Origin of the sequence: Pseudomonas sp. 57B-090624, from assembly GCF_003234055.1 — a bacterium.
In the GTDB taxonomy this organism is placed as follows: domain Bacteria; phylum Pseudomonadota; class Gammaproteobacteria; order Pseudomonadales; family Pseudomonadaceae; genus Metapseudomonas; species Metapseudomonas tohonis.
This window is the reverse complement of the sequence record NZ_QKRU01000032.1, coordinates 1-54,480: the sequence shown is the minus strand read 5'-3', so window position 1 is coordinate 54,480 and position 54,480 is coordinate 1. Positions and strand designations below refer to the sequence as shown.

Sequence of the window (54,480 nt, the reverse complement as noted above, 5' to 3'; positions counted from 1 at the left end):
TGGGCTGGCCTGGGGATAGGGTTGTGGCGTGGCCGTACCGGGCGAACCCGGTGCCGGCGTGCCGGGGGAACGCAGCAACGGCGGCTGTTGCGCCTGGATGCCACAACTGACCGCGACCAGCGCCGCGAATGCGAGCACAATGGCGCCCTTCATATGGACCTCCCGCCTTTCGGCGTCGACGTCCTCAGTCTAGTTGCCGGCCCCCTGCCGGCCGCCCATCCCGACGGAACACCCCATGACCAACAACGATGTACTGCGCAGCCTGCGCTACCTGCTGGATATCAGCGACGCCCGGGTGGTGGAGATCATCGGCCTGGCCGACCAGGAAGTGAGCCGCCAGGAGGTTGCCTCCTGGCTGGTCCGTGACGACGAAGAGGGCTACCACTCCTGCAGCGACAAGCGCCTGGCCGGCTTCCTCGACGGCCTGGTGTACGCCATGCGCGGCAAGGACGAAAGCCGCCCGCCCCTGCCCCTGGAACTGCCGATGAGCAACAACCAGGTGCTGAAGAAGCTGCGGGTGGCCTTCGAGCTGCGCGAGGACGACATCCTCGACATCCTCCACGAGGCCGACCTGCCCATGACCCGGTCCGAGATCGGCGCCCTGTTCCGCAAGAAGGACCACAAGAACTACCGCCCCTGTGGCGACCAGATCCTGCGCAACTTCCTTCGCGGCCTCACTGCGCGCAGGCGCCCGCAGCAGGACTGAGAACAGGTTCCCAGGCGCGTCTAGAATTCATCGGCCAGCCCCCGGAACCTTGCCGGAGGAGCGCCAGTCACACCCTCGATAATCTCAAGGAGTTGCCGATGAAAATCCTCATGGTGCTGACCTCGCACGACCGTCTGGGCGATACCGGCAAGCCGACCGGCTTCTGGCTCGAAGAATTCGCCGCCCCCTACTTCGCCTTCCGCGACGCCGGAGCCGAAGTGGTCCTCGCCTCGCCCCGGGGCGGCCAGCCGCCGCTGGACCCGAAGAGCGACGAGCCCGACGCGCAGACCGAAGCCACCCACCGCTTCCGTGCCGACGAACAGGCCCGCCAGGCCCTGGCCAACACCCTGCCGCTGTCCGGCCTGGTCTCGGCCGACTACGACGCGCTGTTCTACCCCGGCGGCCACGGCCCGCTCTGGGACCTGGTGGACGATCCCTTCTCCATCCGCCTGATCGAGGACCTGCACAACGCCGGCAAACCGGTGGCCGCCGTCTGTCACGCCCCCGGCGTGCTGCGCAACGCCCGCACCGCCGACGGCAGCCCGCTGGTGCAAGGCTGCGCGGTGACCGGCTTCTCCAACAGCGAGGAAGAGGCCGTGGGCCTCACCCATGTGGTGCCCTTCCTGGTGGAGGACGTGCTGCGCGAGCAGGGCGGCCAGTATTCCAAGGTCGCCGACTGGCAGCCCCACGTGGTCACCGACGGCAAGCTGATCACCGGCCAGAACCCCGCCTCCTCCGAACCCACCGCCGCCGCGCTGCTGCAAATGCTGGGCGGCTGAGCCGAAGCGTGCATTCGCGGGTTCACCCGCCCTATGGTGCCAATGCGGCTGTAGGTTGGGTGCAACCCGGCATTGCGCCTCAGCTCACAGCTCCTGTGCGAGGACCCGAGCTTCGCGAGCAGAGCTCGCTCCTACGGGGCGTGCTGTGCAGTGATGGTGGGCGCGCAGATCGGGTGCAACCCGAAGCGCCGAAGGGAGCGGGCATCCCCACGAACATGGGGATGCCCTGGAAGGCGCCTCAGAAGAATTGCGAGACGCTGAACTTGATGTTGCGGCCCACGCCGGAGACGGCCTCGCCGAGGTAGGGGTAGTACTCGCGGTTGAACAGGTTGTCCACCGCCAGCCGCGCCTCGAATCCCTTGATGTACTTCGGCTGCCAGGTGGCGAACAGGCCGTGCAGGGCGTAGCCCTGGGTTTCCGGCAGGCTCCAGCCCGAAGCGAGCGGATCGTCATCCACCGGCGAGCGGTCCTGCTTGCGCACGAAGTTGCCGGTCCAGCCCATGGCCATGTCGATCTCCGGCACCTTCACGCCCAGGGTGGCCACCGCCTTGCGCGGAGGGATGTCCGAAAGCCAGGTTTCCGGGCCCCAGGGGTTGCGCGGCGAGGCGTCGCGCTTGCCGCGGATGTAGGACACCGACAGGCTGCCGAAGATGCGCGAGCTGTCGTAGAAGGATTCGACCTCGACCCCCTCGATGGTGTAGCCGGGCAGGTTGCGGTTGTTGGCCAACGGCCCCTGGCAGGCACTGTTGCCGCCGGTCACGCTGGCAAGGCAGTAGACGCCGGTGCGCTTGAAGATCTCGTCCTTGCCACGGTTGCGGAACAGCGTGGTGCGGATCTGCAGGTTGTCACCGTCCACCAGCAACCTGTCGAGATTGAAGATGCTGCCCAGGCGTACCCCGGTGATGCGCTCCGGGTCCAGGTTGCGACTGGTGGCGGGCACACTGCTCGCCGCGCTCTGCACCTCGTACAGTTCGTCGATCAGAGGGGCGCGCCAGGTCTTGCTGTAGTCGGCGAAGAACGCCAGGTTGTCGGTGGCGGTCCAGAACAGCCCCAGGCGCGGCGACCAGCCACTGTAGGTGACGCTGCTGTAGTCGTGCCCCACGGCGGGGTCCGGGCTGTTGTAGCGCGGCGCCAGGCTGGGCTCGCCACGGCTGTAGACATGGTCGTAACGCAGTGCCGGGGTGATGGTCACGGAACCGAGGGTGATGGCGTCCTGCAGATAGCCACTGCGGGTTTCCTGCTCGCCGGACGGCATGTAGTAAGGCTGGTAGAGGCCGTAGTTGTAGGTCCTGTCGGTCAGCTTGCTGAGGTCCTTCATCAGCGTGTCGCGATCATGCCCGTGCCATTGCACCCCTACGGTGGCGACGTGGGACAGCAGCCCCGTATCGAAGCGGCTTTCGTTCTTCAGCTCCGCCAGCCGGTCGGTGTAGTTGACCCAGCTCTCGTTGCCCAGCGAAGACGCGAACCCCGCAGACGCGTTGGCCGGCCGCTTGTCATGCTGGTCGGTCCTGGAATAGGCATAGCTGGCGGTGACATTCACCAACGGGTTGTCCAGCGGCGTGTAGTTCCACTTCAGCGAGTAGTTCTCGTCGTCCTGGTCACGGTTCACCAGCTTGCGTTTCCAGGCGCCGTCCAGGCCATAGCGGGCGATCTCCGCTGCGGTGGGGGCAGCCATCTCATCACGCTTGGCGGCGAAGGGCTCCCAGGCCTCGCTGCCGGACTGCATGGCCGACAGGGTGAAGACATGCTCGTCGTTGGGACGGAAGTTGCTCTTGAACAGGAAGGCGTCGAGGCTGTTTTCGGAGTAGACGAAGCGCGTGCCGTCAGGGCGCTTGATGTTGTCGCCCTCACGCCCGGTGAGGAACAGCAGGCCATCGAACATCCTGTCGGTGGTCTGCCCGTACACCGCGCCGCTGTAGATCTCCTGGCGGTCGTTGGTGTGGTAGCCGTACTTGAGGAAGGCACCGGCGTTCTCGCCCTCCTTCAGCAGGTCGGCGGGGTCCTTGGTGTCCACCTTGATCACGCCGCCGAAACCGCCGTTGCCGTACAGGGTGCTGTGGGGGCCCTTGTCCACCTCGACGTTCTTGATCAGTTCCGGCTCGATGAACACCGAACCCTGGCGGTACTTCTCGAAGCCCTTGGGCGCGCCGTCGAGGATGACCTTGACGTCTTCCACATCGCCCATGCCCCAGATGTTCAGGGTCTGGCCGCCAGGGCGGGGCGAGCCGCTGGAGCTGACGCCCGGCAGGGTGTCCAGCAGTTCGGCGATGTTGTCCGCCTGCTTGCGGTCGATGTCTTCCTGGGTCAGGACCGAACGCCCTACCGAGCTGGAATCGATGGCGCTGCCCATGATGTTGGTGCTGCCCAGTTCCAGAACGTTGTCATCGGCGGCGGCCTGGCCGGCACTGGCAACGCGACGGATCACGAACCCGTCCCCCGCCTCCACCAGCTCCAGCCCGGAGCCGGCCAGCAACCGTTGCAGTGCAGCGCGGGCGCTGTAGCGGCCGGCCAGGGCCGGGGCGCGCAGGTCTCGCAGTTGCGACTCGTCGAAGAGAATCTGCAGCTGGCTCTGCTGGGCCAGGGCGGTCAGCGCGCTGGCCATGGACTGGGCCGGCAGGTTGAAGTCGTGGTCCTGGGCCAGGGCGCTGCCGCTGAGCAGGAAGGTGGCCAGGGCGCCGCCGGCAACGAGACGGCGCAGCGCGAAACGGGTGCTACGGGTGTTCATCCAAATCTCCCCAAGTACTGCAAAACCGCCCTTGCATGAGGCGGACATCAGGAAGACGCAGCGCTCGGCAAAACCCGCATATGCAAATGAAAAATATTTTCACTTGCATCGAAGCACCCTGCGCCAGGATTCCGGGGCAATCCCCGGGGTCAGCGCGGGTGGATCAGGGCCGTTCCGTCGGCCAGGTACTCGACGCGCACCGGCAGCAGTTGCGGCAACGCGGCGAGGAAGGCATCCGGCTTGCCGATGTTCAGGCTGCCGGAAACCCGGCGCTCGGCGAGGCTGGCATCGGCCAGGCCCACGGGCGCGTTTCGGTAGTGGGAGAGCTCGTCCACCAACTGGGCCAGCGGGCGATCACGGAAGATCAACTGCCCACGCCGCCAGCTGGCGATTTCCTCGGGGCTGCGGTGGCCGAGCTCCAGGTGGCGCGTGCGGTAATCGAAGTCGGCACTGTCGCCGGCACCCAGTTCGGCACGGTGACTGCCGCCGGCCTCCGGGCTCACCGCGACCTTGCCGCTCTCCACCGCCACATCCAGGCGCTCGCCGCCACGGCGAACGCTGAAGCGGGTGCCGAGCACGCGCACGCTGCCCTCCCCGGCCATCACCACGAACGGGCGTCGTTCATCACGGGCGACGGCGAAGAAGGCCTCGCCCTGGAGCAGCTCCACTTCGCGGTGGTCGTCGTAGAGGCGCACGTGCAGGCGGGTGTCGACGTTGAGGTCGATGCGCGAGCCGTCGGCCAGCTCCACCTGGCGCTGCTCGCCCCGGGCGCTGCTCAATTGCAGGTCGACGCCGGGCGCGCGGGCGAACCAGTTCTGCGAGGTGGCCAGGGCGGCGCAGAGCAGCACGAACGAAGCCGCCATGGCACGCGGCAACGTGCGGCGGCCACGGGGCTCGGGCCGGACCAGCGGCGTGGCGAGCACGGGCCGTGGCACGCGATCGAAGTCGGCCCAGATCAGCTGCATGTCGGCGAAGGCCCTGGCATGCGCCGGGCTGGCGGCGAGCCAGGCCTGCAGCTCGGCTTCCTGCTCCGCGCTGAACTGCCCGCTGCTGCGGCGGGCGTACCAGGTGGCGGCCTGTTCGTCGATCGAGGGTCGGGAATCCATCCGGGGGCTCGTGTTCATTGTCCGTCCGCCTGGACCTCGCCCTGCACGCGTTGCTTGCAGTGCAGCAGGGCACAGGCGATGTGCTTTTCCACCATGCTCAGGGAAATCCCCATGCGCGCGGCCACTTCCGCCTGGGACAGGCCGTCGAACTTGTGCAGGACGAAGGCCTCGCGCCGGCGCGGCGACAGATCATCCAGTGCCGAGGCCAGGAGGCGCAAGCGCTGATGGTGTTCTACCCGTTCCAAGGGGCTCGCTCCCTGTTCATCGACCAGGGTCTCCAGCGCCTGTTCAGCTTCTCCATCGAGCGCACCGCGCACCTGCTGGCGGCGCCAGTGGTCACGCAGCAGGTTGCGGGCGATCTGGAAGAGGAAGGCGCGAGGCTGGTGGACCTGTTCGCGCTCGCGCCAGTCCAGCCATTGGGTGAAGGCGTCCTGGGCCAGGTCGGCGGCGTCGGCGGGGCTGCCCAGGCGCTTGCCGAGGAACTTCAGCAGCTCGGCATGGAAGGCGCGGTAGGCACCGGAGATGGAGCCCCGGAACTGCTCATCCACGGGGCTGCCTCCCGTCCGCTCGACTCGCTCGCTGCACGCATGCCCCCGACGACAGGTGGCCAGGCGACGCCGCCGGATGCGACGTGCCAGGACCACCAAATGAGAATGCATATCATTAGATAGCAAGCACCGCAAAGCGGTCAAGACGCCCGGCAGCGGGATTGCCGGAAACCGGGCGGCGGGAGCTTCAGAGGCCGGACTTCAGCTTGCTGAAGGCGCGGGTCAGCGCACGATTGAAGGCCTTGGTGTTGTCGTTCTTGGTGTAGAGCGTGGCGCGTACCGCCGCCGGCGGGTAGGTGCCCGGGTCGGCGAGGATGGCGGGGTCGACGCTGGACGCCGCCGCCGGCACCGCGTTGGCGTAGTGGATGTTGTTGGTGATGGCACCGATGGTCTCGGGGGTCATCAGGTGGTCCATCAGCGCCAGGGCGGCGTCCGGGTGCGGTGCGTCCCTGGGGATGACCATGGCGTCGAACCAGATCAGGGTGCCCTCCCGCGGGATGCGGTAGCGCAGCTTGAACGGCTTCTGCGCCTGCTCGGCCTGGGCGGCGGCGATGGCCACGTTGCCGTTCCAGGACATCGCCAGGCAGGTGTTGCCGTTGGCCAGGTCGTTGATGTTGCGGTCGTTGTCGAAGTAGCGGATCGACGGACGGATCTTCGCCAGGTGCGCCTCGGCAAGCTTGAGGTCGTCGAGGCTCTGGCGGTTGATGTCCAGCCCCAGGTAGCGGAAGGCGGCGGCGAACACCTCGTTGGGGTCGTTGAGGAAACTCACCCCGCAGTCGGCGAAGCGCGCGACCACCGCCGGGTCCATCAGCATCGCCCAGCTGTCGGTGGGGGCGTCGGCCATGCGCGTGCGAATGGCCTCCTCCTGGTAGCCGAAGCCGGTGGTGCCCCAGACATAGAGCCCGGCGTAGCGGTTGCCCGGGTCGAAGCGCGCCATGTGCGCGGTGAACTCCGGGTCCAGCCCCTGGAAGTGCGGCAGCCTGGCCTTGTCCAGCGGCTGCAGCGCGCCGCTGGCGATGGCCCGCTGCAGGTGCTGGCCGGCGGTCAGCACCAGGTCGTAGCCGCTGCGGCCGGTGAGCAGCTTGGTCTCCACCGTTTCCAGGGAGTCGAAGTGGTCGGCCACCACCTTGATGCCGGTCCTCGCCTCGAAGCGGGAGAGCGTGTCCGGTGCCAGGTACTCGCTCCAGATGTACAGGTTGACCCTGGGCGGCTCGCTCGCCGCCTGGGCCGTGCAGGTGCCGAGGGCCAGGCCCAGGGCGATCGCCAGTGTGCGCAGTTGCATCGAAGGCTCCCTAGCCAGCCCGGCTGGCGGCGTATTGCGGCATGGTGATGCAGGCGACGTTGCCGCCCCCCAGGAGGATCTCCCGCGAGTTCTCGATGCCGATGATCCGGTGCCTGGGGAACAGCTCGGCGAGCACCGCACCGGCCGCCCGGTCGTGGGCGTCGCCGAACAGCGGCAGGACGATGGCGGAGTTGCCCGCGTAGTAGTTGATGTAGGAGGCGCAGATGCGCGTACCCGCCTCGCGCAGGTGGGTGCCGTCCACCTGGTCCAGGCCCGCGGCCTCCTCCGCCGTCCAGGTGAGCACGCGGGGCTGCGGCAGCTTGTGCACCTCCAGCGCGCGGCCACGGGCATCACGGGTGCTGCGCAGGATGTCGTAGGCCTCCTGGTAGATCTCCCACTGCGGGTCGTCGCGGTCGTCGGTCCACTGCATCACCACCACGCCGGGGCGGACGAAGCAGGCCAGGTCGTCGATGTGGCCATCGGTTTCGTCGAACTTGCAGCCGCGCGGCAGCCAGATCACCTGCTCGGCGCCGAGGTAGTCGGACAGCCGCCGGGTCATCTCGTCCTTGCCCAGGTGGGCGTTGCGGTTGCGGTTGAGCAGGCACTGCTCGGTGGTCAGCAGGGTGCGCTGGCCGTCGGTCTGGATGCCGCCCATCTCGGCGATGAAGGGCGCGCGGTAGCGGTCGAGCTTCTCGATCTCGAGGATCTTCTGGGCGATCTGGTCGTCCTTGTCCCAGGGGTAGTAGAGGCCGCCATCGAGGCCGCCGTAGGCGTTGAACTCGAAGTCCACGCCGCGCACCTCGCCGCTCTGGTCATTGACCAGGAAGGCCGGGCCGCTGTCGCGGAACCAGGTGTCGTTGCAGGTCATCTCCACCACCCGCACCTGGGCCGGCAGCATGCGCCGGGCGTTGGCGTACTGGGTGGCGGAGGCGCAGACGGTGACCGGCTCGCTGCTGGCGATGGCACTGACGATCTCGACCCAGACCTTCTGCGCGGGCTTGGCGCCGTTGCGCCAGACATCGGTGCGCTCGGGCCAGCCGAGCCAGCAGCCGGCCTTGGGCTCGAATTCGCCGGGCAGGCGGAAGCCGTCGGCCTTGGGGAGGGAAGTCAGGGAACGCGCCATGGGAAACCTCGGAGTGGGGTTGGATGTGCCCTGACGTTAAGCGCGCCGGTGCCCCGGCGACCAATGATGAATATCGCGGAATCCTTGAATTGGATTCAGCTATCGGCCAGCTGATCGCTGAACCATTCGACGAACTGGGCCACCGCCGGCTTGTCCAGGCGCAGCCGTTCGCAGACCAGCGCGTACTGCCCCAGCGATGCCACGCTGGCAGCGAAGGGGCGCACCAGGCGGCCGCTGGCCAGGTCCTCGGCGCTGGTGAGGTTGTCGCCCATGGCCACGCCCTGCCCTTGCGCGGCGGCTTCCAGGGTCAGCCCGGCGTGGCCGAGGTAGAGGTGCCGCGCCGGCTGCAGGTCGCCGGCATGGACGCTGAGCCAGGCGCTCCAGGTCTTGCCGTCCTGGTCGTCATGCAGCAGGCAGTGGCGGGCCAGGTCACGCGGGTGCTTGAGCGGCAGCTGGTTGAACAGGCCGGGGCTGCACACGGGGAAGAACTGCAGGGCCGGCAGCGGCCGCACGAAGTAGGCGCTGGCATCCCCCGGGCCGGTGCCGTAGGTGATGGCGAGGTCGATCTCCTCACCCGGCAGCGCCGACTCCAGCGGCTGCTCGTAGAGGTGCAGGGTGATGTGCGGGTGGCGCTCGCCGAAGTCCGCCAGCCGGCCCACCAGCCACTTCTGCGCCAGCTCGGCGGTGACGGCGATGCGCAGCTGGGCCTGGGAGCCGGGGTCGCGCAGCTCGTCGCAGGCATCGAGGATCAGCTCGAAGGCCTGTTGCAGGCTGTGCAGCAGGCGCCGCGCCTGGGGCGTCGGGCGCACCTGGCGACCGGCACGGACGAACAGCTCGGTGCCAAGCTGCTCCTCCAGCTGGCGGATCTGGTGGCTCACCGCGCTGTCGGTGACGCACAACTCGGCGGCGGCGCGGCCGAAATGGGCATGGCGGGCGGCTGACTCGAAGGTGCGCAGGGCGGTGAGGGACGGCAGGCGGCGCATGGGCGGGCTTCCGGGCAAAGCCGGCATCGTTGCGCAGGTGGGGCGATGGCGTCCAGCGTGGCGTAGCCCGGGCTTCAGCCCGGGGCCCGCGCCGGAAGTCAGGCCCCCTTGGGCAGCTTCAGCAGCGGCGTGTCGAGCACATCGGACTGGCCGCCGAGGACGTTCTCGGCGATCTCCACGAAGTCGCGGGTGCTGACCTTGTCCAGGCGCATCAGGCCGCGGGCGACGTCGTCCAGGGAGCGCTCGCCCTTGCTGGCCTTGCGGATCTCCTCGTCGAGGTCCTGCAGCAGCAGCACCGCGCGTGCGGTGACCGGGCCGGTGGACCGCTCGCCACGCAGGCTCTCGACCTTGCGGCTCCAGCGCTGCAGCTTGGCGCGGACCTTGTGGTAGCGGTCCTCGCTGAGGCCGCCGGCGCGGCGCATCAGTTCGATGGCATAGAACTCGGCGATGCCTTCGCTGATCCAGTCGCTCTGGTCGGTGTCCTTGATGCGGCTGAACACGTGCACCAGTTCGTGCACCAGGGAGCTGGTGCCGTTCTCGCTGACCAGGGGGCGGTCGGCATGCATGAAGAAGGAGTTGGGCGCGGAGAGGCCGCCGCGCCACATCGGGTCGCCGGCACCGACGATCAGCAGCTTGCCGGGGTCGCGCGGGAACACCGCCTGGGCGTGGGGCCAGACGAAGGTCAGCAGGGTGAGGATATCCATGCGGCGCATGCCCTCCCCCATCGGCGCGGCGACCGTGACGTCAGTGTTGCCGAGTTCGGCGCGGCGGCTGCCGAGCTTGCCGGCGATGATCCAGCCGGTGGGGCGGTCGAACAGGCGCTCGGGGTTGTCGATGCGGAAGCGGTTCTTGCCCACGCGGGACCAGCCGGTCTCCACCGTGCTCCAGCCCTTGGGCAGCTCGAACTGGATGCGCGACACCAGCTCGGTGCCGTCCACCAGATCGATGCGCGCAGGCGGCACCAGGTCGTCGCCCCGCAGCAGCGTCCAGTCCGGCGTCATGCGCGCATCGAACTTGCCGTCGCCACGGGGATGGGTGATGCGCACCTTGTAGCTGAGGGTCGCCTTGCCTTCCGCCGGGGTCCAGGTGCCGCGCTCGGCGCTGGCCTGCTGCCATTGGCCGTCGCCCTTGAAATCGCTGTAGTAGCCCTTGTCGCCGAGGTCGAACGCGAGGCTGCGGACCTTCTCGCCGTTTTCCAGCACCAGGCGCACCTCGGCCTGGTCGCTGTCCGGCAGGAAGCGCACCCGGTAGTCGACATCGCTGCGCTTGGCAGCGAGCAGGGGCGCGCAGAACAGCAGGGTGGCGGCGGACAGCAGCAGGGTGGCGCGGTTGGACATGTCGGGCTTCCTCGGAGCGATTTCCCTATGACTCGGCAAGCGGCCGTTCTATCCGTCTAGCCCGCACGAAAGATCATGTAGTCCTCCCAGTCGTCCTCGGCCACCTGGGTCTCGCTGACCATGCGCCCGGACTGGGAGATGCCGGCGTTGTGCACCGCCTCGGTGTCGCCACAGACCAGCGGGTGCCAGGGCGGCAGGTCCTTGCCCTCGGCCACCAGGCGATAGCCACAGGTGGGCGGCAGCCAGCGGAACTCATCGGCCTGGGCCGGGGTGAGCTGGATGCAGTCGGGCACGAAGTCACGGCGCTTGGGGTAGTTGGTGCAGCGGCAGGTCTTCAGGTCGAGCAGCTTGCAGGCGATGCGCGTGTAGTACACGGCGCCATCGTCCTCGTCCTCCAGCTTCTGCAGGCAGCACAGGCCGCAGCCGTCGCAGAGGGATTCCCACTCCTCCTGATCGAGCTGTGCGAGGGTCTTGCGCTTCCAGAAGGGTTCGACTTTGGCGGCCATGGTGCTCTGACTGGGTAACGGGGCGCGGTAGTCTAGTCGCGCCAACCCCGCCGGCCAAGCGCCGCCGACGACGGGACGACCGGCAGCGCCATGTAAGGAAAATCATTCGCAGGACGGCTACCCCAAGGGCTCCTGGGCAACCGGCAGGCGTAGGGGGGGTGACGCTCTTTTCATCCACCAACGATGCTGCCTGGGAGCACGAAAGGTGGACCGGTGAAGCGTGGTCCACCCTACGCAAGCCATCTGTGCCGGGATCGGTTCGGTGCCCCGCAAAAGCGGCCATCTGAAACTGGAGATGCCGCCAGGCGAAGGGGGGATGACGCTCTTTTCATCCACCAACGATGCTGCCTGGGAGCACGAAAGGTGGACCGGTGAAGCGTGGTCCACCCTACGAAAACCATCGGTGCCGGGATACGAGTGCTGAAACCTGAGGTGCCGCCGGGCGTAGGGTGGATGACGCTCCTTTCATCCACCAAGGGTGTTGCCGGGAGCACGAAAGCCGGCACCGTGCAGGGCCCTCTGAGTCGGCCTCAATAGCCGCGCTGGAAATCCACCTCGCCTCGTAGCGGCTGGCCTGCCTGGAAGCGCGTGAGGTTGTCGATGAACAGCTGCACCAGCAGTTCCGGCAGCGTGGGCGCGGAGCTGTGGCCGGTGAGCAGCAGGCGTGGCGCGGTCCAGAACGGGTGCGCGGGCGGCAGCGGCTCCTCGCGGCAGACGTCGATCACCGCACCGGCCAGGTGCCCGGCCTGCAGGCTGGCGACCAGGTCGGCGTCTACCACCGCGACACCGCGCCCGCTGTTGATGAACAGCGCCTCGGGGCGCATGCGGGCGAACAGCGCGGCGTCGTAGACGTCGCGGGTGGCCGGTGTGTCCGGCAGCAGGTTGATCAGGTAGTCGGCCCAGGCCGCCTGCTCCGCCAGGGCGTCCATCCCCAGCACCTCGGCGAAGGGCGCAAGCGCACGGGGTTCGCGGGCGATGCCGCGCAGCTCGACACCGAACGGCGCGAGGAAGCGCGCGACGCTCTGGCCGATATCGCCGGCGCCGACGATCAGCACCCGGCGCCCGGCCAGGCTGCTGGGCATGCGCGCATCCCAACGCCGCTCCACCTGGCTGGCCAGGCGCGAGAGCAACTGGCGCTCGTGGGCGAGGACGTAGGTCAGTACGTATTCGGCCATCACCTGGCCGAAGATGCCGACGGCGCGGGTGAGGCGGTAGCCACGCGCAAGGTCCTGGGCCAGCAACGGGGTGATGCCGGCCCAGCTGGATTGCAGCCACTGCGGCCGCAGGCCCGCTCGCAGCAACGGGACCACGCGATCCGGGCTGCCCAGCCAGACGGGGCAGTCGCCCGCGAGGCTGTGGAGTTCATCCGCATCGTCGCTGCCCGCCGTCTCCAGCGTGGGGGCCAGGGCGTGCAGCAGCTCGGCATGGCGACGGTGTTTCTCGTCGGCGAGGAGGACCTTCATCAGAGGGGGTCGTTCATGCGCAGCAGTTCTTCGGGCAGGTGCTCGATGTATTCCTCTTCAGCCGGCGGCATCTGCAGGTGGTAGCCCTGCTTCTCGAGGTTCTCCAGCACCTTGCCGATGTCCTCGCGGGCCAGCTGGCGCTCGGGGCTGAGCACCAGGTCGAAGGCGTGCTGCGGCGTGCCGAAGGCGGCCAGCAGGGCTTCGGGGACACGGGTCAGGGCGTCGCGCTTCTCGACGTAGAGGTACATCTCGTTCTTGCGCGGGCTCTTGTAAATGGAGCAGATGCGTTTCATGGGGCGTGGTCTCCGGCCAGGGCATCGAGCAACGCCTGGCCCATCAGTTCACGGCGCCAGCCCTTGAAGCCCTCGGGCAGGCTGTAGGGGCCGGTGGGGTAGCCCGTCTTGAGCAGGGCCTCCAGGTGCTTCTTGCGCAGCATGAGCTCGGGCGCCATGCCCAGGCGCTCGGCTTCGGCCTGGCCGATCGCGCGCAGCTTCTTCAGCAGTGCGGAGGCCTCGGACGGCAGCGGCTCGGGCAGCGGCTCGGGCCACTCGGCGGGGGGCAGCTCGGCCGCTTCGCGGATCATCTTCAGCAGGGTGTTGCCGTCCTGGCGCACGGTGCGCGGATGCATGTCCTCGACACGGGCCAGGGCGACGAGGTTGTCCGGCTGGAACTTGGCCAGCGGCCACAGGGCGTGCTCGCGGATGATGCGGTTGCGCGGCTGGTCGCGGCGGCGTGCCTCGATGTCGCGCCAGGCGTAGAGCTCGCGCAGCACGGCGAGCTGCTGGCGGGACAGCTTCCAGCCCAGCTTGGCGTCGCGGTAAAGGTCGTACGGGTCCACTTCACGGCGCAGGTTGGCCACCAGCTCGGCGCCGTCTTCCAGCACCCAGGCACGCTTGGTGGCGTCCAGGCGCTCGTCGATGATGCGGTAGATCTCGGCGAGGTGGATGGCGTCCTCGGCGGCGTAGCGCTCCTGCATCTCGGTGAGCGGGCGCTGCAGCCAGTCGGAACGGGTCTCGTCCTTGGGCAGGTCGATGCCGAGCACCGCCTGGACCAGGCGCGAGTAGCCCATGGAATAGCCGATGCCCAGGTAGCCGGCGGCGAGCTGGGTGTCCAGCAGCGGCAGCGGCAGGCTGCCGGTGAGGCGCAGGAAGACTTCGAGGTCCTCGCTGCAGGCGTGCAGCACCTTGGTCACCGCCGGGTCTTCGAGCAGCCCGGCGAAGGGACGCCAGTCCTTGATCAGCAGGGGGTCGATGAGCCAGGCGCTGTCGCCGTCACCCACCTGCACCAGGCCGGCCTTCGGGTAGAAGGTGTCGACCCGCATGAACTCGGTGTCCAGGGCCACGAAGCTGAGGGTGCGCCAGCGGGCGCAATGGGAGGCCAGTTCGGCGTCGTCGCGAATCCAGTGAAAATCGATGGCCACAAGGCTCTCCTCGGTTCAGAGGCGCGAAGTATATATCGCAACCCCATTTCCGCCCCACCCGGTCGTGCCGTGCGGGGCGGCTGCGGCTCAGGCCAGCTCGCTGCGCAGGCGCTGCAGCAAGGCCGGCGAGCTGGGTTGCATGGGGGCGCGCAGTTCGTCGCGGATCAGCCCGCGCAGGGCCAGCAGGCTCTTCACCGGCGCCGGGTTGGGCTCGGCGAAGGCCAGGTGGATCAGCGGCTGCAGGTCGCCGAAGATCGCCCGGGCGCCCTCCAGGTCGGCCGCCGCGACCCGCTCGGCCATGGCCACGAAGCGCTCGGGATGGATGTGCGCGGAAGCCGCGATGGCACCGCTGCCGCCGTGGCAGAGGGTGGCGAAGATCTGCGCGTCCTCCCCCGCCAGCACATCGAGCTGGCCGTCGGCGATCAGCGCCTGGGTCTTGTCGATCTCGCCGCCGCAATCCTTGATCGCCACGATGCGCGGGTGCCGGGCCAGCTGGCGCAGGGTCTCCAGTTCCAGGCGCACGCCGGTGCGGTAGGGGATGTCGTAGAGGATCACCGGCACCTCGGCACCGTCGGCGATGGCACCGAACCAGGCCAGCAGCCCGGGCTGCGAAGGCCGTATGTAGTAGGGCGCGGGCACCAGCAGACCGGCCACCGGGCGCCTTTGCACCTCGCGCTGCAGGGCCAGGACGTCCGCCAGGTTGTTGCCGGCCAGGCCCATCACCAGGCGTTCGCCGGGGACGGTTTCGAGCAGGGCGTCGAGCACCGCGAGTTGCTCCGCCTTGCTCAGCGCCGCGGCTTCACCGGTGGTGCCGCACACCACCAGGCCGGCGACGCCCGCCTCCAGCAGGTGCGCGGAGAGCCGGCGCAGGGCGGGGAAATCGATGGCGCCATCGGCGAAGGGGGTTACCAGGGCGACCCAGATTCCAGAAAACACAGGCATTGCAAAGCTCCTTCAGGCTGACCGTCAGAGTCGCCGTCGGAGGGGATGCGGGGAGTGTTCGTGCGGATGAGGTTTCGACCTTCGCGCCCACTGTCCTGTCAGCCCATCTGACGGGACAGCGCGCCCCGGTCAAATGAGCGACTGTTTCTTCGATTTACCCGCGACAACGCCAAACGCCAGCGCCGGCAGGGCCGGAACGAAAGCGAGGGAGGCGAAGGTGGCGGGCATGCTGTAGCTCGGTGCGGGAATGCGAGAACGGGATACTGCGAAAATCCCTACAAGGCTGTCAACTGCGACAAGGCCGCATGCCCACCATTCAGCCGGAGGGGGTTTCTGGCATTGCCGGGCCATGGCTGCTAAAAAGCCCTTCCAACAATAACCAGGCCCATGACGGGCCCTCCTCCAGGGAAATCGGACATGAAGAAACTCCTGGGCCTGCTGGTCCTGCTCATCGCCGCTGCGGGCCTCTACCTCGGCATCACCAAGAGCCCCATCGACCCCGTCGCCTGGGACGCCCCCAAGGCACCACCCATGACCGGCGTGATGGAGCCCAACGACACCCTGATGAAGGCCGAGCTGCTGGCCAAGGGGCAGATCCACGGCCCCGAGGACACCGCCGTGGACGCCCAGGGCCGCGTCTACGCCGGCCTGCATGACGGCCGCGTCGTGCGCATCGACGCCGACGGCAAGGTCGAGACCTTCGCCACCACCGGCGGTCGCCCGCTGGGCATGGACTTCGACGCCCAGGGCAACCTGATCGTCGGCGACGCCTACAAGGGCCTGCTGAGCATCGACCCCAAGGGCCAGATCAAGGTGCTCGCCACCGAGGCCGAAGGCGGCCCCTTCCGCTTCACCGACGACCTGGACATCGCCAGCGACGGGCGCATCTACTTCACCGACGCCTCCGCCAAGTTCGAGCAGCCCGACTACCTGCTGGACCTGCTCGAAGCGCGCCCCCACGGCCGGCTGATGCGCTACGACCCGGCCACCGGCAAGGTCGAGGTGCTGCTCAAGGACCTGTACTTCGGCAACGGCGTGGCGCTCTCGGCCAAGGAAGACTTCGTGCTGGTCAACGAGACCTACCGCTACCGCATCACCCGCTACTGGCTGAGCGGCGACAAGGCCGGCACCCATGATGTGTTCATCGACAACCTGCCGGGCCTACCGGACAACCTCCAGGGCGACCGCAAGGGCACCTTCTGGGTCGCCCTGCCCTCCCCGCGCAAGGCCGACGCCGACTTCCTCCACACCCAGCCCTGGCTCAAGGCGCAGATCGCCAAGCTGCCCCGCGCCCTGTGGCCCAAGGCGCAGAAGTACGGCCTGGTGATCGCCCTCGACGAGACCGGCCAGATCATCCGCAGCCTGCACGACACCAGCGGCACCCACCTGCGCATGATCACCTCGGTGAAACCGGTGGGCGACTACCTTTACTTCGGCAGCCTGGACAACGACCGCATCGGCAAGCTGAAGATCCACTGAGACCGAACCCCGCTGCCAGCGAAAAGCCCGCCAATCGGCGGGCTTCTTCATTTCAGGGAGCGGTAACGTCGGCACTCAGGCCGGCACCGTCTCGCGCACGCCCTGAACCACAGGTGCCGGCTGCGGGTGCAGCAGCGCCTGCATCTGCCCGTGGGTCCGTGCCATCAGCTCGTCCAGGCGCTCCACGTCGAACTGTGCAGCATCGATAGGTTCGCCCACGTGCAGCGACACCGGCAGGCCGAGGTTGAAGCGCCAGGTGCGCGCCGGCAGCACCTGGTGGATACCGCGGATGGCCACCGGGACGATGACCGCGTCGGTGTCCAGCGCCAGGTGGAAGCAGCCCTTCTTGAAGCCCTGCAACTGGCCATCCTTAGAGCGCGTGCCTTCCGGCGCCGCCCACAGCACGATGCCGCTCTCCATCATCTGCCGCGCCCGCTGCAGGTCGGCCAGGGCACGGTCGCGGTGGTGCCGGTCGACGAAGGGGAACTCGGCCGCCTTCATCGCAGCACCGAGAAACGGCAGGCGCGACAGTTCCTGCTTCGCCAGCATGCGGATCGAGCCCGGCAGGGCCACGAAGCTGGCGGGGATGTCGTAATGGCTGGAATGGTTGCAGAGGATCAGGTAGCGACGGCCGTCGTTGAAGTCAGGCAGTTGCCCATGCACCGACAGGCGCACCCGCACCAGGCGCAGCAGGCCGCGGGACCAGGCGCGGGTGTAGGCGTCCACGCGCGCGCGGTCGAGACGCCCGCAGGCGGCACGCCCCAGTACCAGCAGGCAATAGAACAGTGTCAGCAGCAACGACCCGAGCACCACGCCGATGCGGCGGGCGAGGTTGGCGCTCTCGGCGAAGGATTGCAGGCTTGGCATGGACGGCTCTCCCATCACTCATCGATCCGCGCGACGTGACGCGCGGCTGTCCCTATGATGCCCACTGTCATCGATTGGACACAGGAGACCGCCATGCCCCTCGCGCAACTGATCAGCCCCCGGCAACTGGAAGCCCGCCTGGGAGAACCGGGCCTGATCGTGCTGGATTGCCGCTTCGCCCTCGACGATCCCGCCTACGGGCAGCGCAGCTATGCCGAAGGGCATATCCCCGGCGCGCGCTTCGCCGACCTGGAGCACGACCTCTCCGGCGTGGTGCAAAAGGGCGTCACCGGACGCCACCCGCTGCCTGCCCCGGAACGCCTGGTGGAGCGCCTGCGCGGCTGGGGCGTCGACAATGACAGCACCCTGGTGCTCCATGACGACGGCCCCGGTGCCTTCGCCGCGCGCGCCTGGTGGCTGCTGGCCTGGCTGGGCAAGCGCGAGGGCGTGTACCTGCTGGACGGCGGGCTCAAGGCCTGGCGCGACGAAGGCCTGCCGCTGGAGGTCGCCGTGCCCCAGGTGCCCCGTGGCCGCTTCAGCGGCGCAGCCGACCCCAGCCTGCTGCGCAGCGCCGACGAACTGCAGGGCCGCCTGGGCGCCGACGACCTGACACTGCTCGATGCCCGCGCCCTGCCCCGCTTCAAGGGCGAGGTGGAGCCCATCGACCCGGTGGCCGGCCATATCCCCGGCGCCCAGTGCGCGGTGTTCACCGACAACCTCGGCGCCGACGGCCGCTTCCTCCCCGCCGAGACCCTGCGCCAGCGCTTCGCCGCCCTCCTCGGCCAGCGGCCGGTGGAGGGCCTGGTCGCCTACTGCGGCTCCGGCGTCACCGCCTGCCACAACCTGTTCGCCCTGAGCCTGGCCGGCTACCCGCTGGCGCCGCTCTACGCCGGTTCCTGGAGCGAATGGATCACCGACCCGGCACGCCCGCTGGCCACGGGAGACTGAGCCCACAAGGCCACGCCGGCCCGTCATCCGCGATGCCGGGCCGGTTGCGATCGATCATTTTTTAATCACCCTGGGATATATGCGCCAGCCAACGTCGGCTCAAACAGTTTAAAAACAGGCCTTTACAACGATTTCATCGCACTACACTTCAAAACGAGCGGCTAACCCCGCTTCCGGCGGGGCCCTTTCCGAGAACGAGAAGCTGCCAGACGCCCCCGGTCCCGCCGGCACCTTTCTCGCGAGGGCACCATGGGAATAGCCGCCAGCGACCTCTGTGAACACGTCATCCGCCCTACCCTGCTCTACCTGCAGCGCCCCTCGCCCATGGCCGAGTCCCTGCTGCTGGGTGCCGCGGCCTGCCAGTCGGCCCTCGGCAGCGCCCTGGGCGACCAGGCGGGCTACGGCCTCTATCACATCAGCGAGGAACACCACCGCTGCCTCTGGGACCAGCACCTGGCGCGCGACCCGGAACTCGCCAGCCTGGTGCGCGGCCTGGCCAGCCAGCACGCCTTCCTCGCCGCGCCGCACCTGGAACTGACGGTGAACCTGCGCTACGCCACCGCCATCGCCTGGCTGCTGATCGAAACCGAAGTGCTGGTGATGCCCGCCGCCGACGACTGGATCAGCATGGCCGCCATCTGGCGCCAGGTGTTCAATCCGCAGGGCACGCCTCACCAGTACCTGGATGCCTGGCAACGCTGGGTGGGCCCTGCGGCAAACGTGGCGTAGGCGCGATCCGCTCACTGACCGACCAGTCAGGAACGAACGTCCAAGGCAATATGCACGATCAACGAAGTTGCAGGCATTTTGATGCCATAAAGCCCGATAAAGCGCTCTATTACGGGAACTCCCCGAAGCTGGCAGGGGTCTGGAAATCCTGATAGTTTCCGCCACCTGTCTGAAAGTCCCCAGGAGTCACCCGTGATCAAAAGAGTCTTCAAGACCAGCCTCGCAATCGCCATCAGCGCTGCATCCAGCTACAGCCTTGCCGGTGGCTTCGCCATCAACGAACAGAGCGTCAGCGGCATGGGCACCGCCTTTGCAGGTCGTTCCTCGTCCGCCGACGACGCCACCACCGTCTTCGGCAACCCGGCCGGCATGTCGCGCCTCAAGCGCGAGCAGGTCAGTGGCGGCCTCGCCCTGCTGGACGCCAGGACCGATATCGACGACCACAGTGGCACCTTCGGCGGCAGCAACGACGGCGACATGGTCCCCTTCATGGGCGTACCCATGGGCTACTACGTCAAGCCGATCGATGACAAATGGACCTTCGGCCTCGGCATGTACGTGCCCTTCGGCCTGATCACCGACTACGAGTCCGGCTTCCAGGGCCGCTACTACGGCGATCGCAGCGAAGTCCGCGTGATCACCCTGCAACCGACCATCAGCTACAAGATCACCGACCAGCTCTCCGTCGGCTTCGGCCCGACCATCAACCGCATCGACGGCGAGCTGACCTCCGCCACCCTCAACGCCGGCACCCCCGGCCGCAACGACGGCAAGGTCAAGGTCAAGGGCGACGACACCGCACTGGGCTACAACGTCGGCGTGCTGTTCGAAGCCACCCCCAGCACCCGCTTCGGCCTGACCTACCACTCGATGGTCGACTACAAGCTCAAAGGCGATACCCAGATTTCCGGCACCGGCTTCGGCCCCTTCTCCGGCAACGAGTACGACGCCTCCCTGAAGCTGAAGACCCCCGAATCCGTCGACTTCTCGGTCACCCATGACCTGAACGCCGACTGGACCCTCTATGCCGGCAGCACCTGGACCCGCTGGAGCCGCCTGAAGGACATCACCGTCAACAACAAGGGGGTTCCGGCGCTCCTCGGGGGCTCGGCAGGCCCCATCGGCACCATCACCGAGGAACAGGACTGGCGTGACGTGTGGTCCTACGCCGTGGGCGCCTCCTACAAGCTGAACCCGCAGTGGACCCTGCGCGCCGGCCTGGCCTACGACCAGACCCCGACCCGCAACGAGCACCGCTCGCCGCGCATCCCCACCGACGACCGCAAGATCCTCAGCCTGGGCGCCGCCTGGAGCCCGAGCGACGACTGGACCGTCGACGTCGCCTACTCCTACCTGAAGGAAGACGATGCCGAAGTGAACCAGACCAGCGCCACCAAGGGCCGCTACACCTCCACCTACAAGAACAGTGCCCATGGCCTGGGCGCGCAGGTGACCTACCGCTTCTGATCCCGGGTCGCGGCAAGTGAAAAGTCCGGACCTGGTCCGGGCTTTTTCGTATCCGCCATCCGTACCCCGCAGTTGTAGCCCGGGCTCCAGCCCGGGAAAGCCGCCAGGCACGCGCCCCCTGAAAGCCACCCAATAAAAGCCCGGACAGGTCCGGGCTTCTTTCATTCACTGGACGTCATTCACTCGACGATCTTGGGCTTGTCGTCCTTGTTCATGTCCATCACCGTCGCCGCCGGCTCGCTCACCACCACGGGCTGCGGCTCCGGGGTCGGCTGGGGCTGGGCCTCGGCGGGTGCTTCCTTCTTCTTGCCGCGGATGCGGTTGATGATCCAGGCACCGATGGCCAGGGGCACGAAGAAGAACTTCTTCAGCAGCACCAGGAGCATGGCGAACAGGCCGGCCTTGGCGGCGACCTTGCCGGCGATCAGGGCGCCCAGGCCATAGGCCGCGACCTTGTCCAGCTCGGGGTCGAAATCGGCGTAGCGGTTGCCCGGGTTGAACTCGGTCATGGCCAGCACCGCCGGCAGGTTCTGCTCGATGGTCGGCAGCTGGTCCATGTTGGCGATGAAGTTCAGCACCAGCACGCCCTTGCGGCCCAGCACGCGGATGTTGTAGTTCAGGGTGTGGGTCTCGGCGTCGCCGAACTTCAGCTCCTTGGCCCAGTGCAGCTTGCGGCCGTCGGCGTCATAGCGCGGCTGGGCGGCCCAGCCGATCAGCTCGACGGCCTCGTAGCCGTTCTCGGCGCGCCACTTGTTATCGGCCTTCGCTTCTTCCTTCATGTCGTCGAGCATTTCGGCGTAGTCGATATCGGCGGCGTCTTCGTCGGAGACATAGCCGTTCTCCTCGTACTCCACCGTCACCGCCCAGGACTCATCGGCCAGCGGCGAGATGCCCTTGGGCAGGATCATGCCCAGCGGCAGGACCTCGTCCGGCGGGTTGCCCCAGGCGTCGGTCAGCACGCGCTCGGCGTCCTCGCCGGCGAGGAAGACGAACTGCTCGGGAATATCGAGGGTGGCGAGGTTGTCGCCGATCACCACCTTGCCCTGCTGGAAGTTCAGGCTGGCGAGGAACTCCTCCTCGGACATCGACTCGCCGTTTTCCTCGATGGTGGCCTCGCCGTCCTCTTCCACCTGGGTGGCGGCGGCGGTGTCTTCGACGGGGGCTTCGGGTTTCGCGGCGAATGCGCAAGGAATGGCAGCGGCGATGAGGCCGGCCAGGATCAGTTCCTTGATCGACATGGGTAACTCCATGGTTGGGCAAAAAGTAAGGCGCGGGAAGGTATCACGAGCCAGGCCGGGAAACCGGAACCAGCCGAAATATTCAGAAATATTTATCCGGCACCACGGAACTTTCGCGTGCCCCGGGTGCCGCGAACAGCCTCACCGGAGCAGGCAGTCCCTCACAGCGGCTTGCTGGCCAGGGCCTGCTCCACCGCTCTCACCAGGTCCTCGTCGTCCGGCTTGGTGAGGCTGGAGAAATGCGCGATCACCTTGCCCTGACGATCCACCACGTACTTGTAGAAGTTCCAGCGCGGGCTCTGCCCGGATTGCGCGATCAGGTCGCGGTACAGCGGCGTCGCTTCGTCCCCGGTGACGTGTTGTGGCTGGGTCATGGCGAAGGTCACGCCGTAGTTCACGTAGCAGACCTTGGCCGTTTCGGCGTTGTCGTCGGCCTCCTGCTTGAAGTCGTCGGAAGGCACGCCGAGCACTTCCAGGCCGTCGTCCTTGTAGCGCTGGTAGAGCGCCTCCAGGCCCTTGAACTGCGGGGTGAAACCGCAGTGGCTGGCGGTATTGACCACCACCAGCGGCTTGCCGGCGAAACGCTGGCAGAGGTCGATGGTTTCCTTCGAGCGCAGCTGCTGCATCGAGTGCTGGAGCAACGGCGGGCACTCGGCGGCCAGCACGGGGGCGGCGACCAGCGCCAGGAACGGCAATAGATAGAAGGATTTCATCGAACGCTCCGCGAGGCAGGGGCAATGACGAAAGGCTACGCCCACCGCTCCCCTGCGGCAATCAGCAGAGGCTCATGTTCAGCTGCAGCAGCGCCAGGCCACCGCGCTGCCAGCCCCACCAGGCGAGCGCCAGCAACAGCGCCGCCCCGGCACCGAAGGCCAACCCCAGGCGCAGGCTCATGCCAGCGCCTGCAGCCGCGCCACAGGCCGCTCGCGCACCGGCCAGTTCAGCGCCGCCGCCACCAGGCTGAGGAGGATGGAAATCTGCCAGACCATGTCGTAGCTGCCCGTGTGGTCATAGAGGTAGCCGCCCAGCCAGCCGCCGAGGAAGGCGCCGAGCTGGTGGAAGAGGAAGACGATACCACCGAGCATCGACAGGTTGCGCACGCCGAACAGGGTGGCCACGGTGCCGTTGGTCAGCGGCACCGTGGAGAGCCACAGCAGCCCCATGGCGATGCCGAAGGCGTAGGCGCTCCAGATGCTCAACGGCGAGTAGACGAAGGCGACGATCACCACCGCCCGCAACAGGTAGAGCGCGGTGAGCAGGCGCGGCTTGGACAGGCGCCCGCCGAGCCAGCCGGCGATGTAGGTGCCGAACACGTTGAACAGCCCCACCAGCGCCAGCACCGTGGTGCCCACCTGGGCCGGCAGGTGCTGGTCCACCAGGTAGGCCGGCAGGTGCACGCCGATGAACACCACCTGGAAGCCGCAGACGAAGAAACCCAGCGCCAGCAGCCAGAAGCCGGAGTGGCCGGACGCCTCGCGCAGCGCCTCGCCCAGGGTCTGCTCATGGGCGGCCACCGGCAGCGGATTGTCCTTGAGCATTCCCGCCAGCGGCACGATCAGCGCCACCAGCAACCCCAGCGCCAGCAGCGCCGAGGACCAGCCCAGCCAGCCGATCAGCCCGAGGGTGCCCGGCAGCATGGCGAACTGACCGAAGGAGCCGGCAGCCGCGGCGATGCCCATGGCCATGCTGCGCTTCTCCGCCGGCACCGCGCGGCCGACCACCCCGAGGATCACCGAGAACGAGGTGCCCGACAGACCGATGCCGATCAGCAGGCCCGCGCTCAGCGACAGCCCCAGCGGCGAGTGGGAGTAGCCCATCAGCACCAGCCCGACGGCGTAGAGCACACCGCCGATGATCACCGTCTTCATCGCCCCGAAGCGGTCGGCGATGGCACCGGTCACCGGTTGGGCCAGGCCCCAGATCAGGTTCTGCAGGGCGATGGCGAAGGCGAACACCTCGCGCCCCCAGCCGAACTCGGCACTCATCGGGGCCAGGAACAGGCCGAAGCCGTGGCGGATGCCCAGGGACAGGGCGAGGATCAGTGACGCCCCCAGGAGAATCCAGCCACTCGTGCGCCATACGGAAGTCATAGAAGGTCCTCTGCGGGTATATACCCGCGTTATCGCGAAAAAATCAGTCCAGGGTTTCCAGTTCGCCCAGGAGCGCCATCAGCGCGTCGCGTCGCTCATCGCCCAGGCGCTCGGTCATCCGCGCCTGCACGCCCTCCCAGGCCTGCAACGCCGCCGCGACGCAGCCCTGGCCTTCGGCAGTCAGGGCCACCAGCCGGTTGCGCTGGTCCTCGCCCTCGCCCATGCGCACCAGGCCCCTGCCCTCCAGCACCCGCAGGTTGCGCCCGAGGGTGCTGCGATCCAGCCCCAGCGCCTCGGCCAGCTCGGTGATGCTCGGCTGGTCGAGGCGCTGCAGGTTGTTCAGCAGCGAATACTGGGCGACGTTGATCCCGACGCTCTCCAGGGCGTCGTCGTAGATGCGGGTCAGGTTGCGGCTGGCGCGACGCAGTCGCGTGCACAGGCATCGGGTCGTGATCATGGATGCGTGTATATACCCGCATCAATCCGGCGTCAATGGCAATAGGGGATCGGCGCGGCATTGTCCGAACTGCCAGAGGCCTCCGTTATCGCTGCCAAGGCCGCGCCGGCAAGGGCGCCGTATAAATCGGCGGGTCTGCCACCTGCGTTCCGAGGTTCACCGATGCCCAGCTACAAGGCGCCCCTGCGCGACACCCGCTTCCTGCTCAACGAGGTCTTCGACTTCCCCGCCCACTACCAGGCTTTGGCCAATGGCGGCGAGGCCACGCCGGACATGGTCGAGGCCATCCTCGGCGAGTGCGCGAAGCTCTGCGAGGAAGTCATCGCCCCGCTCTACCACTCAGGCGACGAGGAAGGCTGCCACCTGGAGAACGGCGAGGTACGCACGCCCAAGGGCTACAAGGAAGCCTACGACGCCTACGTCGCCGGTGGCTGGCAAGGCCTCTCGCACCCGGTGGAATACGGCGGGCAGGGCCTGCCCATGAGCCTCGGCGCCCTCAAGCAGGAAATGCTCGGCACCGCCAACTGGCCCTTCTCCATGTACCCGGGCCTGTCGCTCGGCGCCATGAACACCCTCATGCAGCACGGCACCGAGGAGCAGAAACGCACCTACCTGACACCCCTCACCGAAGGCCGCTGGGCCGGCACCATGTGCCTCACCGAGCCCCAGTGCGGCACCGACCTGGGCCAGGTGAAGACCCGCGCCGAAGCCAACGCCGACGGCAGCTACGCCCTCACCGGCACCAAGATCTTCATCTCCTCGGGCGAGCACGACCTCACCGAGAACATCATCCACATCGTCCTCGCCCGCCTGCCCGACGCCCCCAAGGGCACCCGCGGCATCTCCCTGTTCATCGTGCCCAAGTTCCTTCCCGACGCTGACGGCGGCCTCGGCCCGCGCAACGGCGTCAGCTGCGGCGCACTGGAGAAGAAGATGGGCATCAAGGCCTCGGCCACCTGCGTGATGAACTTCGACGGCGCCACCGGCTACCTCATCGGCCCGCCGAACAAGGGCCTGGAATGCATGTTCACCTTCATGAACAGCGCCCGCATCGGCACCGCCATCCAGGGCGTCGCCACCGCCGAACTGGCCTACCAGGGCGCCCTCGCCTATGCCCGCGAGCGCCGCTCCATGCGCGCCCTCTCCGGCACCAAGGAGCCGGGCGAGGTGGCCGACGTGCTGATGCACCACGGCGACGTGCGCCGCATGCTGCTGACCCAGAAGGCCGTGGCCGAGGGCGGCCGCGCCCTGGTCTACCTGGCTACCCAGTACGCCGACCGCATGATCGAAGGCATCCTGCAGAACGACACCGCCAAGTACGAGCACTGGGACGACAAGCTCGGCTTCCTCACCCCCATCCTGAAGGGGTGCCTCACCGAACTGGGCCTGGAGAGCGCCAACCTCGGCATGCAAGTGTTCGGCGGCCATGGCTACATCCGCGAGCACGGCATGGAGCAGATCGTCCGCGACGCGCGCATCGCCACCCTCTACGAAGGCACCACCGGCATCCAGGCCCTCGACCTGCTCGGCCGCAAGGTGCTGCTGATGACCCAGGGCAAGGCCGTGCGCGACTTCAGCGGCCAGGTGGCGCGCCTGGCCCTCGACCTGCTGAAGACCGAGCCGGCCATGCGCGGCCGCGCACTGACCCTGCTCAAGCTCGCCGGCCAGTGGAACGTCCTGACCCTGCGCATCGCCCTGCGCGCCCGCAAGGACCGCGACCTGGTGGGCACCGCCAGCCACGACTTCCTCATGTACTCCGGCTACGCCGCCCTCGCCTACGCCTGGGCCCTGCAGGAAGCCGCCGCCCGGCGTCGCCTGCGCGAAGGCGGCGCCGAGTCCGAGGACTTCTACCGCGCCAAGCTGGCCACCAGCGCCTTCTACTTTGACCGCCTGCTGCCCCGCGCCAAAGGCCACGCCGCCGCCATGACCAAGCCCACCGGCTCGGTGATGGGCCTGCCGGGGGAGCACTTCGTCTTCGACTGAGCCCCATACCGGGTCTCCCCTGGGAGGCCCGGGATTGGCACGGCCTGGGCTAAAGCAGGCCCGTGGAAATGTCGCCGTCATACACCTGATGTTTCCTACAGCCGAACCCATGGATGAGGGCGCAGCCGCTCTGCCCACCGGTGGTAGCGTCGCGCCGCCCTGAGCCCCCAACACGGACACGCCGATGACCACCACCCGAATCGCCTGGGCGATGCTCGCCCTGCTCGCCACCCCGGCCCTTGCCACACCCGAACCCCGGCCCGATGCCTACAACCTGCTGACCCACAACGCCTTCTTCCTCACGCCGCTGCCATTCACGTTCAGCTGGAACAACCCGGAGCGCGCGCGCCTGATGACCCGGGCCGGCTATATGGAAGGCCGCGACCTGGTGATCTTCAACGAACTGTTCGACAACGCCGCCTCCGACATCCTGCTGAGCGGCCTGAAGGACCGTTATCCGCACCAGACGCCGGTGCTGGGCCGCGCCACCAGCGGCTGGGACGAGAGCACCGGCAACCCCGCCGCCAAGCCCGAGGACGGCGGCGTGGCCATCGTCAGCCGCTGGCCCATCGTGCGCCGGGTGCAGTACCTCTACCGCGACGCCTGTGGCGCCGACGCCCTGGCCAACAAGGGCTTCGTCTACGTCAAGGTGCTGCGCGGCGAGCGCCCCTTCCACGTCATCGCCACCCACACCCAGGCCGCCGACGCCGCCTGCCCCGACGGCGGCCAGGCGGTACGGGAAAGCCAGTTCAGGGAGATGCGCGCCTTCATCGACCGGCAGAACATCCCCGCGAACGAAGTGCTGTTCGTCGGTGGCGACCTCAACGTCGTGCGCGGCAGCGCCGAGTACCCGCGCGTGCTGGCCCAGCTGGAGCTGCGCGAACCGGACAGCTACGCCGGCGCCCCCGCCACCTGGGACACCCGGCGCAACGGCGTGACCGGCTACCAGTACCCCTACAAGGACAACGGCCCCGGCAAGGCGCCGACCAACCCGCCGGAGTACCTCGACTACATCCTGGTCTCCAGCCGCCATGGCCAGGTGTCCTACTGGCACAACCAGGCGCTGGACATCCCCTCTCCGCGCTGGAGCGCCAGCGACGGGGTCAACACCTGGCACTACCAGGACTACTCCGACCACTACCCGGTGGCCGCCTTCACCTACGCCGACCCGCAGCGCACGCCGCAGCAGGCCTACAAGCCCACAGACAACCGCTACGCCCGCGTGGTGCTGCGCAGCCTGGACAACGGCAACGCCCTGCGCACCGGTGCCAAGGCCACCCACTGGGTCACCGTCACCGGCAATGGCCGCGACGACGCCAGCACCTTCAGCCTCAATGCCTGGGACCACTTCGCCAGCTTCTGCGTGCGCAACGGCGACTACGTGACCCTGGAATCCCGCGCCTACCCGGGCCACTTCCTCACCTGGTACGAACACGGCGCCGGCAAGTACGGCTACTACCCGGCAGCCGGGAAGCCCTCGCGGCACCTGCGCGTGCAGATCGACAACGACCAGGGGCAATGCCTGAAGGATGGCGACCAGGTGGCGTTCATCGACTACAGCGGGCAACGCCCGCTGCCCGGGCGCGACTACTACCTGAAGATCTGGCCCGACGGCGCCTGGAAGGACCACCTGTTCCTCTGGGGCGAGGCCCAGGACGCCAGCCGCTTCCGCGTGGAAGTGGCACCGACCGCGGTCCACGAGAACTGGTACGACAGGCTGCGTTTCTGAGCCCTGACAGCGCCGGGGCCTTGCACCCCGGCGTTCACCCCAGCAGCGCCAGCGCCACCAGCACGGCCACCTCGGCCAGCTCCACCAGCGCCCCGGCCGTGTCGCCGGTGGTGCCGCCGAGTCGCCGCAGCAGGCCGCGTCGCCACCAGGCGAACAGCGACAGCGCCGCCACCAGCGCGACCAGCGCCACAAAGCCGAACACCAGCCCCAGCAGCGCATGGGCGCCCAGCACCCAGGGCAGCTCACGGCGTGGCAGGTGCTCCGCCAGGGCCTGCCCCAGCCCACCGGCACGAACGTAAGGCGTGGTCATGAACAGCAGCGGCAGCAGCCCCCGCGCCAGCCAGGGCGCCAGCAGCAACGCGGCGATGGGGCCCTGCTCCAGCAGGGCGACCAGGGCAGAAAACTTCAGCAGCAGAACCAGCACCAATACGACCACGGCGATGGGGCCGCTGCGCGGGTCCTTCATGATGGTCAGGGTGCGCTCGCGGTCGCCGTAGCCGCCCACCCAGGCGTCCGCCGTATCGGCCAGGCCATCCAGGTGCAGGCCACCGCTCAGCGCCACCCAGGCGGCGAGCAGCAGCACAGCCTTGAGCAGCACCGAGGTATCGCCCAGCAGCCACTCCAGCGCCAGCAGCGCCAGGCCCAGCAGCAACCCCACCAGCGGGTAGAACAGCAGTGAGCGACCGATCTGCTGCGGCTCGGGCATGCCCGGCAGGCGCACCGGCAGGCGGGTGAGGAACTGCAGGGCGATCAGCAGCGGGATCACGGCAGGACGATCCGGTGCAAGGTCGCGTGGGGCACCTCCACCTGCATCAGCTGGGCCCGTGGCAGGCCCCGTGCGCGGGCCAGCAGCAGACGGATCACCCCGCCGTGGCTGACCACCAGCAGGCGCTGGCCGGCGAAGCCTGCCTGCAATCGCGCCGCCGCCGCGTGCACACGGGCCTCGAAGTCGAGCAGCGTCTCGCCGTCGGGCGGGGTGAAGCTGTAGGGGTCGTTCCAGAACAGGCCCAGGCCTGCTTCATCGGTGGCCATCAGTTGGGCGGCGGTGCGGCCTTCCCAGGCACCGAAATGCAATTCGCGCAGGTCGGCGTCGAACCCCAGCGGCAGGTCCAGGCGCCCGGCCAGCTCCTCGGCGAAGCGCGCGCAACGCTGCAGTGGCGAGGCGACGATGGCGTCCCAGGGGCCGGCCCCCTCCACCGCGCCGCGCATCTGCGCCCAGCCGGTTTCGGTCAGGGCGTCGTCCAGGCTGCCGCGAAAACCCGCGCCCAGTTCGGTCTCGCCGTGGCGCAGCAGGTCGATGACCAGGCTCATGCCGGGCGATCCGAAACGGCGGCTTCGGCGAAGGTGGCCATGCCGTTGTGCAGGTCACAGGCCAGGCGCAGGAGCGGCAAGGCGATGGCGGCGCCGCTGCCCTCGCCCAGGCGCAGGCCGAGGTCGAGCAGGGTTTGCGCCTGCAGCTCCGCCAGCACGGCCTGGTGGCCCGGCTCGGCGGAGCGGTGGGAGAACAGCAGCCAGTCGCGGCAGGCAGGGTTCATGCGCACGGCGCACAAGGCAGCCACGCTGCAGATGAAGCCATCCACCAGCACCGGGATGCCGCGCTGGGCGCAGCCGAGGTAGGCACCGGCCAGGGCCGCGACCTCGAAGCCGCCGAGGCGGCGCAGGCTTTCCAGCGGGCCATGGCAATGGGGGCTGTGCAGGGCCAGGGCGCGCTCGATCACCTCGGCCTTGTGCTGCACGCCCTTGTCGTCCAGCCCGGTGCCGGGGCCGACCAGTTGCGCCGCCGGGGTGCCCAGCAGCGCGCAGGCCAGGGCGCTGGCGGCGGTGGTGTTGCCGATGCCCATCTCGCCGCCGAGGTAGATGTCCGCGCCCGACTCCACCGCGCGCACGGCGCTGGCGCGGCCGGCCTCCAGGGCGGCCAGGCACTGGGCATCGCTCATCGCCGGCTCGCGGGCGAAGTTGGCGGTGCCGGCGCCCAGGCCCAGGTGCAGCACGCCGGGCAGCGTTTCCAGTGGCACGGCGGTGCCCAGGTCGACCAGCTCCAGGGTGGCGCCGAGGCTGTGGGCGAGCACGCTGATCGCCGCGCCGCCCCGCACGAAGTTGCGCAGCATCTCGCCGGTCACCGCCTGCGGGTAGGCGGAAACACCCTCCGCCACCACGCCGTGGTCGCCGGCGAACACGGCGAACCAGGGCCGCGCCACCTCGGGGCGATCACTGCCCTGCATCGAAGCGAGGGTGATGGCCAGGCCTTCCAGCTGGCCCAGGGCGCCTCGCGGCTTGGTCAACTGGTCCTGGCGGGCCTGGGCCTTGGTGCGGGCGACATGGTCCTGGGGCTGGCACTCGGCCAACCACCACGCGAGGGTGTTCATAGGGGCTCTCCCTTCAACAGCATGGGCAGGCCGGCGACGGTGAAGGTCACGCGGGTGCAGCGTTCGGCCAGGGCCTGGTGCAGCCAACCAGCTTCATCGACGTAGCGGCGGGTCAGTTCGCCCAGGGGCACGACCCCGAGGCCGGTTTCATTGCTCACCAGCAGCACCCGCCCCGGCAGCTCGCCGATGCAGGCCAGCAGGGCGTCACGCTCGGCGACCAGGCGTGCCTCGTCCTCCAGCATCAGCAGGTTGGTCAGCCACAGGGTCAGGCAGTCCACCAGCAGGCAGGTGCCGGGGGCCGCGTGCTCGCGCAGCACCCGGGCCAGTTCCACGGGCTCTTCCACCAGGCCCCAGTGGTCGGGGCGGCGGGCGCGGTGGCTGGCCACGCGGGCGCTCATCTCGCCGTCCAGCGGCTGGCTGGTGGCGATATAGGTGACGGCCAGGCCCGACTCGCCGGCGAGGCGTTCGGCCAGGCGGCTCTTGCCCGAACGGGCGCCGCCGAGGATCAGTTCAGCCATGGGTGGGCTCCAGGCCGCAGAGGCGGCGCAGCAGGTCGGTGTCCAGGTGGCGCTCGACCTGATCGGCCAGGCGCTCGATGTCGCGCTCGCGCAGCGCCGGGTAGTCCACGGCCTGCACCTCGGCGAGGCCGGCCCAGCGCAGCAGCGCGTCACGGGCCTCGGCCCCCTCGAACAGGCCGTGCAGGTAGGTGCCGAGCACCTGGCCGTCTTCGCTCATGGCGCCGTCGCAGCGGCCGTCGTCCAGTTGCACGGCGGGCCGCTCCAGGGCGGCGCCACGGCTGACCCCGGCGTGGATTTCATAGCCGGCCACCGCGGCGCCTTCCAGGCCCAGGCGGCCACGCACGTTGCGCAGCTGCTTCTCCGGCTCCAGCACCGTGTCGAAGGCCAGCAGGCCGAGCCCCGCGCTGCTGCCGGCGGGCCCTTCCAGGCCGTGGGGGTCGTCGATGCGCTCGCCGAGCATCTGCAGGCCGCCGCAGATCCCCAGCAGCTTGCCGCCGTAGCGCAGGTGGCGGGCGATGGCCGCGTCCCAGCCCTGGGTGCGGAGGAAGGCCAGGTCGGCGCGCACGCTCTTGGAGCCGGGCAGGATGACCAGGTCCGCCGGCGGCAACGCCTGCCCCGGGCCGACCAGGGTCAGCTGCACCTGGGGGTGCAGGCGCAGCGGGTCGAAATCGGTGTGGTTGCTGATGCGCGGCAGCACCGGCACCGCCACCTTCAGCGCCTCGCGGGGCTTGGCGTCCTGGCGGCGGTCGATGGCGTCCTCGGCCTCCAGGTGGAAGTCGGTGAGGTAGGGCAGCACCCCGATCACCGGCTTGCCGGTACGCGCCTCCAGCCAGTCGAGGCCCGGCTGCAACAGGGCGATGTCGCCGCGGAAGCGGTTGATCACGAAGCCCTTCACCCGCGCCTGCTCGCTCTCCGAGAGCAACGCCAGGGTGCCCACCAGATGGGCGAACACGCCGCCCCGATCGATGTCGGCGATGAGGATCACCGGGCAGTCCACCGCCTCGGCGAAGCCCATGTTGGCGATGTCGTTGGCGCGCAGGTTGATCTCCGCCGGCGAGCCCGCCCCTTCCACCATCACCACCTGGTAGCCGGCCTCCAGGCGCTGGTGGGAGGCCAGCACCGCCTGCATGGCGACCCTCTTGTAGTCGTGGTAGGCGACGGCGTTCATCGAGGTGACGGCGCGGCCGTGGATGATCACCTGGGCGCCGATGTCGGTATTGGGCTTGAGCAGCACCGGGTTCATGTCGGTGTGCGGCGCCAGCCCGCAGGCCTGGGCCTGCACCGCCTGGGCGCGGCCGATCTCGCCGCCGTCGGCGGTCACCGCGCTGTTGAGCGCCATGTTCTGCGGCTTGAACGGCACCACCGCCACGCCCTGGCGCTTGAGCCAGCGGCACAGCGCGGTCACCAGGGTGCTCTTGCCCGCATCGGAGGTGGTGCCCTGCACCATCAGCGTGGTCATGCGAGCTCCCGGGCGAAGCCGCTCAGCACGGTGTCCAGGCGCTGCCAGCCGGCCTCGTCGGGCGGCAGGCCGAAACGCAGGCTCGACGGGGTGAGGAACAGGCGGGTGAGGATGCCGTGGGCGGCGAGGTAGTCGTGCACCACCCCGGCATGGGGCATGGCCACCCACTGGAACAGCGCGCAGCCGCCGGTGGGTTGCAGGCCATGGCTGCCGAGCAGGCGGGCCAGGCGCTGGCCGTCCAGCAGCAGGCGCTCGCGCTGCCGGGCCTGGCCGTCGATGTCCTGCAGCAGGCCCTTGGCGATGGCCCGCGCGGGGCCGCTGACCGCCCAGGGGCCAAGCAGCTCTTCCATCTCATCGAGCAGCTCGGGGGCCGCGCAGGCAAAGCCCAGGCGCAACCCGGCGAGGCCGAAGAACTTGCCGAAGGACCGCAGCACGATGAGCCCGGGCAGGTGGCTGACCCGCGCCAGGCTCTGGTCGCCGGTGCAGTCCATGAAGGCTTCGTCCACCACCAGCCAGCCGCCCCGCTCGGCCAGGCGCGCATGCCAGTCCAGCAGCAGCTCCGGGGAGTAACGCTGGCCGGTGGGGTTGTTGGGGTTGACCACCACCAGCACATCGAGGCGGTCGATGGCCCGGCGCGCACCGGCCTCGCTGATCTCTTCCAGGCGATGGCCGACCCGGCGCCAGGCGGCGGCATGCTCGGCATAGCAAGGCGAGAGGATGCCCACCTGGGAAGTGCGACGCAGGCGTGGCAACGCCTGGATGGCGGCCTGGGAGCCGGCCACCGGCAGCAATGACGGGGCGCGGTAGTACTGGCGCGCGGCCTCTTCCAGGCCGTCGTCGCGCTCGGGCAGGCGCGCCCAGGCCGCAGCGGGCACATCAGGCAGGGCCCAGCCATAGGGGGCGATACCGGTGGACAAGTCGAGCCAGTCCGCCTCGGGAATGCGATAACGCTGCGCGGCGGCGCGCAGCCTGCCTCCATGCTCAAGCAAAGAGCCATCCTCCGATGATCAGAACGCCCACCCAGAGCATCACGCCCTGGCGCACCAGGTCCATGCCGCGGCCGATGTCCTCGGCGCGCGCGGGCTCGCCCTGCCCCAGGTGCGGGCGTTCGTGCAGCTCGCCGTGGTAAATGGCCGGCCCGCCCAGCTGCACGCCCAGCGCACCGGCGCCGGCGGCCATCACCGGGCCGGCGTTGGGGCTGTCCCAGAGCGGCGCCTGCGTGCGCCAGCAGTGCAACGCCAGCGCCGTCTTGCCGAGCAGCGCGTAGGTCAGCGCGACCAGGCGCGCGGGAATGAAATTGAGGACATCGTCGATGCGTGCGGCAGCCCAGCCGAAGCGCTCGAAGCGCGCGTTGCGGTAGCCCCACATGGCGTCGAGGGTGTTGCTCAGGCGGTACAGCACCACGCCCGGCGCGCCGGCCACGGCGAACCAGAACAGCGCAGCGAACACCGCGTCGCTGCCGTTCTCCAGTACCGATTCGGTGGCGGCGCGGGCCACGGCGCTCTCGTCCAGCTCACGGGTCTCGCGGCTGACCATGTAGCCGACGCGGCGGCGCGCCTCGTCCAGATCGCCGCCCTGCAACGCCACGGCCACGGGCTCGGCGTGTTCGTTGAGGCTGCGCAGGCCGATGGCGGCATAGAGCGCGACCACGCCCACCAGGGTGCCGACCCAGGGCAGCTCGGACAGCCACCAGGCGGCCAGGGTCAGCGGCAGCACGGCGATCACCCAGGCGCTGACGCCATGGCTGCGCCAGCCACGGCCGCCGGGGTTGAAGCGCTGCTCCAGGCGCTTGGCCCAGTCACCGAAGGCCACCAGCGGGTGCCAGCGGCGCGGCTCGCCGAAGACGGCGTCCAGCACCACGGCGGCCAATGTCAGCATCCCCAGGCTCATTCCTTGTTTCCCCACTGGTTCTCGAACAGCAGTTCGGACAACGGACGCGGTTGCGCCCAGCCCTCCAGCGCCAGCATCGGCGCCGGGTAGAAGGCCTCGACCGGGCCCAGGCAAAGCACCGCCAGGGGCTTGCTGCCAGGCGGCATGCCGAGCAGGTCGGCCAGGGCCTGTGGGTCGAACAGCGAGACCCAGCCCAGGCCCAGGCCTTCGGCACGGGCGGCGAGCCAGAGATTCTGAATCGCGCAGGCCAGGGACGCCATATCCATTTCCGGCAGCGTGCGTCGGCCGAAGACATGCGCCTCGCGCCCGTCCATCAGCGCGGCGACCAGCAACTCGGCGCAGTCGCGGATGCCCTCGACCTTCAGCCGCATGAATTCGTCGGAGCGCTCGCCCAGGGCCTCGGCGGTGCGCACCCGCTCGGCCTCCACCAGGCCGTGGATGTCCTCGCGCAGCGCCGGCTGGGTGATGCGGATGAAGCGCCAGGGCTGCATCAGGCCGACGCTGGGCGCCTGGTGCGCCGCCTCCAGCAAGCGCGCGAGCAGCGCGGGGGCCACCTCGCCGCCGCTGAAGTGGCGCATGTCGCGACGCTCGGCGATGGCGCGGTAGACGGCGGCGCGTTCCTCGGAGCTGAAGGCGTTGTCGGTCATGGGCGCAGGAGCTCCGCCGCCGCAGCGGGATTGGACGGCAGGTAGAAGTGGATGTAGGACGCGGTGAGGCGGCCGACGCGGAACACCGCCTCGGCCACCGGCTTGTCGTTCGGGCAGGTGCCGCGCGCCAGGGGCTGCAGCGGCGAGTCGAGGCGCGAATGGTGGTAGGTGTGGCCGCGCAACGCACCGCCGGGCAGCTCGACCTCCTGCAGGGCCAGGGCCACCAGGCGCTTCTGCATCATCGCACTGCCGGGCAGCAGGCCGACCAGTTCGGCGTGCGCGCCCTCGGCGTCGGTCAACGCATCGAGCAGGTAGAGCATGCCGCCGCACTCGGCGAGCGTCGGCTTGCCGGCCTCATGGTGGGCACGGATCGCATCGGCCATGGCACGGTTTTCCGCCAGCGGCGCCAGGTGCAGCTCGGGGTAGCCGCCGGGCAGGTAGAGGCTGTCCACCTCGGGCAGGGTGGTGTCGGTCAGTGGCGAGAAGAACCGCAGTTCGGCACCGAGGGCACGCAGCAGGTCGAGGTTGGCCTGGTAGATGAAGGCGAATGAGGTGTCGCGGGCCACCCCGATGCGCACGCCTTCGAGCAGCGGTTGCAGCGCTTGGGCATGCGGCGCCTCGAATGCCACGGCCGGCGGCAGCTCCACCGAGGCGCTGGCGGCCAGGGCATCGGCGGCGGCGTCCAGGCGCGCGTCCAGGTCGGCCAGCTCCTCGGCCTGCACCAGCCCCAGGTGGCGGCTGGGCAGCTCCACCTCGGCGCTGCGCGGCAGGGAGCCGTACCAGCGGAGCCACGCCGGCAGGCTGTCGCGGATCAGATCGCTGTGACGCTGGCTGCCGACGCGGTTGCCGAGCACGCCGGAGAACGGCAGGCCCGGCTGGTAGGTGGCCAGGCCCACGGCCAGGGCACCGAAGGTCTGGGCCATGGCGGCGCCGTTGATCACCGCCATCACCGGCACGCCGAAGCAGCGGGCGAGGTCGGCGGCCGAGGGCGAGCCGTCGAACAGGCCCATCACCCCTTCGATGAGGATCAGGTCGGCCTCGGCGGCGGCCTCCCAGAGCAGGCGGCGGCTTTCCGCCTCGCCGATCATCCACAGGTCCAGCTGGTAGACCGGCGCGCCGGAGGCACGGGCGAGGATCATCGGGTCGAGGAAGTCCGGCCCGCACTTGAACACCCGCACGCGCTTGCCCTGGCGGGTGTGCAGGCGCGCCAGGGCGGCGGTGACGGTGGTCTTGCCCTGGCCGGACGCCGGCGCGGCGATCAGCAGGGCCGGGCAATGGCGCGTGGAGGTGCTCAGAATTCCACCCCTTTCTGCGCCTTCACCCCGGACTTGAAGGCGTGCTTGACCAGGCTCATCTCGGTGACGGTGTCGGCGGCGTCGATCAGGCCCTGGGGCGCGCCACGGCCGGTGGCGACCACGTGCTGCAGCTCGGGGCGCGATTCGATGTCGCGGAGCACGGTCTCCAGGTCCAGGTAGCCGTGCTTGAGGGCGATGTTCAGCTCGTCCAGCACCACCAGGCCGACCTGCGGGTCGTTGAGCAGCTGCGCCGCGACGGCCCAGGCCTGCTGCGCCTTCTCGATGTCGCGCTGGCGGTCCTGGGTGTCCCAGGTGTAGCCCTCGCCCATCACGTGGTAGGCGACCTCGTCGGGGAAGCGGCGGAAGAAGGCCTCCTCGCCGGTGGACATGCCGCCCTTGATGAACTGCACCACGCCCACCTTCACCCCATGCCCGAGGGCGCGGGCGACCATGCCGAAGGCCGAGCTGCTCTTGCCCTTGCCATTGCCGGTGTGCACCAGCAACAGGCCGTACTCGTCCTGGGCCTGGGCGATCTTCTCGTCGATCAGGGCTTTCTTGCGCTGCATGCGCGCCTTGTGGCGGGCATCGCGTTCGATGGATTCGCTCATGGGGGCTCCTGTCAGAGGGCTTGGTAGCGGACGCTGAAGAACACTGCCTGGCCGGGCTGGTTGTAGTCCAGCGCGGTTTCGTAGTCGGCATCCAGCAGGTTGGTGACCTTGGCCTGCAGGCGCCACTCCTCGTTCAGCCAGTATTCGCCGCGCAGGTCGAGGGTGGCGTAGCCGGCCACCTTGTTGCGGTTGGCCAGGTCGTCGTAGCTGCGGCCTTCGGCGTGCAGCGTGGCGCCCAGGCCGAAGCGGCCGATGCGCCGGTCCAGGTCGAGGTTGAAGCTCTGTTGCGGACGGCGCGGCAGCTCGTTGCCGGCATTGCTGCCGTGGTCGCGGTTCTCGGCGTCGAGGAAGGTGGCGTTGGCGTTCCAGTCCCAACCCAGCCACTGGCTGCCGAGCACCAGTTCGAGGCCGTCGATGCGGGCCTTGCCGATGTTGTTGGGGCCGCCGTACGGGCCGAGGGTGGAGTCGTAGGCGATCAGGTCGTCGACATGGGTGCGGTAGGCGTTGACCGACCAGTGGCCCCAGTCGTGCTGCCCGGTGAGCGCGGCCTCGAAGCTCTCGGAGGTTTCCGCGTCCAGGCCCGGGTTGCCATAGCCGGGGTAGTACAACTCGTTGAAGCTGGGCGCCTTGAAGGCGGTGCCGTAGCTGAGGCTGAAACGCAATTCATCGGTGAACGCGTAGCCCCAGGCGGCGCTGCCGGTGTCGTGGGTGCCGAACTGCTCGTTGTCGTCACGGCGTAGCGACAGCTGCCAGTCCTGCTGGCCGGCTTGACCCAGGTACTGGGCGAACCAGCCCTGGTTGCGGCGCGAGTCCTGCTCGAAGGCCGTGGAGCTGCTGACCTGGTCACGCTGCCAGTCGTAGCCCAGGGTCAGCACGTGGCCTTCGGCGAGGGTCAGGTCGTTGAGCCAGGAGGCGCTGTCGCGCTTGGAGTCGAAGCGGGCATCGAACAGGCCATCGGTGTGGCTGGTGGACTTGTCCTCGCTGCGACCGGCCCGCAGGGTGATGTTCCAGATGTCCTGGGGGCTGAAGCGCGCGCGGCCGCCGATCACTTCCTGGCGGTTGTCGGCGTTGGCGCCATGGCCGCCGAGGGGATGCAGGTAGCCACTGCTGTCGATGTCGTCGTAGTCGTTATGGGCCTTGGCACGCATCAGCGAGCCATCCAGCGTCAGCCCACCGAGTTGCACACCGGCGTTGAGGGTGCCGGACAGGTTGCGGTAGCCGTCGGCGTCGGGCTCGTAGTAATTGCTGCCCTGGCGGCGGGAGTTGATGCCGTCGCCGTCCTGGCTGCTGACGCCCAGGTTGTACCAGGCCTGCTCGTCGCCACCGGCCACCCCGGCGCTGCCTTGATAGGTGTCATGGGTGCCGTAGCCGGCGGAGAACCAGGGCTTGGCCGCGCCGTCGCCATGCCCCTTGCGGGTGAAGATCTGGATCACCCCGCCAATGGCTTCGGAGCCATAGAGGCTGGAGCGCGGGCCACGGACCACTTCGATGCGCTCGATCAGCTCCACCGGCAGGTCCTGGAAGGCCGTGAGCCCGGCGCTGACGGAGCCGACCTTGACGCCGTCGATCAGCACCAGCACGTGGTCGGACTCGCTGCCGCGCATGAACAGCGTGGTGTTCTTGCCGGGGCCGCCGTTGTTGCTGAGGGTCACGCCCGGCACCTTGCGCAGCAGCTCGGGCACGGAGCTCGCCTGGCTGCGCTCGATGGCCTCGCGGTCGAACACGGTGGTGGCGGCCAGGCTGGCGCGCACGGGCTGCTCGCTGCGGGTGGCGGTGACCACCTGCTCGCCAAGTTCGAGGGGGGCTGCGGCCAGCGGGGAAATGCACGAGATGCCGAGAACAGCCAGCAGCGCCGGCCTCGGGGAAGCGTTTCGGTTCAAGATCGATCTCCGTCGCGCCACCCGCGCGACCTTCTGGGGTGATGCATGGGCGATCCCATGCGCAGTCACACCAGGCCGGTCTCCGGGCTTGCGAGTGGAACCGTCGGTTCCCCGACCGCGCCTTCCCATGCCGGGGCACAGTGGCTGGATGCGGTGGATGACTCGCCTACCGTTGCGGGGGCAGCGCCGGATTCTTCGGAAGAATGGACCGGCTTCCCTGTTTCACCCCGGCGGCATGGCCGCGGGGCACCTGGTGCAAGGCGCGCAGCTTAGTGGCCGGGGTGGCCAGGGTCAATCGACGGGCGGCGGGCGGGAAATAGGTCGAACCGATGGCGGCGGAGCCACGTCCACTCAACAGGACCCACGCCATGAGGAGACCTCCATGATCCGCGAACGCTATGCCTGCTGCATCCAGGCCTGCAACGCCTGCGCCATCGCCTGCGAACACTGCGCTGCCGCCTGCCTGCGCGAGGAAGACGCCGGCCACATGGCGCTGTGCATCCGCACCGACCGCGACTGCGCCGACCTGTGCCGCCTCGCCGCCCTGCTGATGGCCCGCGACAGCCCCTTGGCCGACGAGGTCTGCCGCCTCTGCGCCATCGCCTGCCAGGCCTGCGCCGAGGCATGCGCCAAGCATGACCATGACCACTGCCAGGAATGCGCGCAGGCCTGCCAGCGCTGCGTGGTGGAATGCGAGGCGATGGCGAAGGCGGCTTGAGTCAGAGTACGTCCGGGCTGATCAGCTCCAGCCCGGGGAAATAATTGCGGTAACGCCGCACATCGCGCGTCAGCAGGGCGCAGCCTTCCACGGCGGCATGGGCGCCGATGAAGAAGTCAGCCAGCACCCCTTCCCTGACACCTCCCGCCCGGCGGTAGCGGTCGAAGGCCTTGCCGGCGAGGAAGAGCGCCGGGCGGGGCATTTCCAGCAGGTGCAGCTGCAGTTGTTCGACCGCCTCGTCGAGCGCCTCGAAGCGATCGAAGGTCAGCGCCAGCTCGGCATAGACCACCGCGTTGATCGCCAGCGCATGCACCCGGGACTGGGCACGCAATTGGCGGATCGACCAGTCGGCCCAATGCGGGTCATCCGCCAGGACGTCGATCAGCACATTGGTATCGACCAGAACCATCAGTCTTCGCCGCGCAGCAAGGCCATGAGTTCGTCAGTGCGCCAACGTCGCCCGGCCTTGCCGCGGGCGGCCTCGAAGCGGTCCGCTGCCTGGGGCTCAGGGTCGACGCGGTTGAGTACCACCTCGCCCTGCTGATTGACGCTGAATTCCACGGACATTCCCGGGTGCAGGCCCAGTGCGTCGCGGATCGGCTTGGGAATGGTGACTTGGCCCTTGCGGGTGAGTGTGGTCGGCATGGCAGAGCCCTCGGTATTACCGGAGGAATGACGGTAATACCTATGCCCTGCCGGGGCAACCGCGCGCGCTCAATGCCTCGGCTCGAACCCCGCCGGCTTGCCCGCCAGCCAGTCGACGAAGGTGCGCAGGCGCTCGTCGGCCATCAGCGCCTCGCGGCTGTTGTAGATCAGCGCCAGTTCCTTTTCGCTGAACAGGCGGTGGATCTGGTTGTGACAGGGACGGCAGACCCAGAGGGTGGCGGTGATGCGCTCGCTGCGGGCGAAGCGTTTCTGCACGTAGGTCTTGCCGTGCAGGGCCTTGGGGATCAGGTGGTGGCGGGTCAGGGGCGCGGCGCGCCGGCAGAGTTCGCAGGCGTTCGGCTGGGGCGGCAGGCGGATGGGCTCGGCCACGGGCTCAGCGCTTGCGGCAGAGGGTCAGCCCGTCGCCGATGGGCAGCAGCGAGAGGTCGATGCGGGCATCGGTCTTGAGCGCGCGGTTCAGGGCCTTGATGGCGCGGGTGTCGGCGCTGTCGGGGTTGGCCTCCAGTACGCGGCCGCTCCACAGCACGTTGTCGAACAACACCAGGCCGCCGCTGCGCACCAGGGCCAGGGCGTGTTCCAGGTAGGCGGGGTAGTTGGCCTTGTCGGCGTCGATGAAGATCAGGTCGAAGCCGCCGGCCTGCCCTTCGCGCTCCAGGCGACCGAGGGTCTCCAGGGCGGGGGCCAGGTGCAGGTCGATGCAGTCCTCGACGCCCGCCTCCTGCCAGTAGCGCCGGGCGACGGCGTTGTAGTCGCCGGGCAGGTCGCAGCAGAGGATGCGGCCGTCCGCCGGCATCGCCTCGGCCATCACCAGGGCGCTGTAGCCGGTGAAGGTGCCGATCTCGAGGATGCGCCGAGCGCCGGTGAGCCGCACCAGCATGGCCATGAACTGGCCCTGTTCGGGGGCGATCTGCCAGCGCGCGGTGGGCAGTTGCGCGGTCTCTTCGCGCAGGCGCGCCAGGAGCGGCGTCTCGCGCAGGGAGACGTCGATCAGGTAGCGGTAGAGGTCGTCGTCGAGGTTGAGCGTCCGGGTGGTCATGCAGCCTCTCAGGGCGTGCTCGCCAGGTGCGAGTCGAGCAGCACGCGCTTGGCGTTCAGGTAGCTTTTCTGCCAGTAGCTGTTGGACAGGCTGTCGAGGCGTACCGTTCCGCCGCTGGACGGCGCGTGGACGAAGCGCCCCTCGCCCACGTAGATGCCGGCGTGGCTGACCTGGCCGCCACCATTGGTGGCGAAGAACACCAGGTCGCCGCTCTGCAGGGCGTTCATGCCGATGGTCGGCACGCGCATGGCGATGAGCTCGCGGGTGGAACGCGGCAGGCTGATACCGGCGGCGTCGCGGTAGACGTAGCCGATCAGGCCGCTGCAGTCGAAGCCGCTGTCCGGGGTGTTGCCACCGTAGCGGTAGGGGGTGCCCACCAGGCCGAGGGCACGGAACAGCACGTCATCGGCCGCTGGTGAGGACGGCGCCTGGACCACGGGCGGGGTGTAGACGGGAGCGGGAGCCGGCGCATGGCTGGAGCAGGCACCGAGCAGGGCGAGCAGCGCGATGAGGGCGAGACGGTGCAAGGCGGGCATGGCAAGTCAGTCCTGACTTGAGGTTTGCTCGCTAATGTGCTGATACCGCTCGAATAATGCAAGCAAAAAGCCATCGCCGCTGCGCTTGGGCGGCAACCCGGGCCTATATAGAGGAAGGCGGAAACGAATCGGCCCGGAACAGGGTCCGGGCCGATGGGTGAATCAGGAACGCGATCAGCGGTGCATCGAGCCTTGCGCCGAGGCGTTCATCGATGGGGAAACCTGCGCCAGGACGCGCTTGGCTTCCATGTAGCTGGCGCTCCAGTAGCGGTCATCCAGGCTGTCGACCCGCACACCGCCGCTGCGATGGCTGGAGGAGTGGATGAACTGGTCGTCACCGATATAGATGCCGGCGTGGCTGACGCGGCCACGGCCACGGTTGTTGAAGAAGACGATGTCGCCCGGCTTCAGCTCGCTGCGCGCGATGACCGGCGCATCGAGGTTGATCATTTCGCGGGTGGAGCGCGGCAGCTGGATGCCCGCCTCTTCCTTGAACAGGTAGCCGACGAAGCCGCTGCAATCGAAACCGGTCTTCAGGGAACGGCCACCGAAGCGGTAGGGGGTGCCCACCAGCTCGAAGCCACGCTCCAGTACGTTGTCGGCGAGGGACGGCAGCTGGTAGGGCTCGTCGTCCATCATGTCCGCCATGTCCTGGACGCTCGGCTCTTCGATGGCGGCCTGGGGCTCCGGAGTGGCGGCTACTTGCGGCTTCGGCGAGACGCCGGCGCAAGCGGTGAGAAACAGTGCAAACGTGATAGGCACGAGGGGTGCGAAGCGACTGAGCATGGGCACGACCGTGTCGAAAATTATAAGAAGGCGCGAATATGCCCTCTATCGATCTAATTTGCAAATTTAATCGATCGAAATGTGACTCAGTAGTTCCTGCAAAACATCTAAGGCCTTTCCCTTCAGGTGTACGTCGACCGAGCGGGCGAGATCAGTGCTGGCGGGGTTGATTTCCGCCGTGAAGCCGCCTTGCTGGCAGGTGCGCATCACCGGTTCGATGATGTAGGGGAAGCTCGCCGTGGTGCCTACGGCCAGCACCGCATCGAAGCCCTTGCGCAGTTGCGCGTAGAGGGTGTCGATGGCCTTTTCGGGGAGCATTTCCTCGAACAGGACGACGGGAGGCCGGAGGATACCACCGCACACCGTGCATTTGGGAGGCAAAGGCCGTTCCAGGTGCTGCGACAGTTGGTCGCTCTCGGCGCCGCACGACTGGCAGAACAGCGGCGACAACTCGCCATGGATCTCGATCAGCCGCTCCGGCGGCGAGCCCGCCTGGCGGTGATAGCCGTCGATGTTCTGCGTCAGCACCCAGCATTCCGGCTTCAGCCGCTGCAATTGCGCGATGGCTGCGTGCCCGGCATTGGGGCGTGCGCCGAGGCAGGCGCGCCCGAGTTGGGCGAGGTACTTCCAGCACAGGGCCGGGTCCCGCCGCAGCATGGGGCCGGAGATGGCCTCCTCGATCGGGATGCCCTCCTCCGTCATGCCATTGTAGAGACCGCCGAGCCCTCGGTAGGTAGGCAGGCCGGAATCCGCAGAAAGGCCGGCCCCCGTGATGATGAGGATGCGTTCGGCCCGCTTCAGCTCAGCGGCGACCCGGGCGATGTCCGACGAATGCTCCATGGAAGCCTCCTGCCTCGCGAAACGGGATCAGTGGTTGACGGTATGGGCCAGCATCACCGAGAGCTGGCACAGCGGCCTGCCGCTTTCCTCGTGCCAGCGGTTGAAGGCGGCCTGCACCTGGGCGAGATCGCGCAGGCTGGTGGGCGCCTTGTCGATGATCTCCTGGGCCTTGAGCGCAGCGACCATGTCGTCGGTGGGGATGAAGGTGTCCTTGCCGACCATGCGCAGGAAGCGCGGCGCCGACAACCCGCCCAGCTGGCTGCCGTGCTTGGCCAGGTACTTCCACAGGCCGACGATATCGGCCACCGGCCAATCGGCGATCAGCGCACCAAAGCTGCCCTTCTCACGGCGCACGTCGAGGATGAACTGGGCGTTGCGCGGCACGCTCTTGAGCTTGCCCAGGTGGCGGATCAACCGCGCATCCTGCATCAGCCGCTCCAGGTGCTCGGCGCCCATCAGCACCACCTTCTCCGGGTCGAAGCCGAAGAACACCTCCTCGAAGGCCGGCCACTTGGCGTCCACCAGGCTGTGCTTGAGCCCGGCACGGAACACCCGCAGGGCCAGCAGCGACAGGTAGCGATCATCGGCCAGCTCGCGCAGCTCGGCATCGCTGCGCGGCTGCGGCAGGCGCGCCTCCAGGGCCTCGGCCGAGCCGAAGCGGTTGAGGCAATACTCGTGGAGCCAGCGGTAGTCACGCATAAAAAGGGCCTTGGCTAGAAAGCTTGAAGCTTGAAGCTTGAAGCTTGAAGCTTGAAACCTTCCGGCTTCCGGCTTCAGGCTCTCGGCTTCCAGCTCCGCTTCAGATATTGACGACGTCCAGGGTGCGCGGCGCGGCGCTTTCGTCGATGCGCAGATTGGCGAAGTCGAACAGGTTGCGATCGGCCAGTTGCGAGGGCACCACGTTCTGCAGGGCGCGAAACATGATCTCGGTACGGCCTGGCGATTTGCGCTCCCATTCCTGGAGCATCTCCTTGACCACCTGGCGCTGCAGGTTCTCCTGCGAGCCGCAGAGGTTGCACGGGATGATCGGGAATTCCTTGAGCTGCGAGTAGGCCTCGATATCGGCCTCGTTGCAGTACGCCAGCGGGCGGATCACCACGTTGCGGCCGTCATCGGCGCGCAGCTTCGGCGGCATGGCCTTGAGCGTGCCGCCGTAGAACATGTTGAGGAAGAAGGTTTCCAGGATGTCGTCGCGGTGGTGACCGAGGGCCATCTTGGTCGCGCCGATCTCGTCGGCGAAGGTGTAGAGCGTGCCCCGGCGCAGGCGCGAGCACAGCGAGCAGGTGGTCTTGCCTTCCGGGATCTTCTCCTTCACCACCGAATAGGTGTCCTTCTCGACGATGTGGTACTCGACGCCGATGGACTCCAGGTAGGCCGGCAGCACGTGCTCGGGGAAGCCCGGCTGCTTCTGGTCCATGTTCACGGCGACGATCTCGAACTTGATCGGCGCGACCTTCTGCAGGTACAGCAGGACGTCGAGCATGGTGTAGCTGTCCTTGCCGCCGGACAGGCAGACCATGACCTTGTCGCCGTCCTCGATCATGTTGAAGTCGGCGATGGCTTCGCCGGCGAGGCGACGGATGCGTTTCTGCAGTTTGTTCTGGTTGACCGAAAGGGTGCCCATGGTGCTCTGGAATCCGGGGAGGGGTGCGAAAAGCTGGCTATTTTACGCACAAAGCGCGCGCCACCCCAGCCCTCAGTTTCGCTGTGCTAGCCTGCGCCCGATGAACAGCGAACTAGACCCCTCCCTCGACCTCGTCGACCAATTGCTGGTGCTCCTGCGCCAGGCGCCGGACGGCATCGGCGAATTCGAGCTGATCCAGCGCCTCAAGGCCGGCCACTCCACCCACATCCCCCACCTGGATCTGGCCGACCGCCTGGTGCTGTTCCGTACCCATTTCCTGCTCTTCAACGCCCTCTATCTATTGCGCGACCGCCTCTGGGCCGAAGGCAGCGCCTTCCTCGCCATCAGCCCGCTGAGCATCCGCCTGCTGCCCTACGCAGCGGGCAGCGATGCGCTCACCGAGCACGACCCGCTGCGCACCTACTACCTGGACACCCGTCACCTGCGCGACACCACCGAGCGGGATGTCGAGAAGCTGCTCGCCAGCTTCTGGACGCGCATGCAGGGCGGGGACGAGAAGCTCGCCGCCCTGGAGCTGTTCGAGCTGGTCGAGGGCGACGAAGCGCTCGACCTCGGGGTGATCAAGCGCCGCTACCGCCAACTGGTGGGCCAGCATCATCCCGATCGCGGCGGCAGCACCGAGCGCATCCAGTCGATCAACAAGGCGATGGAAATACTTCAGCGCTATTACCGCTGAGCATTAAGTCTGATTTGCTCTAAAGCCACGGCAGGCGCGGGCCCCAGCCTGGACCTATACTGCGACACAAGGTCGCATGTGTCGGCCGAGCACCGGATGACGCTGGCTACGCGTACCCGGCGCTTCGCTGGGGGGCGACCTCATAATAATGAGGAGGTGTTCAGAATGATCCACCACGTTTGGGGGCTCTTCACCCATCCCGATCAGGAATGGCAGGAAATCCGTGGCGAGGAAGAAAGCATCAGCCACATGTACCTGACCCATATCCTGGTACTCGCTGCCATTCCCGTAGTGTCCGCCTATATAGGCACCACCCAGGTCGGCTGGGCCATCGGCAAGGGCGATCCGGTCATGCTCACGCAGTCCAGCGCGATGCAGATGACCATCCTCTCCTACCTCGCCATGCTCGCCGGCGTCGCCGTGATGGGCGCCTTCATCCACTGGATGGCGCGCACCTACGATGCCTCGCCGAGCTTCACCGAATGCGTCGTGTTCGCCGCGTACTGCGCCACCCCGCTGTTCATCGGCGGCCTCGCGGCGCTCTACCCGCACCTCTGGCTCGGCATGATCATCGGCACGGCGGCCATCTGCTACACGGTCTATCTGCTCTATGTGGGCATTCCGACCTTCATGAACATCCCCACGGACGAAGGCTTCCTGTTCTCCAGCTCGGTGCTGGCTGTGGGCCTGGTGGTGCTGGTGGCGATGATCGCCGCCTCGGTCATCCTCTGGGGCATGGGTGTGGGGCCGGTGTACATCCGCTGATCCCTTCAACCGCAGGACGGAGGCCGCCCCAGGGGCGGCCTCTTCGTTTGCCGGTCGGCCAAATAGTTGAAACCCTCCCCTCCCCTCCCCGGCCCTCTAACTCCTTGAGCCCCCTGCGACAGCGCCCGTGCGCCCAAGGAGAACAGCCATGGCCCCGCATCTATTGACCCTCTTCACCCAGCCGGAACGCGCCTGGCAGGAAATCCGCCAGGACGAGACGCGCAACAGCCTGCATTACCTGGTGCACCTCCTGCTGCTATCGACCATCCCGGCGCTCAGTCTCTACATGGGCACCACCGTGGTCGGCTGGAGCCTGGCCGAGGACGAGGTGGTGCGGCTCGCCTCCGGCAGCGCCCTGCAACTGAGCGTCGCCCTGTACCTCGCCACCGTGTTCGGCGTCCTGCTGATGGGCGGCTTCGTGCGCTGGATGGCGCGCGCCTTCGAGACCCGCCCCGGCTTCAACGAATGCGTGGGCTTCATCGCCTATACCGCCACCCCGCTGTTCATCGCCGGAATCGCCGGCCTCTACCCCAGCCGCTGGCTGGCGGTGGCCGTGCTGCTGCTCGCCGGTGCCTACTCGACCTTCCTGCTGTTCGTCGGAGTCCCGGTGTTCATGCGCCTGAAACAGGAACAGAGCTTCCTCTACGCCTCGTCCATCTGGGCGGTGGGGCTGCTGGTGATGGCCAACGTGCTGGTGTCGGTGATCCTGCACTGGCACCTGTACCTGACGCCGGAATACGTCTAGTACGGCGCGTGACGACCGCTCGGCAGGAGAACGATTCGACCGGTGGCAGCTTTGCGGCATAATCGCGGGCCCTGGAGTGCCCTCTATGCCCGAGCTGCTACACGCGCGCGTCGAAGCCTGCTACCAGCAGGCGGAAGCTTTTTTCCAACGCCGGTTCCCCCGCCCCGAAGTCAGCTTCAAGTTGCGGGGCCAGAAGGCCGGCGTCGCCCACCTGGATGAGAACAAGCTGCGTTTCAACCCGCAGCTGTATCGCGAGAACCAGGAAGATTTCCTCAAGCAGACCGTTGCCCACGAAGTGGCGCACCTGGTCGCCCACCAGTTGTTCGGCCACCGTATCCAGCCCCACGGCGAGGAGTGGCAACTGATCATGCGCGGCGTCTACGAGCTGCCGCCCAACCGCTGCCACAGCTATGACGTGAAGCGGCGCAAGGTCACCCGCTACCTCTACCGCTGCGCCTGCCCGGACGGCGACTACCCCTTCTCCTCCCAGCGCCACGCCCTGGTGGCACGCGGGCGCCGCTACTACTGCCGGCGCTGCAAGGTGACCCTGGTGTTCAGTGGGGAACAGCGGCAAGAGTAAGGGCGGAACCTCGGGCAGGAGCCCGTAGGGCGGGTGCAACCCGCCGATGCACAGGTCCGCTTGAAGCTTGAAGCTTGAAGCTTGAAGCCTCTTTATCCCGTCACCTTGCCGGCTTTCAGCGCGGCGATCTGCTCGGCGGTATAGCCCAGTTCCGCCAGCACCTCGGCGGTGTGGGCGCCCACGGCGACGCCCACATGGCGCGGCGCCGGCAGGCCGGTGGAGAACTTGATCGGGCAGGCGATCTGCCGTTGCGCCGGCAGCCCCTCGCGCGGCACCTCGGTGACAAGGCCCCGCGCCTCGATCTGCGGGTGCCGCACCGCCTCGGAAAGCGGCAGCATCGGCTCAACACAGGCATCCAGCGCAGCGAACAGCTCGCGCCATTCGGCGAAGTCGCGTTTCTCGAACTCGATCTCGATGGTGCGCTTGAGCTCGCGCTGGTCCTCCGGCTTGGGCGACAGCCCGCGGGCAGCCAGCTCCGGCCGGCCGATGGCGGCGCAGAACTGTTGCATGAATTGCGGCTCCAGGCTGCCCACCGAGAACCAGCGGCCATCGCGGGTGCGGTAGTAGTCATAGAAGCTGCCGCCGTTGAGCGCCTGGTTCTCCATGTCCGGCTCCACGCCCGCACCGAGGTAACCGGCGCCGGCCATGCCGTGCAGGCTGAAGGCGCAGTCGGTCATGCTCACGTCCACGTGCTGCCCCTCCCCCGTCGCCTGGCGCTGGATCACCGCCGCCAGCAGGCCCATCACCCCGTGCAGCGAGCCGCCGGCGATATCCGCCAGCTGCACGCCCAGGGGCAGCGGGCCGCTCTCCTGGCGCCCGGTGTAGCTGGCGATGCCGGCCACGGCCAGGTAGTTGATGTCATGGCCGGCACGGTCGCGATAGGGCCCGGTCTGGCCGTAGCCGGTGATGGAGACATAGATCAGCCTGGGGTTGATCGCCTTCAGCGCCTCGTAGCCCACGCCGAGCTTGTCCATCACCCCGGGGCGGAACTGCTCCAGCACGATGTCGTACTCGGCCACCAGCTGGCGCACCACCTCCACCGCCTCGGGGCGCTTGAGGTCGAGGGCGATGCTGCGCTTGTTGCGGTTCAGGTAGGCGTGGCTGGTGGAGGTGCCGCCGTCATGGGGCGGCAGCACACGCACCAGGTCCATGCGGCTGGGGGATTCGACACGCAGCACCTCCGCGCCCATGTCGGCCAGCAGCAGCGAGGCGAAAGGCCCCGGAAGCAGGGTGGAGAAATCGAGGATCTTCAGCGAAGCGAGCGGGCCTTTCATGGCGACTCCATAGCGGTTCGGTTCATTCCCAATGCAGCGGCTGGCGTGCGTCCAGGCACGCGGCGACTGCGGCGAAGCGTTGTTCCAGCACGTTGCGGCGGATCTTCATGGTCGGCGTCATGCAGCCGTTATCCACCGTCCAGCTCTCGCGCACCAGCACGAAATGGCTGATGCGCTCATGGGGCAGCAGCTGGGCATTGAGCACCTGCAGGCTCGCCGTCAGCTCGGCTTCCACCTTGCCGCGCGGCTCGGCGCGGGCCGCCGGGCTGAGCTCGATCAACGCCAGCGGCTGGTCCAGGCCGTTGCCCATCAGGCACACCTGCTCGACCCAGAGGTTCTTGGCGATCTCGCCCTCGATGGGTGCCGGCGCCACGTACTTGCCCTTGCTGGTCTTGAAGATGTCCTTCACCCGCCCGGTGATGCGCAGGTAGCCATCGGCATCGATCTCGCCCTTGTCGCCGGTGTGCAGCCAGCCGGCCTGCAGCGCGTCGGCGGTCTTCTCCGGTTCCAGGTAATAGCCGGCCATCAGCGCCCGGCTGCGGTAGAGGATCTCGCCGTTCTCGGCGATGCGCACCTCGTTGTCCGGCATCACCCGCCCGACGCTGCCGAAGCGCACCTGGCCGGGCCGGTTGAAGTTGCCGTAGGCGAAGTTCTCGGTCATGCCGTAGCCCTCGCAGAGGGTCAGGCCGATGCGCCGGTACCATTCCAGCAGCGCCACCGGGATCGGCGCCGCGCCGCTGACCAGCACCCGCGCGCGGTCCAGACCCAGCCCCTGGCGGATCTTGCGCGCCACCAGCGCGCCCAGCAGCGGGATGCGCAGCAGGCGGTCGAGCCTCGCCTGGGGCAGCTTCTCCAGCACGCCCTGCTGGAAGCGCGTCCACAGGCGCGGCACGGAGAAGAACACCGTCGGCCGCACCCGCTTGAGGTCGGCGGCGAAGGTCTCCAGGGATTCGACGAAGGCGATGGCGCCCCCGCAATACAGGCTGTTGGTTTCCACCAGGAAGCGCTCGGCGGCATGGGACAGCGGCAGGTAGGAGAAGAACTGCTCGCGCTCGTCCAGCCCCATCTCCGCCACCGAGCGGCTGGAGGCGAAGGCGAAGGCCTCGGCATGCTGCATCACGCCCTTGGGCTGCCCGGTGGTGCCAGAGGTGTAGAGGATGCTGAGCAAATCGTCCGGGCGCTGCACATGCCCGTCGCGCAACGGCTCGTGGGCGGCCAGCAGCGCGTGCCAGGGGTGCTGCGCGCCCAGGGTCGGGTACGGCATGGCGATGCGGATGACCTCGGCGGGAATGCCGGCCTCGAACTTCCCGGCCTCGTCGAGCTTGCCGAGGATGATCGCCTTGCACGCCGAGTGGCGCAGCACGTAGTCGATGCTCTCCACCGACTGCAACGGGTACAGCGGCACGCTGACCAGGCCCGCGAGCATGATCGCCAGGTCGCTGATGATCCACTCGGCGCAGTTCTTCGCCAGGATCGCCACCCGGTCGCCAGGCGCGCAGCCCAATGCCCGCAAGGCGCTGGCCAGGCGCCGGGCCTGGTCGTCGGCCTGACGCCAGGTCAGGTCATGCCACTGGCGCTCCACCGGCTGGCTGAGCCAGACACGGTCCGGCGAGGTGGCCACCCAATGGGCGAGCCGCTGCAACGGCAGTTGGTCGGTCATCCTTCAACCCTCCTTGTTGTTCTTGTAGTGATCGGAGCGTCTCGCGGCCGGGGGAACACAGGCGCCCGGCCCCACCGTCACCCTCGCGAACGCGAGGGCCCACCGCACGGCCTCACAGCCGGAACACCCGGCGGGCGTTACCCTGGAGGAACTTCGCCTCGATCTCCGCCGGCAGCGCCAGCTCCTTCACCTGGGTCATGCAGCGCTCAAGGGACAGCTGCGGGAAGTTGCTGCCGAACAGCACCTTGTCCTGGCCGTAGCTGCGCATGAACTGCAGCAGCGCCTGGGGGTAGTAGCGCGGCAGGTAGGCGGAGGTGTCGATGTAGATGTTGTCGTGCTTCCAGGCCAGGCCGATCATCTCCTCGGTCCAGGGATGGCCGATGTGCCCGGCGACGATGCGCAGTTCGGGGAAATCCAGCGCCACCTCGTCCAGGTAAGGCACCGGACGCCCCGTCTCCGAGGGCATCAGCGGGCCGGTGTGGCCCACCTGGGTGCAGAAGGGGATGTCCAACTCGATGCACTTCACATAGAGCGGGTAATAGAGCCGGTGGTTGGGCGGCAGCTTCCACAGCCAGGGCACCACGCGCAGCGCCTTGCAGCCCAGCTCCAGCACCGCCCGTTCCAGCTCGCGCACCGCCGCCAGGGGTTTGCCGAGGTCCACCGTGGCGACCCCGACGAAACGCTCGGGGAAGGCGCGGGTGTACTCGGCCACCAGGTCGTTGTCGAACACCCAGCGCTCCGGCCGGCACCAGGCGGCGAGCATGAGCTTCTCCACGCCCGCGCGGTCCATCTCCGCCACCGTCTGCTCGGGCGTCAGCGGCTGGTCGAGCAAGTGCGCGGAACCGGATTTCTCGAACAGCCGGACCACCTCCGGCAACAGCTCGCGGGCGCGGCCGTTGGCAGGTTGGGCCCAGGCGTCGATGGCGCCCAGCGGTGCATTCATGGCAGTGGCCTCCTGATGTCTACACAGTGGCTGAACTCTAGCCCGGCCCGGGGCGCCGGGCCGGGGTTCAGAGCTTCATGCCGCGGCTGATGATCTCCTTCATGATCTCCGAGGTGCCGGCGAAGATGCGCTGGATGCGCGCGTTCGCGTACATCTTGCAGATCGGGTATTCCCACATGTAGCCCCAGCCGCCGTGCAGCTGCACGCCCTCGTCCACCACCTTGCACAGCAGCTCGGTGGTGAACAGCTTGGCCTCGGCGGCCACCTCGGGGGTGAGTTTCTTCTGGTTGTGATCCATCACGCAGCGGTCGGTGAAGACCTGGGCGACGTCGATCTGGGTGCGCATCTCGGCCAGCTTGAAGCGGGTGTTCTGGAAGTGCGAGACGGGCCGGTCGAAGGCCTTGCGCTCCTTCACGTAGTCGATGGTGGCCTGCAATGCCGCCTCGGCCCCGGCCACCGCGCCGCAGGCGTTGGTCAGGCGCTCCTGGGCGAGCATGTTCATCAGGTAGAAGAAGCCGCCCTTGGCATCGCCCAGCAGGTTCTCCTTGGGCACCTTGACGTTGTTGAAGAACAGCTCGGCGGTGTCCTGGCTCTTCATGCCCAGCTTCTTCAGGTTGCGCCCGCGCTCGAAGCCGAGCATGTCGCGCTCCACCAGGAACAGGCCCATGGCGTGCTTGTTGGCCGGGTCGGTCTTGGCCGCGACTATCACCACATCCGCCAGCAGGCCGTTGGAGATGAACACCTTGGAGCCGTTCAGCTCGTAGTGATCGCCCTTGTCCACGGCGGTGGTGCGCATGCCGGCGAGGTCGGAGCCGGCGGAAGGCTCGGTCATGGCCACCGCGAGGATGATCTCCCCGCTGATGATCCCCGGCAAAAAGCGCGCCTTCTGCTCGGCGTTGCCGTATTCGGCGATGTAGGGGCCGCACAGCGCCGAATGCAGCGGGATCATGAAGCCCGGCTCGTTGATGCGGGCCAGCTCCTCGCACATGATCTGCTCGTAGCGGAAGTCCTTGAGCCCGGCGCCGCCGTACTCCTCGTCCGCCCAGGGCAGCAAAAAGCCCATCTCGCCAGCCTTGCGCCACACGGCGCGGTCCACCACGCCCGCCTCTTCCCAGGCCTCCTGGTGCGGCACCACTTCCTTCTGCAGGAAGGCGCGGAACGCGTCGCGGAACAGGTTGTGTTCGGTTTCGAAATGGATGCGCTGCATGCGGAGGGTCTCCCTGGAAAAAAACGTTCCGCAGGGTAGGCGGCGCCCGCCCGCACGCTCAATGACGCAAGCGCTCAGGGTCGATTGACCCATGTGCTCAGCACAGCTTCAGGGGGCTCCTGCATGCGCGGGAGCGATGGGAATGCAAAACGCTCGCGGTACCTCGTCATCCCCGCGAACGCGGGGACCCACTAAAAGCCGCCCATAAAAAAGCCCGTCACGAGACGGGCCTGGAAAATCTCCTCCCCGTGGGGAGGGAGGAGAGAATTGCAGGGTTCAGACGCGCTGGGCTTCTACCTGTGGCGCGGCATTGCCGGCCAGTTCGCGGTCCAGGGTGTCGGTGTCCAGCTGCTTGCACCACTTGGCGACGACCAGGGTCGCCACGCCGTTGCCGACCAGGTTGGTCAGGGCGCGGGCTTCGGACATGAAGCGGTCGATGCCGAGGATCAGCGCCAGGCCCGCGACGGGCAGGTGGCCGACGGCGGAGAGGGTGGCGGCCAGGACGATGAAGCCGCTACCGGTGACGCCGGCGGCACCCTTGGAGGCGATAAGCAGCACCAGCAGCAGGGTGATCTGGTGGGTGATGTCCATCGGCGTGTCGGTGGCCTGGGCGATGAACACCGCGGCCATGGTCAGGTAGATGGAGGTGCCGTCGAGGTTGAAGGAATAACCGGTGGGGATCACCAGGCCGACGACCGACTTGTTGGCACCGAGTTTTTCCATCTTGGCGATCATGCGCGGCAGGGCGGACTCGGAGGACGAGGTGCCCAGCACGATCAGCAGTTCCTCGCGGATGTACTTGATGAACTTGAGGATGCTGAAGCCATGGGCGCGGGCGATGCCGCCCAGCACGATCAGCACGAACAGCAGGCAGGTGATGTAGAAGCACAGCATCAGCTGGCCGAGCTGCACCAACGAGCCCACGCCGTAGGCGCCGATGGTGAAGGCCATGGCACCGAAGGCACCGATGGGCGCGACCTTCATGATCACGTTGATGATGTTGAACATCACCTGGGAGATGCGCTCGATGAATTCGAACACCGGACGGCCGTAGTCACCCATGCGGTGCAGCGCGTAGCCGAACAGCACGGAGAAGAACAGCACCTGGAGGATGTCGCCATTGGCGAAGGCGCCGACCACGGTGCCCGGAATGACGTTCATCAGGAAGTCGATGGTGGACTGCTTCTCGCCGGCCGCCGCGTAGGCCGCGATGCCCTTGGTGTCCAGGGTGGTGGGGTCGACGTGCATGCCGACGCCAGGCTGTACCACGTTGACCACGACCAGGCCGATCAGCAGCGCGAGGGTGGAGACGATCTCGAAATACAGCAGCGCGTAGCCACCGGTCTTGCCGACGGCCTTCATGCTCTGCATACCGGCGATGCCGGTGACCACGGTGCAGAAGATGATCGGCGCGATGGCCATCTTGATCAGCTTGACGAAGCTGTCGCCCAGCGGCTTCAGGGCGACGCCGGTCTGCGGGTAGAAGTGGCCGACCAGGATGCCGATGGCGATGGCCACCAGAACCTGGAAATAAAGGCTTTTGTAGAGGGGTTGACGGGTCATGGCAGGTCCTCTCGGGTGGTGCGGGGCCTGATTCCGTACAGAGGCGCACCACCGGTCTCAATCACCTCCCTTGCTGGGAGACTTTGTTGTTCTGCGATCCAAACCAATGGATGGCGGTGCTCCTATCGCAAGGGCTGTGCCAACCGGAGCGGATCGCGCAACGCTTAGTGCGCCGTGGCCTACAGAAATCACCGGGGGCCTGTAGGACAATTCTTCAGGCGGATTCCCGCCAACGCGCCAGGGGGATTCCCGCCACGCCCACCCCTTGTC

56 protein-coding genes and 1 riboswitch (1 of these 57 only partly in view) are annotated in these 54,480 nt (G+C 68.1%); of the genes, 13 read left to right on the top strand and 43 right to left on the bottom strand.

Translation table 11 applies throughout. From position 1 onward, the window contains the following. On the bottom strand, positions 1–153 hold the start of the coding sequence (locus DMX10_RS16570) for a hypothetical protein (RefSeq protein WP_111262089.1). It extends 168 nt beyond the left edge of the window; the window shows 153 of its 321 coding nt (coding positions 1–153); its start codon is at positions 151–153; its stop codon lies beyond the left edge, outside the window. Between the two features lie 82 nt (positions 154–235). Here DMX10_RS16570 and DMX10_RS16565 point away from each other — a divergent pair, with 82 nt between their 5' ends. Continuing rightward, on the top strand, positions 236–706 hold the full coding sequence (locus DMX10_RS16565) for a DUF1456 family protein (protein WP_111262088.1): 471 nt from the start codon (positions 236–238) through the stop codon (positions 704–706). 98 nt (positions 707–804) lie between these two features. Further along, the gene (locus tag DMX10_RS16560; protein ID WP_111262087.1) at positions 805–1,485 is read left to right on the top strand and encodes a type 1 glutamine amidotransferase domain-containing protein; all 681 of its coding nucleotides are present in this window, start codon (positions 805–807) and stop codon (positions 1,483–1,485) included. Between the two features lie 238 nt (positions 1,486–1,723). Here DMX10_RS16560 and DMX10_RS16555 read toward each other — a convergent pair whose 3' ends face one another. The 12 genes from DMX10_RS16555 to dapA all read right to left on the bottom strand — a co-directional run bounded on the left by DMX10_RS16555 (position 1,724) and on the right by dapA (position 14,920). Beyond that, positions 1,724–4,210, bottom strand: coding sequence for a TonB-dependent receptor (locus DMX10_RS16555; protein WP_256604825.1), 2,487 nt, complete (start codon positions 4,208–4,210; stop codon positions 1,724–1,726). A gap of 149 nt (positions 4,211–4,359) precedes the next feature. Further along, positions 4,360–5,316 (bottom strand): FecR family protein, encoded by a 957-nt coding sequence (locus DMX10_RS16550; RefSeq protein WP_178082967.1) that lies wholly within the window; start codon positions 5,314–5,316, stop codon positions 4,360–4,362. Positions 5,317–5,330: 14 nt separating this feature from the next. Next, entirely contained in the window at positions 5,331–5,864 is a 534-nt protein-coding gene (locus tag DMX10_RS16545) for a sigma-70 family RNA polymerase sigma factor (protein ID WP_111262084.1), read from the bottom strand. Between the two features lie 187 nt (positions 5,865–6,051). Then, on the bottom strand, positions 6,052–7,146 hold the full coding sequence (locus DMX10_RS16540; RefSeq protein ID WP_111262083.1) for an extracellular solute-binding protein: 1,095 nt from the start codon (positions 7,144–7,146) through the stop codon (positions 6,052–6,054). Between the two features lie 10 nt (positions 7,147–7,156). Then, complete coding sequence (aguA, locus tag DMX10_RS16535) at positions 7,157–8,269, bottom strand: agmatine deiminase (protein WP_111262082.1); 1,113 nt, start codon at positions 8,267–8,269, stop codon at positions 7,157–7,159. A 95-nt stretch (positions 8,270–8,364) separates the two neighbouring features. Next, positions 8,365–9,252, bottom strand: coding sequence for a LysR substrate-binding domain-containing protein (locus DMX10_RS16530; protein ID WP_111262081.1), 888 nt, complete (start codon positions 9,250–9,252; stop codon positions 8,365–8,367). 98 nt (positions 9,253–9,350) lie between these two features. Continuing rightward, positions 9,351–10,589, bottom strand: a complete 1,239-nt coding sequence (locus DMX10_RS16525; protein WP_236205716.1) for a hypothetical protein — start codon at positions 10,587–10,589, stop codon at positions 9,351–9,353. 56 nt (positions 10,590–10,645) lie between these two features. Continuing rightward, a complete protein-coding gene (locus DMX10_RS16520; protein WP_111262080.1) occupies positions 10,646–11,095 on the bottom strand; it encodes a YcgN family cysteine cluster protein in 450 nt (149 codons plus the stop codon). A gap of 530 nt (positions 11,096–11,625) precedes the next feature. Further along, on the bottom strand, positions 11,626–12,558 hold the full coding sequence (locus DMX10_RS16515) for a D-2-hydroxyacid dehydrogenase (RefSeq protein ID WP_111262079.1): 933 nt from the start codon (positions 12,556–12,558) through the stop codon (positions 11,626–11,628). Further along, positions 12,558–12,851 (bottom strand): YcgL domain-containing protein, encoded by a 294-nt coding sequence (locus DMX10_RS16510; protein WP_111262078.1) that lies wholly within the window; start codon positions 12,849–12,851, stop codon positions 12,558–12,560. The genes DMX10_RS16515 and DMX10_RS16510 overlap by 1 nt, the downstream gene beginning before the upstream one ends. Beyond that, positions 12,848–13,978, bottom strand: a complete 1,131-nt coding sequence (rnd, locus tag DMX10_RS16505) for a ribonuclease D (RefSeq protein WP_111262077.1) — start codon at positions 13,976–13,978, stop codon at positions 12,848–12,850. The genes DMX10_RS16510 and rnd overlap by 4 nt, the downstream gene beginning before the upstream one ends. 87 nt (positions 13,979–14,065) lie before the next feature. Next, entirely contained in the window at positions 14,066–14,920 is an 855-nt protein-coding gene (gene dapA, locus DMX10_RS16500) for a 4-hydroxy-tetrahydrodipicolinate synthase (protein ID WP_111262076.1), read from the bottom strand. 417 nt (positions 14,921–15,337) lie between these two features. On the opposite strand from dapA, the gene DMX10_RS16495 reads away from it, so the two are divergent. Next, positions 15,338–16,399 (top strand): SMP-30/gluconolactonase/LRE family protein, encoded by a 1,062-nt coding sequence (locus DMX10_RS16495; protein ID WP_111262075.1) that lies wholly within the window; start codon positions 15,338–15,340, stop codon positions 16,397–16,399. A gap of 75 nt (positions 16,400–16,474) precedes the next feature. On the opposite strand, the gene DMX10_RS16490 is transcribed toward DMX10_RS16495, so the two are convergent. Then, on the bottom strand, positions 16,475–17,266 hold the full coding sequence (locus DMX10_RS16490) for a 1-acyl-sn-glycerol-3-phosphate acyltransferase (RefSeq protein WP_111262074.1): 792 nt from the start codon (positions 17,264–17,266) through the stop codon (positions 16,475–16,477). Positions 17,267–17,359: 93 nt separating this feature from the next. Here DMX10_RS16490 and DMX10_RS16485 point away from each other — a divergent pair, with 93 nt between their 5' ends. The 3 genes from DMX10_RS16485 (at position 17,360) to DMX10_RS16475 (ending at position 20,410) form a co-directional block, all read left to right on the top strand. Further along, positions 17,360–18,214, top strand: coding sequence for a sulfurtransferase (locus tag DMX10_RS16485; protein WP_111262073.1), 855 nt, complete (start codon positions 17,360–17,362; stop codon positions 18,212–18,214). Between the two features lie 249 nt (positions 18,215–18,463). After that, entirely contained in the window at positions 18,464–18,943 is a 480-nt protein-coding gene (locus tag DMX10_RS16480) for a hypothetical protein (RefSeq protein ID WP_111262072.1), read from the top strand. Between the two features lie 192 nt (positions 18,944–19,135). Beyond that, complete coding sequence (locus DMX10_RS16475) at positions 19,136–20,410, top strand: OmpP1/FadL family transporter (protein WP_111262071.1); 1,275 nt, start codon at positions 19,136–19,138, stop codon at positions 20,408–20,410. A 179-nt stretch (positions 20,411–20,589) separates the two neighbouring features. Here the strand turns inward: DMX10_RS16475 and DMX10_RS16470 are convergent, their stop codons facing one another. The 4 genes from DMX10_RS16470 to DMX10_RS16455 form a co-directional block, all read right to left on the bottom strand. Beyond that, a complete protein-coding gene (locus tag DMX10_RS16470; protein WP_111262070.1) occupies positions 20,590–21,648 on the bottom strand; it encodes a DUF2167 domain-containing protein in 1,059 nt (352 codons plus the stop codon). Positions 21,649–21,809: 161 nt separating this feature from the next. Next, positions 21,810–22,361 carry a glutathione peroxidase gene (locus DMX10_RS16465; protein ID WP_111262069.1) on the bottom strand — a complete coding sequence of 184 codons (552 nt, stop codon included), beginning with the start codon at positions 22,359–22,361 and terminating at the stop codon, positions 21,810–21,812. 177 nt (positions 22,362–22,538) lie between these two features. Then, entirely contained in the window at positions 22,539–23,738 is a 1,200-nt protein-coding gene (locus DMX10_RS16460; protein ID WP_111262068.1) for an MFS transporter, read from the bottom strand. Positions 23,739–23,781: 43 nt separating this feature from the next. After that, positions 23,782–24,195 (bottom strand): MarR family winged helix-turn-helix transcriptional regulator, encoded by a 414-nt coding sequence (locus DMX10_RS16455; protein WP_111262067.1) that lies wholly within the window; start codon positions 24,193–24,195, stop codon positions 23,782–23,784. Positions 24,196–24,357: 162 nt separating this feature from the next. On the opposite strand from DMX10_RS16455, the gene DMX10_RS16450 reads away from it, so the two are divergent. Next, entirely contained in the window at positions 24,358–26,178 is a 1,821-nt protein-coding gene (locus DMX10_RS16450) for an acyl-CoA dehydrogenase C-terminal domain-containing protein (RefSeq protein WP_111262066.1), read from the top strand. Positions 26,179–26,362: 184 nt separating this feature from the next. After that, positions 26,363–27,907 (top strand): sphingomyelin phosphodiesterase, encoded by a 1,545-nt coding sequence (gene sph / locus DMX10_RS16445; protein ID WP_111262065.1) that lies wholly within the window; start codon positions 26,363–26,365, stop codon positions 27,905–27,907. A gap of 34 nt (positions 27,908–27,941) precedes the next feature. Here sph and DMX10_RS16440 read toward each other — a convergent pair whose 3' ends face one another. Genes DMX10_RS16440 through btuB form a run of 11 tightly spaced genes read right to left on the bottom strand, consistent with a single transcriptional unit; the run spans position 27,942 to position 38,570 of the window. After that, positions 27,942–28,673, bottom strand: a complete 732-nt coding sequence (locus DMX10_RS16440; protein WP_111262064.1) for an adenosylcobinamide-GDP ribazoletransferase — start codon at positions 28,671–28,673, stop codon at positions 27,942–27,944. Further along, positions 28,670–29,218, bottom strand: coding sequence for an alpha-ribazole phosphatase family protein (gene cobC, locus DMX10_RS16435; RefSeq protein WP_178082965.1), 549 nt, complete (start codon positions 29,216–29,218; stop codon positions 28,670–28,672). The genes DMX10_RS16440 and cobC overlap by 4 nt, the downstream gene beginning before the upstream one ends. Beyond that, positions 29,215–30,273, bottom strand: a complete 1,059-nt coding sequence (cobT, locus tag DMX10_RS16430) for a nicotinate-nucleotide--dimethylbenzimidazole phosphoribosyltransferase (protein WP_111262063.1) — start codon at positions 30,271–30,273, stop codon at positions 29,215–29,217. The genes cobC and cobT overlap by 4 nt, the downstream gene beginning before the upstream one ends. Continuing rightward, a complete protein-coding gene (cobU, locus tag DMX10_RS16425; RefSeq protein ID WP_111262062.1) occupies positions 30,270–30,791 on the bottom strand; it encodes a bifunctional adenosylcobinamide kinase/adenosylcobinamide-phosphate guanylyltransferase in 522 nt (173 codons plus the stop codon). The genes cobT and cobU overlap by 4 nt, the downstream gene beginning before the upstream one ends. Beyond that, on the bottom strand, positions 30,784–32,250 hold the full coding sequence (locus tag DMX10_RS16420; RefSeq protein WP_111262061.1) for a cobyric acid synthase: 1,467 nt from the start codon (positions 32,248–32,250) through the stop codon (positions 30,784–30,786). The genes cobU and DMX10_RS16420 overlap by 8 nt, the downstream gene beginning before the upstream one ends. After that, positions 32,247–33,239: a threonine-phosphate decarboxylase CobD gene (cobD, locus tag DMX10_RS16415; protein ID WP_111262060.1), complete on the bottom strand. Its 993-nt coding sequence runs from the start codon at positions 33,237–33,239 to the stop codon at positions 32,247–32,249. Before cobD ends, DMX10_RS16420 begins: the two co-directional genes overlap by 4 nt. Further along, on the bottom strand, positions 33,232–34,140 hold the full coding sequence (gene cbiB / locus DMX10_RS16410) for an adenosylcobinamide-phosphate synthase CbiB (RefSeq protein ID WP_111262059.1): 909 nt from the start codon (positions 34,138–34,140) through the stop codon (positions 33,232–33,234). The genes cobD and cbiB overlap by 8 nt, the downstream gene beginning before the upstream one ends. Continuing rightward, the gene (gene bluB, locus DMX10_RS16405) at positions 34,137–34,787 is read right to left on the bottom strand and encodes a 5,6-dimethylbenzimidazole synthase (RefSeq protein ID WP_111262058.1); all 651 of its coding nucleotides are present in this window, start codon (positions 34,785–34,787) and stop codon (positions 34,137–34,139) included. The genes cbiB and bluB overlap by 4 nt, the downstream gene beginning before the upstream one ends. After that, positions 34,784–36,082: a cobyrinate a,c-diamide synthase gene (locus DMX10_RS16400; protein WP_111262108.1), complete on the bottom strand. Its 1,299-nt coding sequence runs from the start codon at positions 36,080–36,082 to the stop codon at positions 34,784–34,786. The genes bluB and DMX10_RS16400 overlap by 4 nt, the downstream gene beginning before the upstream one ends. After that, entirely contained in the window at positions 36,079–36,690 is a 612-nt protein-coding gene (gene cobO, locus DMX10_RS16395; RefSeq protein ID WP_111262057.1) for a cob(I)yrinic acid a,c-diamide adenosyltransferase, read from the bottom strand. Before cobO ends, DMX10_RS16400 begins: the two co-directional genes overlap by 4 nt. 11 nt (positions 36,691–36,701) lie before the next feature. Then, positions 36,702–38,570, bottom strand: a complete 1,869-nt coding sequence (gene btuB, locus DMX10_RS16390) for a TonB-dependent vitamin B12 receptor (protein ID WP_371921700.1) — start codon at positions 38,568–38,570, stop codon at positions 36,702–36,704. A gap of 55 nt (positions 38,571–38,625) precedes the next feature. After that, a riboswitch (cobalamin riboswitch) is annotated at positions 38,626–38,839 on the bottom strand. 113 nt (positions 38,840–38,952) lie between these two features. Here btuB and DMX10_RS16385 point away from each other — a divergent pair. After that, complete coding sequence (locus DMX10_RS16385) at positions 38,953–39,288, top strand: four-helix bundle copper-binding protein (RefSeq protein WP_111262056.1); 336 nt, start codon at positions 38,953–38,955, stop codon at positions 39,286–39,288. A 1-nt stretch (position 39,289) separates the two neighbouring features. Here the strand turns inward: DMX10_RS16385 and DMX10_RS16380 are convergent, their stop codons facing one another. The 9 genes from DMX10_RS16380 to ttcA all read right to left on the bottom strand — a co-directional run bounded on the left by DMX10_RS16380 (position 39,290) and on the right by ttcA (position 44,776). Further along, a complete protein-coding gene (locus DMX10_RS16380) occupies positions 39,290–39,697 on the bottom strand; it encodes a type II toxin-antitoxin system VapC family toxin (protein ID WP_111262055.1) in 408 nt (135 codons plus the stop codon). Continuing rightward, the gene (locus tag DMX10_RS16375) at positions 39,697–39,933 is read right to left on the bottom strand and encodes an AbrB/MazE/SpoVT family DNA-binding domain-containing protein (protein WP_111262054.1); all 237 of its coding nucleotides are present in this window, start codon (positions 39,931–39,933) and stop codon (positions 39,697–39,699) included. Before DMX10_RS16375 ends, DMX10_RS16380 begins: the two co-directional genes overlap by 1 nt. A gap of 69 nt (positions 39,934–40,002) precedes the next feature. Next, positions 40,003–40,323, bottom strand: coding sequence for a hypothetical protein (locus DMX10_RS16370; RefSeq protein ID WP_111262053.1), 321 nt, complete (start codon positions 40,321–40,323; stop codon positions 40,003–40,005). Positions 40,324–40,327: 4 nt separating this feature from the next. Further along, on the bottom strand, positions 40,328–40,990 hold the full coding sequence (locus DMX10_RS16365) for an O-methyltransferase (RefSeq protein WP_111262052.1): 663 nt from the start codon (positions 40,988–40,990) through the stop codon (positions 40,328–40,330). Between the two features lie 8 nt (positions 40,991–40,998). After that, positions 40,999–41,526 (bottom strand): C40 family peptidase, encoded by a 528-nt coding sequence (locus DMX10_RS16360; protein ID WP_111262051.1) that lies wholly within the window; start codon positions 41,524–41,526, stop codon positions 40,999–41,001. 174 nt (positions 41,527–41,700) lie between these two features. Further along, positions 41,701–42,312, bottom strand: a complete 612-nt coding sequence (locus DMX10_RS16355) for a C40 family peptidase (protein ID WP_111262050.1) — start codon at positions 42,310–42,312, stop codon at positions 41,701–41,703. A 66-nt stretch (positions 42,313–42,378) separates the two neighbouring features. Beyond that, positions 42,379–43,152 (bottom strand): NAD-dependent deacylase, encoded by a 774-nt coding sequence (locus DMX10_RS16350; protein WP_111262049.1) that lies wholly within the window; start codon positions 43,150–43,152, stop codon positions 42,379–42,381. Positions 43,153–43,179: 27 nt separating this feature from the next. Continuing rightward, positions 43,180–43,851 (bottom strand): DNA-3-methyladenine glycosylase I, encoded by a 672-nt coding sequence (locus tag DMX10_RS16345; protein ID WP_111262048.1) that lies wholly within the window; start codon positions 43,849–43,851, stop codon positions 43,180–43,182. A 100-nt stretch (positions 43,852–43,951) separates the two neighbouring features. Continuing rightward, a complete protein-coding gene (gene ttcA, locus DMX10_RS16340; RefSeq protein WP_111262047.1) occupies positions 43,952–44,776 on the bottom strand; it encodes a tRNA 2-thiocytidine(32) synthetase TtcA in 825 nt (274 codons plus the stop codon). A 100-nt stretch (positions 44,777–44,876) separates the two neighbouring features. Here ttcA and DMX10_RS16335 point away from each other — a divergent pair, with 100 nt between their 5' ends. The 4 genes from DMX10_RS16335 (at position 44,877) to DMX10_RS16320 (ending at position 47,563) form a co-directional block, all read left to right on the top strand. Beyond that, positions 44,877–45,473: a DNA-J related domain-containing protein gene (locus DMX10_RS16335; RefSeq protein ID WP_111262046.1), complete on the top strand. Its 597-nt coding sequence runs from the start codon at positions 44,877–44,879 to the stop codon at positions 45,471–45,473. Positions 45,474–45,638: 165 nt separating this feature from the next. Next, a complete protein-coding gene (locus DMX10_RS16330; RefSeq protein WP_111262045.1) occupies positions 45,639–46,238 on the top strand; it encodes a Yip1 family protein in 600 nt (199 codons plus the stop codon). Positions 46,239–46,386: 148 nt separating this feature from the next. Continuing rightward, on the top strand, positions 46,387–46,983 hold the full coding sequence (locus tag DMX10_RS16325; RefSeq protein ID WP_111262044.1) for a Yip1 family protein: 597 nt from the start codon (positions 46,387–46,389) through the stop codon (positions 46,981–46,983). 85 nt (positions 46,984–47,068) lie between these two features. Continuing rightward, entirely contained in the window at positions 47,069–47,563 is a 495-nt protein-coding gene (locus tag DMX10_RS16320) for a SprT family zinc-dependent metalloprotease (protein WP_111262043.1), read from the top strand. Positions 47,564–47,655: 92 nt separating this feature from the next. Here the strand turns inward: DMX10_RS16320 and DMX10_RS16315 are convergent, their stop codons facing one another. The 5 genes from DMX10_RS16315 to DMX10_RS16295 form a co-directional block, all read right to left on the bottom strand. Then, a complete protein-coding gene (locus DMX10_RS16315) occupies positions 47,656–48,837 on the bottom strand; it encodes a CaiB/BaiF CoA-transferase family protein (protein ID WP_111262042.1) in 1,182 nt (393 codons plus the stop codon). A gap of 22 nt (positions 48,838–48,859) precedes the next feature. Continuing rightward, positions 48,860–50,497 carry an AMP-binding protein gene (locus DMX10_RS16310; protein ID WP_111262041.1) on the bottom strand — a complete coding sequence of 546 codons (1,638 nt, stop codon included), beginning with the start codon at positions 50,495–50,497 and terminating at the stop codon, positions 48,860–48,862. A gap of 112 nt (positions 50,498–50,609) precedes the next feature. Further along, the gene (locus tag DMX10_RS16305) at positions 50,610–51,440 is read right to left on the bottom strand and encodes an amidohydrolase family protein (protein WP_111262040.1); all 831 of its coding nucleotides are present in this window, start codon (positions 51,438–51,440) and stop codon (positions 50,610–50,612) included. A gap of 67 nt (positions 51,441–51,507) precedes the next feature. Further along, positions 51,508–52,647 (bottom strand): acyl-CoA dehydrogenase family protein, encoded by a 1,140-nt coding sequence (locus DMX10_RS16300; RefSeq protein WP_111262039.1) that lies wholly within the window; start codon positions 52,645–52,647, stop codon positions 51,508–51,510. A 276-nt stretch (positions 52,648–52,923) separates the two neighbouring features. Next, positions 52,924–54,210, bottom strand: coding sequence for a dicarboxylate/amino acid:cation symporter (locus DMX10_RS16295; RefSeq protein ID WP_111262038.1), 1,287 nt, complete (start codon positions 54,208–54,210; stop codon positions 52,924–52,926). Between the last annotated feature and the right edge of the window lie 270 nt (positions 54,211–54,480).

Excerpts from the sequence above, each read along its gene's own strand:
- DMX10_RS16565 (WP_111262088.1), top strand. The coding sequence starts at position 236 with ATGACCAACAACGATGTACTGCGCAGCCTGCGCTACCTGCTGGATATC.
- DMX10_RS16560 (WP_111262087.1), top strand. The coding sequence starts at position 805 with ATGAAAATCCTCATGGTGCTGACCTCGCACGACCGTCTGGGCGATACC.
- DMX10_RS16555 (WP_256604825.1), bottom strand. The coding sequence starts at position 4,210 with ATGAACACCCGTAGCACCCGTTTCGCGCTGCGCCGTCTCGTTGCCGGC.
- DMX10_RS16550 (WP_178082967.1), bottom strand. The coding sequence starts at position 5,316 with ATGGATTCCCGACCCTCGATCGACGAACAGGCCGCCACCTGGTACGCC.
- DMX10_RS16540 (WP_111262083.1), bottom strand. The coding sequence starts at position 7,146 with ATGCAACTGCGCACACTGGCGATCGCCCTGGGCCTGGCCCTCGGCACC.
- aguA (WP_111262082.1), bottom strand. The coding sequence starts at position 8,269 with ATGGCGCGTTCCCTGACTTCCCTCCCCAAGGCCGACGGCTTCCGCCTG.
- DMX10_RS16530 (WP_111262081.1), bottom strand. The coding sequence starts at position 9,252 with ATGCGCCGCCTGCCGTCCCTCACCGCCCTGCGCACCTTCGAGTCAGCC.
- DMX10_RS16525 (WP_236205716.1), bottom strand. The coding sequence starts at position 10,589 with ATGTCCAACCGCGCCACCCTGCTGCTGTCCGCCGCCACCCTGCTGTTC.
- DMX10_RS16520 (WP_111262080.1), bottom strand. The coding sequence starts at position 11,095 with ATGGCCGCCAAAGTCGAACCCTTCTGGAAGCGCAAGACCCTCGCACAG.
- DMX10_RS16515 (WP_111262079.1), bottom strand. The coding sequence starts at position 12,558 with ATGAAGGTCCTCCTCGCCGACGAGAAACACCGTCGCCATGCCGAGCTG.
- DMX10_RS16510 (WP_111262078.1), bottom strand. The coding sequence starts at position 12,851 with ATGAAACGCATCTGCTCCATTTACAAGAGCCCGCGCAAGAACGAGATG.
- dapA (WP_111262076.1), bottom strand. The coding sequence starts at position 14,920 with ATGCCTGTGTTTTCTGGAATCTGGGTCGCCCTGGTAACCCCCTTCGCC.
- DMX10_RS16495 (WP_111262075.1), top strand. The coding sequence starts at position 15,338 with ATGAAGAAACTCCTGGGCCTGCTGGTCCTGCTCATCGCCGCTGCGGGC.
- DMX10_RS16490 (WP_111262074.1), bottom strand. The coding sequence starts at position 17,266 with ATGCCAAGCCTGCAATCCTTCGCCGAGAGCGCCAACCTCGCCCGCCGC.
- DMX10_RS16485 (WP_111262073.1), top strand. The coding sequence starts at position 17,360 with ATGCCCCTCGCGCAACTGATCAGCCCCCGGCAACTGGAAGCCCGCCTG.
- DMX10_RS16480 (WP_111262072.1), top strand. The coding sequence starts at position 18,464 with ATGGGAATAGCCGCCAGCGACCTCTGTGAACACGTCATCCGCCCTACC.
- DMX10_RS16470 (WP_111262070.1), bottom strand. The coding sequence starts at position 21,648 with ATGTCGATCAAGGAACTGATCCTGGCCGGCCTCATCGCCGCTGCCATT.
- DMX10_RS16465 (WP_111262069.1), bottom strand. The coding sequence starts at position 22,361 with ATGAAATCCTTCTATCTATTGCCGTTCCTGGCGCTGGTCGCCGCCCCC.
- DMX10_RS16460 (WP_111262068.1), bottom strand. The coding sequence starts at position 23,738 with ATGACTTCCGTATGGCGCACGAGTGGCTGGATTCTCCTGGGGGCGTCA.
- DMX10_RS16455 (WP_111262067.1), bottom strand. The coding sequence starts at position 24,195 with ATGATCACGACCCGATGCCTGTGCACGCGACTGCGTCGCGCCAGCCGC.
- DMX10_RS16450 (WP_111262066.1), top strand. The coding sequence starts at position 24,358 with ATGCCCAGCTACAAGGCGCCCCTGCGCGACACCCGCTTCCTGCTCAAC.
- sph (WP_111262065.1), top strand. The coding sequence starts at position 26,363 with ATGACCACCACCCGAATCGCCTGGGCGATGCTCGCCCTGCTCGCCACC.
- cobC (WP_178082965.1), bottom strand. The coding sequence starts at position 29,218 with ATGAGCCTGGTCATCGACCTGCTGCGCCACGGCGAGACCGAACTGGGC.
- cobT (WP_111262063.1), bottom strand. The coding sequence starts at position 30,273 with ATGAACACCCTCGCGTGGTGGTTGGCCGAGTGCCAGCCCCAGGACCAT.
- cobU (WP_111262062.1), bottom strand. The coding sequence starts at position 30,791 with ATGGCTGAACTGATCCTCGGCGGCGCCCGTTCGGGCAAGAGCCGCCTG.
- DMX10_RS16420 (WP_111262061.1), bottom strand. The coding sequence starts at position 32,250 with ATGACCACGCTGATGGTGCAGGGCACCACCTCCGATGCGGGCAAGAGC.
- cbiB (WP_111262059.1), bottom strand. The coding sequence starts at position 34,140 with ATGAGCCTGGGGATGCTGACATTGGCCGCCGTGGTGCTGGACGCCGTC.
- bluB (WP_111262058.1), bottom strand. The coding sequence starts at position 34,787 with ATGACCGACAACGCCTTCAGCTCCGAGGAACGCGCCGCCGTCTACCGC.
- cobO (WP_111262057.1), bottom strand. The coding sequence starts at position 36,690 with ATGAGCGAATCCATCGAACGCGATGCCCGCCACAAGGCGCGCATGCAG.
- DMX10_RS16385 (WP_111262056.1), top strand. The coding sequence starts at position 38,953 with ATGATCCGCGAACGCTATGCCTGCTGCATCCAGGCCTGCAACGCCTGC.
- DMX10_RS16380 (WP_111262055.1), bottom strand. The coding sequence starts at position 39,697 with ATGGTTCTGGTCGATACCAATGTGCTGATCGACGTCCTGGCGGATGAC.
- DMX10_RS16375 (WP_111262054.1), bottom strand. The coding sequence starts at position 39,933 with ATGCCGACCACACTCACCCGCAAGGGCCAAGTCACCATTCCCAAGCCG.
- DMX10_RS16365 (WP_111262052.1), bottom strand. The coding sequence starts at position 40,990 with ATGACCACCCGGACGCTCAACCTCGACGACGACCTCTACCGCTACCTG.
- DMX10_RS16360 (WP_111262051.1), bottom strand. The coding sequence starts at position 41,526 with ATGCCCGCCTTGCACCGTCTCGCCCTCATCGCGCTGCTCGCCCTGCTC.
- DMX10_RS16355 (WP_111262050.1), bottom strand. The coding sequence starts at position 42,312 with ATGCTCAGTCGCTTCGCACCCCTCGTGCCTATCACGTTTGCACTGTTT.
- DMX10_RS16350 (WP_111262049.1), bottom strand. The coding sequence starts at position 43,152 with ATGGAGCATTCGTCGGACATCGCCCGGGTCGCCGCTGAGCTGAAGCGG.
- DMX10_RS16345 (WP_111262048.1), bottom strand. The coding sequence starts at position 43,851 with ATGCGTGACTACCGCTGGCTCCACGAGTATTGCCTCAACCGCTTCGGC.
- ttcA (WP_111262047.1), bottom strand. The coding sequence starts at position 44,776 with ATGGGCACCCTTTCGGTCAACCAGAACAAACTGCAGAAACGCATCCGT.
- DMX10_RS16335 (WP_111262046.1), top strand. The coding sequence starts at position 44,877 with ATGAACAGCGAACTAGACCCCTCCCTCGACCTCGTCGACCAATTGCTG.
- DMX10_RS16330 (WP_111262045.1), top strand. The coding sequence starts at position 45,639 with ATGATCCACCACGTTTGGGGGCTCTTCACCCATCCCGATCAGGAATGG.
- DMX10_RS16325 (WP_111262044.1), top strand. The coding sequence starts at position 46,387 with ATGGCCCCGCATCTATTGACCCTCTTCACCCAGCCGGAACGCGCCTGG.
- DMX10_RS16320 (WP_111262043.1), top strand. The coding sequence starts at position 47,069 with ATGCCCGAGCTGCTACACGCGCGCGTCGAAGCCTGCTACCAGCAGGCG.
- DMX10_RS16315 (WP_111262042.1), bottom strand. The coding sequence starts at position 48,837 with ATGAAAGGCCCGCTCGCTTCGCTGAAGATCCTCGATTTCTCCACCCTG.
- DMX10_RS16310 (WP_111262041.1), bottom strand. The coding sequence starts at position 50,497 with ATGACCGACCAACTGCCGTTGCAGCGGCTCGCCCATTGGGTGGCCACC.
- DMX10_RS16305 (WP_111262040.1), bottom strand. The coding sequence starts at position 51,440 with ATGAATGCACCGCTGGGCGCCATCGACGCCTGGGCCCAACCTGCCAAC.
- DMX10_RS16300 (WP_111262039.1), bottom strand. The coding sequence starts at position 52,647 with ATGCAGCGCATCCATTTCGAAACCGAACACAACCTGTTCCGCGACGCG.
- DMX10_RS16295 (WP_111262038.1), bottom strand. The coding sequence starts at position 54,210 with ATGACCCGTCAACCCCTCTACAAAAGCCTTTATTTCCAGGTTCTGGTG.